The organism is Streptomyces sp. MGP-BFMKR1, from assembly GCF_057766585.1.
This window is the reverse complement of sequence record NZ_CM173408.1, coordinates 7,003,161-7,058,844: the sequence shown is the minus strand read 5'-3', so window position 1 is coordinate 7,058,844 and position 55,684 is coordinate 7,003,161. Positions and strand designations below refer to the sequence as shown.

At 75.2% G+C, this 55,684-nt stretch carries 50 protein-coding genes and 1 riboswitch (2 of these 51 only partly in view); of the genes, 24 read left to right on the top strand and 26 right to left on the bottom strand.

Annotation, left to right across the window (positions count from 1 at the left end):
- Positions 1–611: the 5' portion of a sterol desaturase family protein gene (locus AC3CHW_RS28335; protein ID WP_488468332.1), read on the bottom strand. It extends 433 nt beyond the left edge of the window; only the first 611 of its 1,044 coding nucleotides appear in the window; the start codon lies at positions 609–611; the stop codon falls past the left edge of the window.
- 440 nt (positions 612–1,051) lie between these two features.
- Here AC3CHW_RS28335 and AC3CHW_RS28330 point away from each other — a divergent pair, with 440 nt between their 5' ends.
- From AC3CHW_RS28330 to AC3CHW_RS28315, 4 genes are all read left to right on the top strand, one after another.
- Positions 1,052–2,062, top strand: a complete 1,011-nt coding sequence (locus AC3CHW_RS28330; protein WP_398609893.1) for a DEDDh family exonuclease — start codon at positions 1,052–1,054, stop codon at positions 2,060–2,062.
- A gap of 194 nt (positions 2,063–2,256) precedes the next feature.
- Positions 2,257–3,309, top strand: a complete 1,053-nt coding sequence (locus AC3CHW_RS28325) for an SURF1 family cytochrome oxidase biogenesis protein (RefSeq protein WP_488468331.1) — start codon at positions 2,257–2,259, stop codon at positions 3,307–3,309.
- A 29-nt stretch (positions 3,310–3,338) separates the two neighbouring features.
- Entirely contained in the window at positions 3,339–5,198 is a 1,860-nt protein-coding gene (locus tag AC3CHW_RS28320; RefSeq protein WP_488468330.1) for a glycoside hydrolase family 15 protein, read from the top strand.
- Positions 5,199–5,202: 4 nt separating this feature from the next.
- Entirely contained in the window at positions 5,203–5,958 is a 756-nt protein-coding gene (locus tag AC3CHW_RS28315; protein WP_176160975.1) for an SDR family oxidoreductase, read from the top strand.
- Positions 5,959–6,058: 100 nt separating this feature from the next.
- Here the strand turns inward: AC3CHW_RS28315 and amaP are convergent, their stop codons facing one another.
- From amaP to AC3CHW_RS28290, 5 genes are all read right to left on the bottom strand, one after another.
- Positions 6,059–6,688: an alkaline shock response membrane anchor protein AmaP gene (gene amaP / locus AC3CHW_RS28310; RefSeq protein ID WP_459250415.1), complete on the bottom strand. Its 630-nt coding sequence runs from the start codon at positions 6,686–6,688 to the stop codon at positions 6,059–6,061.
- Between the two features lie 8 nt (positions 6,689–6,696).
- Positions 6,697–7,380: a DUF6286 domain-containing protein gene (locus AC3CHW_RS28305; protein WP_488471193.1), complete on the bottom strand. Its 684-nt coding sequence runs from the start codon at positions 7,378–7,380 to the stop codon at positions 6,697–6,699.
- Positions 7,381–7,598: 218 nt separating this feature from the next.
- Positions 7,599–7,970, bottom strand: coding sequence for an Asp23/Gls24 family envelope stress response protein (locus tag AC3CHW_RS28300; protein ID WP_187064120.1), 372 nt, complete (start codon positions 7,968–7,970; stop codon positions 7,599–7,601).
- Positions 7,971–7,976: 6 nt separating this feature from the next.
- On the bottom strand, positions 7,977–8,168 hold the full coding sequence (locus tag AC3CHW_RS28295) for a hypothetical protein (protein WP_184568946.1): 192 nt from the start codon (positions 8,166–8,168) through the stop codon (positions 7,977–7,979).
- Between the two features lie 44 nt (positions 8,169–8,212).
- Positions 8,213–8,677: an Asp23/Gls24 family envelope stress response protein gene (locus AC3CHW_RS28290; RefSeq protein ID WP_176160979.1), complete on the bottom strand. Its 465-nt coding sequence runs from the start codon at positions 8,675–8,677 to the stop codon at positions 8,213–8,215.
- Positions 8,678–8,893: 216 nt separating this feature from the next.
- On the opposite strand from AC3CHW_RS28290, the gene AC3CHW_RS28285 reads away from it, so the two are divergent.
- Complete coding sequence (locus tag AC3CHW_RS28285) at positions 8,894–9,856, top strand: hypothetical protein (protein WP_488468329.1); 963 nt, start codon at positions 8,894–8,896, stop codon at positions 9,854–9,856.
- A gap of 66 nt (positions 9,857–9,922) precedes the next feature.
- On the opposite strand, the gene AC3CHW_RS28280 is transcribed toward AC3CHW_RS28285, so the two are convergent.
- The 3 genes from AC3CHW_RS28280 to abc-f form a co-directional block, all read right to left on the bottom strand.
- Entirely contained in the window at positions 9,923–10,702 is a 780-nt protein-coding gene (locus AC3CHW_RS28280) for an enoyl-CoA hydratase/isomerase family protein (protein WP_488468328.1), read from the bottom strand.
- Between the two features lie 163 nt (positions 10,703–10,865).
- Positions 10,866–11,087, bottom strand: a complete 222-nt coding sequence (locus AC3CHW_RS28275) for a helix-turn-helix domain-containing protein (protein ID WP_176160981.1) — start codon at positions 11,085–11,087, stop codon at positions 10,866–10,868.
- Between the two features lie 375 nt (positions 11,088–11,462).
- A complete protein-coding gene (abc-f, locus tag AC3CHW_RS28270; protein ID WP_176160982.1) occupies positions 11,463–13,061 on the bottom strand; it encodes a ribosomal protection-like ABC-F family protein in 1,599 nt (532 codons plus the stop codon).
- A gap of 327 nt (positions 13,062–13,388) precedes the next feature.
- Between abc-f and AC3CHW_RS28265 the strand changes: the two genes are divergently transcribed.
- Positions 13,389–13,802 carry a VOC family protein gene (locus AC3CHW_RS28265; protein WP_398609886.1) on the top strand — a complete coding sequence of 138 codons (414 nt, stop codon included), beginning with the start codon at positions 13,389–13,391 and terminating at the stop codon, positions 13,800–13,802.
- 107 nt (positions 13,803–13,909) lie between these two features.
- Here AC3CHW_RS28265 and AC3CHW_RS28260 read toward each other — a convergent pair whose 3' ends face one another.
- Entirely contained in the window at positions 13,910–14,920 is a 1,011-nt protein-coding gene (locus AC3CHW_RS28260) for a saccharopine dehydrogenase (RefSeq protein WP_488468327.1), read from the bottom strand.
- An 80-nt stretch (positions 14,921–15,000) separates the two neighbouring features.
- Between AC3CHW_RS28260 and AC3CHW_RS28255 the strand changes: the two genes are divergently transcribed.
- Positions 15,001–15,594, top strand: a complete 594-nt coding sequence (locus tag AC3CHW_RS28255; RefSeq protein ID WP_488468326.1) for a TetR/AcrR family transcriptional regulator — start codon at positions 15,001–15,003, stop codon at positions 15,592–15,594.
- A 268-nt stretch (positions 15,595–15,862) separates the two neighbouring features.
- Here AC3CHW_RS28255 and AC3CHW_RS28250 read toward each other — a convergent pair whose 3' ends face one another.
- The 3 genes from AC3CHW_RS28250 to AC3CHW_RS28240 all read right to left on the bottom strand — a co-directional run bounded on the left by AC3CHW_RS28250 (position 15,863) and on the right by AC3CHW_RS28240 (position 19,703).
- A complete protein-coding gene (locus AC3CHW_RS28250; RefSeq protein ID WP_488468325.1) occupies positions 15,863–17,434 on the bottom strand; it encodes a hypothetical protein in 1,572 nt (523 codons plus the stop codon).
- Between the two features lie 282 nt (positions 17,435–17,716).
- A complete protein-coding gene (locus tag AC3CHW_RS28245; protein WP_488468324.1) occupies positions 17,717–18,835 on the bottom strand; it encodes an alpha/beta hydrolase in 1,119 nt (372 codons plus the stop codon).
- Between the two features lie 115 nt (positions 18,836–18,950).
- A complete protein-coding gene (locus tag AC3CHW_RS28240) occupies positions 18,951–19,703 on the bottom strand; it encodes a class II aldolase/adducin family protein (protein WP_488468323.1) in 753 nt (250 codons plus the stop codon).
- 364 nt (positions 19,704–20,067) lie between these two features.
- Here AC3CHW_RS28240 and AC3CHW_RS28235 point away from each other — a divergent pair, with 364 nt between their 5' ends.
- The 7 genes from AC3CHW_RS28235 (at position 20,068) to AC3CHW_RS28205 (ending at position 29,556) form a co-directional block, all read left to right on the top strand.
- Complete coding sequence (locus AC3CHW_RS28235; RefSeq protein ID WP_488468322.1) at positions 20,068–21,486, top strand: inorganic phosphate transporter; 1,419 nt, start codon at positions 20,068–20,070, stop codon at positions 21,484–21,486.
- Between the two features lie 102 nt (positions 21,487–21,588).
- The gene (locus tag AC3CHW_RS28230; RefSeq protein WP_176160990.1) at positions 21,589–21,831 is read left to right on the top strand and encodes a hypothetical protein; all 243 of its coding nucleotides are present in this window, start codon (positions 21,589–21,591) and stop codon (positions 21,829–21,831) included.
- A 250-nt stretch (positions 21,832–22,081) separates the two neighbouring features.
- A riboswitch (cobalamin riboswitch) is annotated at positions 22,082–22,211 on the top strand.
- A gap of 175 nt (positions 22,212–22,386) precedes the next feature.
- The gene (locus AC3CHW_RS28225; RefSeq protein ID WP_488468321.1) at positions 22,387–23,394 is read left to right on the top strand and encodes a cobalamin biosynthesis protein; all 1,008 of its coding nucleotides are present in this window, start codon (positions 22,387–22,389) and stop codon (positions 23,392–23,394) included.
- Positions 23,395–23,408: 14 nt separating this feature from the next.
- Positions 23,409–25,205, top strand: coding sequence for a cobyric acid synthase (locus tag AC3CHW_RS28220; RefSeq protein WP_488471192.1), 1,797 nt, complete (start codon positions 23,409–23,411; stop codon positions 25,203–25,205).
- Complete coding sequence (locus AC3CHW_RS28215) at positions 25,205–27,457, top strand: putative cobaltochelatase (RefSeq protein WP_488468320.1); 2,253 nt, start codon at positions 25,205–25,207, stop codon at positions 27,455–27,457. The genes AC3CHW_RS28220 and AC3CHW_RS28215 overlap by 1 nt, the downstream gene beginning before the upstream one ends.
- Positions 27,458–28,054, top strand: a complete 597-nt coding sequence (gene cobO, locus AC3CHW_RS28210; protein ID WP_176160993.1) for a cob(I)yrinic acid a,c-diamide adenosyltransferase — start codon at positions 27,458–27,460, stop codon at positions 28,052–28,054.
- Entirely contained in the window at positions 28,048–29,556 is a 1,509-nt protein-coding gene (locus AC3CHW_RS28205) for a cobyrinic acid a,c-diamide synthase CobB (RefSeq protein WP_488468319.1), read from the top strand. Before cobO ends, AC3CHW_RS28205 begins: the two co-directional genes overlap by 7 nt.
- A gap of 71 nt (positions 29,557–29,627) precedes the next feature.
- On the opposite strand, the gene AC3CHW_RS28200 is transcribed toward AC3CHW_RS28205, so the two are convergent.
- On the bottom strand, positions 29,628–30,443 hold the full coding sequence (locus tag AC3CHW_RS28200) for a ZIP family metal transporter (protein WP_488468318.1): 816 nt from the start codon (positions 30,441–30,443) through the stop codon (positions 29,628–29,630).
- 197 nt (positions 30,444–30,640) lie between these two features.
- Between AC3CHW_RS28200 and AC3CHW_RS28195 the strand changes: the two genes are divergently transcribed.
- Together AC3CHW_RS28195 and cobC are read left to right on the top strand one after the other, a co-directional pair.
- A complete protein-coding gene (locus AC3CHW_RS28195; RefSeq protein WP_488468317.1) occupies positions 30,641–31,177 on the top strand; it encodes a cobalamin biosynthesis protein in 537 nt (178 codons plus the stop codon).
- Between the two features lie 358 nt (positions 31,178–31,535).
- Positions 31,536–32,645 carry an Rv2231c family histidinol phosphate aminotransferase CobC gene (gene cobC / locus AC3CHW_RS28190; protein ID WP_488471191.1) on the top strand — a complete coding sequence of 370 codons (1,110 nt, stop codon included), beginning with the start codon at positions 31,536–31,538 and terminating at the stop codon, positions 32,643–32,645.
- A 280-nt stretch (positions 32,646–32,925) separates the two neighbouring features.
- On the opposite strand, the gene AC3CHW_RS28185 is transcribed toward cobC, so the two are convergent.
- Together AC3CHW_RS28185 and AC3CHW_RS28180 are read right to left on the bottom strand one after the other, a co-directional pair.
- On the bottom strand, positions 32,926–33,726 hold the full coding sequence (locus AC3CHW_RS28185) for an SCO1860 family LAETG-anchored protein (protein WP_488468316.1): 801 nt from the start codon (positions 33,724–33,726) through the stop codon (positions 32,926–32,928).
- A 276-nt stretch (positions 33,727–34,002) separates the two neighbouring features.
- On the bottom strand, positions 34,003–35,103 hold the full coding sequence (locus AC3CHW_RS28180; protein WP_398609872.1) for an amidohydrolase family protein: 1,101 nt from the start codon (positions 35,101–35,103) through the stop codon (positions 34,003–34,005).
- Positions 35,104–35,530: 427 nt separating this feature from the next.
- On the opposite strand from AC3CHW_RS28180, the gene ectA reads away from it, so the two are divergent.
- From ectA to thpD, 4 genes are all read left to right on the top strand, one after another.
- Entirely contained in the window at positions 35,531–36,094 is a 564-nt protein-coding gene (gene ectA, locus AC3CHW_RS28175) for a diaminobutyrate acetyltransferase (protein ID WP_176160999.1), read from the top strand.
- Positions 36,095–36,167: 73 nt separating this feature from the next.
- Positions 36,168–37,436, top strand: coding sequence for a diaminobutyrate--2-oxoglutarate transaminase (gene ectB / locus AC3CHW_RS28170; protein ID WP_398609871.1), 1,269 nt, complete (start codon positions 36,168–36,170; stop codon positions 37,434–37,436).
- Between the two features lie 79 nt (positions 37,437–37,515).
- Complete coding sequence (locus tag AC3CHW_RS28165; RefSeq protein WP_176161001.1) at positions 37,516–37,920, top strand: ectoine synthase; 405 nt, start codon at positions 37,516–37,518, stop codon at positions 37,918–37,920.
- A gap of 92 nt (positions 37,921–38,012) precedes the next feature.
- Positions 38,013–38,924 (top strand): ectoine hydroxylase, encoded by a 912-nt coding sequence (gene thpD / locus AC3CHW_RS28160; RefSeq protein WP_187061504.1) that lies wholly within the window; start codon positions 38,013–38,015, stop codon positions 38,922–38,924.
- Between the two features lie 138 nt (positions 38,925–39,062).
- Here the strand turns inward: thpD and AC3CHW_RS28155 are convergent, their stop codons facing one another.
- The 3 genes from AC3CHW_RS28155 to AC3CHW_RS28145 all read right to left on the bottom strand — a co-directional run bounded on the left by AC3CHW_RS28155 (position 39,063) and on the right by AC3CHW_RS28145 (position 42,749).
- Positions 39,063–40,124 (bottom strand): aminotransferase class V-fold PLP-dependent enzyme, encoded by a 1,062-nt coding sequence (locus tag AC3CHW_RS28155; RefSeq protein ID WP_459251092.1) that lies wholly within the window; start codon positions 40,122–40,124, stop codon positions 39,063–39,065.
- Positions 40,125–40,270: 146 nt separating this feature from the next.
- The gene (locus AC3CHW_RS28150) at positions 40,271–41,869 is read right to left on the bottom strand and encodes an aldehyde dehydrogenase (NADP(+)) (RefSeq protein WP_488468315.1); all 1,599 of its coding nucleotides are present in this window, start codon (positions 41,867–41,869) and stop codon (positions 40,271–40,273) included.
- A gap of 244 nt (positions 41,870–42,113) precedes the next feature.
- Positions 42,114–42,749 carry a TetR/AcrR family transcriptional regulator gene (locus AC3CHW_RS28145; protein WP_488468314.1) on the bottom strand — a complete coding sequence of 212 codons (636 nt, stop codon included), beginning with the start codon at positions 42,747–42,749 and terminating at the stop codon, positions 42,114–42,116.
- A 158-nt stretch (positions 42,750–42,907) separates the two neighbouring features.
- Between AC3CHW_RS28145 and AC3CHW_RS28140 the strand changes: the two genes are divergently transcribed.
- Positions 42,908–43,903, top strand: a complete 996-nt coding sequence (locus AC3CHW_RS28140) for a DMT family transporter (RefSeq protein ID WP_488468313.1) — start codon at positions 42,908–42,910, stop codon at positions 43,901–43,903.
- Here the strand turns inward: AC3CHW_RS28140 and AC3CHW_RS28135 are convergent.
- Positions 43,851–44,270, bottom strand: a complete 420-nt coding sequence (locus AC3CHW_RS28135; protein ID WP_488468312.1) for a pyridoxamine 5'-phosphate oxidase family protein — start codon at positions 44,268–44,270, stop codon at positions 43,851–43,853. The genes AC3CHW_RS28140 and AC3CHW_RS28135 overlap by 53 nt on opposite strands.
- A gap of 315 nt (positions 44,271–44,585) precedes the next feature.
- On the opposite strand from AC3CHW_RS28135, the gene AC3CHW_RS28130 reads away from it, so the two are divergent.
- Both AC3CHW_RS28130 and AC3CHW_RS28125 read left to right on the top strand, forming a co-directional pair.
- Positions 44,586–45,839, top strand: a complete 1,254-nt coding sequence (locus AC3CHW_RS28130) for a TerD family protein (RefSeq protein WP_488468311.1) — start codon at positions 44,586–44,588, stop codon at positions 45,837–45,839.
- A gap of 288 nt (positions 45,840–46,127) precedes the next feature.
- A complete protein-coding gene (locus AC3CHW_RS28125; protein WP_277322847.1) occupies positions 46,128–46,307 on the top strand; it encodes a hypothetical protein in 180 nt (59 codons plus the stop codon).
- Between the two features lie 183 nt (positions 46,308–46,490).
- Here AC3CHW_RS28125 and AC3CHW_RS28120 read toward each other — a convergent pair whose 3' ends face one another.
- The 3 genes from AC3CHW_RS28120 to AC3CHW_RS28110 form a co-directional block, all read right to left on the bottom strand.
- On the bottom strand, positions 46,491–47,567 hold the full coding sequence (locus tag AC3CHW_RS28120; RefSeq protein ID WP_488468310.1) for an MsnO8 family LLM class oxidoreductase: 1,077 nt from the start codon (positions 47,565–47,567) through the stop codon (positions 46,491–46,493).
- A 150-nt stretch (positions 47,568–47,717) separates the two neighbouring features.
- A complete protein-coding gene (locus AC3CHW_RS28115; protein WP_488468309.1) occupies positions 47,718–49,241 on the bottom strand; it encodes an alkaline phosphatase PhoX in 1,524 nt (507 codons plus the stop codon).
- 459 nt (positions 49,242–49,700) lie between these two features.
- Positions 49,701–51,242, bottom strand: coding sequence for a hypothetical protein (locus AC3CHW_RS28110; protein ID WP_488471190.1), 1,542 nt, complete (start codon positions 51,240–51,242; stop codon positions 49,701–49,703).
- A 390-nt stretch (positions 51,243–51,632) separates the two neighbouring features.
- On the opposite strand from AC3CHW_RS28110, the gene AC3CHW_RS28105 reads away from it, so the two are divergent.
- Complete coding sequence (locus AC3CHW_RS28105) at positions 51,633–53,504, top strand: endonuclease/exonuclease/phosphatase family protein (protein ID WP_488468308.1); 1,872 nt, start codon at positions 51,633–51,635, stop codon at positions 53,502–53,504.
- A 301-nt stretch (positions 53,505–53,805) separates the two neighbouring features.
- On the opposite strand, the gene dapD is transcribed toward AC3CHW_RS28105, so the two are convergent.
- From dapD to AC3CHW_RS28090, 3 genes are all read right to left on the bottom strand, one after another.
- Positions 53,806–54,798, bottom strand: a complete 993-nt coding sequence (gene dapD, locus AC3CHW_RS28100; protein WP_381167184.1) for a 2,3,4,5-tetrahydropyridine-2,6-dicarboxylate N-succinyltransferase — start codon at positions 54,796–54,798, stop codon at positions 53,806–53,808.
- Positions 54,799–54,970: 172 nt separating this feature from the next.
- Positions 54,971–55,510 carry a TetR/AcrR family transcriptional regulator gene (locus AC3CHW_RS28095; RefSeq protein ID WP_187061411.1) on the bottom strand — a complete coding sequence of 180 codons (540 nt, stop codon included), beginning with the start codon at positions 55,508–55,510 and terminating at the stop codon, positions 54,971–54,973.
- Positions 55,510–55,684 carry the 3' portion of a DMT family transporter gene (locus AC3CHW_RS28090; RefSeq protein ID WP_459247111.1) on the bottom strand. Its footprint extends 146 nt past the window's final position, so only the last 175 of its 321 coding nucleotides appear in the window; the start codon falls outside the window, past its right edge; the stop codon is at positions 55,510–55,512. The genes AC3CHW_RS28095 and AC3CHW_RS28090 overlap by 1 nt, the downstream gene beginning before the upstream one ends.

The window sequence follows — 55,684 nt, the reverse complement described above, 5'->3', positions numbered from 1 at the left end:
TTGCGGTCCAGGTAGCCGCCCTGGGAGGCGTGGTGGACGCGGTGGTGGGAGGCGGTGTTGAAGACGTACTCGACCGGCCTGGGGAGCCTGCCGACGCGCTCGGTGTGCACCCAGAACTGGTAGACCAGGTTGACCCCGGACAGGAAGGCCACCGCGGCCGGGTGCACGCCGCACAGCACCAGCGGCACGTAGAAGGGCCAGACCGTCAGCGAGGTCCACGGCTGGCGCAGGGCCGTGGTGAGGTTGAACTTCTCGCTGGAGTGGTGCACCACGTGACAGGCCCACAGGACGCGGACGACGTGGTGGCCCCGGTGCGACCAGTAGTAGAGGAAGTCCTGGGCCAGCAGCATCAGCGGCAGCGTCCACCACAGCACGGGCACGCGCAGCGGGGTGAGTTCGTACAGGGCGGTGTAAATCGCCACAATCGGTATTTTCCACAGCAGATCAAAGAAGATACTGCCGATGCCCATCGTCACACTGGTCGCGGCGTCCTTCGCCCCGTAGCCCGCGGCGTCCTCGTCGGGGCGCAGCCGATAGCTCACCATCTCGATGGCGGTGAGCAGGACGAACGCCGGTATGGACCAGAGCACGGCATCGGGTAGGTGCGGCATGTCCGCACGATAAGGGCGGGCCCGAGGCGATGAACAGATGTTGTTACTGACGAGTTTCGAAACTCGGTAAGTAAGCGCCCTGGCACGGCGTTCGCGTCGCGCCAGGGCGCCGTCCGGCCGCCCCGGTGCCGAAGGACCCGCCCGACGCGCGCGCCCCCGCCGCCACCCGCACCACTCCCCCGGCTCCCCGCGCACCGTCGGGCTCGTCGGGGCCGTCGGGTTCACCGGGGCGCGCACGGCGGGCCGGGCGCCGGGCAACCGCGCTTTTCGGCCGATCAGTTGACGCCACCACATCCCCAGCGGGCCCGCGTGCCAGGGAGGTTGGCCCAGGTCGCACGGGGCCCGGTCGCGGCGACCGGCCCGGGGGCCGCGGCCCCTGACAGGTGCTCGGCCCGCCCGCCGCGACCGAGTGTCAGGGGTGGCCCGTATCCTCATGAACCATGCTTGAAGACCGACCGGCCGCCGCTCCGCGGATCCCCCCACAGTCCGCCCCGCCACCGCCGTGGCCGACCGCCTACCCCGACGGGTACGCGGTCGTTGACGTGGAGACCACCGGACTCGCCCGCGATGACCGCATAGTGTCGGCCGCCGTCTACCAGCTCGACGCGCGCGGCGAGGTGCAGGACCACTGGTACACGCTGGTCAACCCGCAGCGCGACCCGGGCCCCGTCTGGATTCACGGGCTCACCAGCGCCGAGCTCGCGCGGGCCCCGCTCTTCCCGGAGATCGCCGACGAGTTCGCCCGGCGCCTCGACGGTCGGGTCCTCGTCGCGCACAACGCCGTCTTCGACTGGTCGATGATCGCCCGGGAGTACGCGCGCGCGAGGGGCGCCGCCCCCGTCCGCCAGCGGCTGTGCACCATCGCCCTCTCTAAGGAGCTGGGGCTGCCGCTGGCCAACCACAAGCTGGAGTCGCTGGCCGCGCACTACGGCGTCGTCCAGGAGCGGGCCCACCACGCGCTCGACGACGCGCGCGTGCTCGCCGAGACCTTCCGGCCCAGCCTGCACCTGGCGGCGGCGGCCGAGATCCGCCTGCCGCTGCTCGCCTGCCAGCCGCTCACCGAGTGGTCGGACGCGCCGACCGCCCGCCCGCCCGGGCAGCGCTCCGGGTTCGGGCAGACGAGTTGGCGCCCCAGCCGCAAGCGGCCCGCCTGCCCGTACCCCAACCCCGGGCGGTACGAGCCCGGTGGCCGGTTGGCGCAGGGCATGCGGGTGGCCTTCTCCGGCGACACCTCGGTCGACCGGGAACTCCTGGAGGACCGGGCCGTCGAGGCCGGGATGCACGTGGCGACCAGCGTGTCGCGGCTCACCAGCCTGCTGGTCACCAACGACCCCGACTCGCCCACCTCGAAGGTGGTCAAGGCCCGTTCGTTCGGCACACCGGTGATCGACGAGGCGGCGTTCATGCAACTGCTCCAGGACGTGGCGCCGGCCCCGACCGGCTGCGGCTGACCGGCGCGCCACCGGGCCCCGCGCCACAGCGCGCACCTCGGCCGGGCGCCGTCGAGTGCCGGCCGGGCGCCGGTCGACGCGGGCCGGGTGCCGGTCGGGCCGTGGCTCAGCGGGCGAAGATCACCGACGCCGTTGGCCGGCCACGGGGTCGCCCCGCTCACCGCCGCCCCGCGACCGAGTTGTACGGTCATGGGGTGTACCGCTTTCTGTTGACCCGGCAGTGGGTGATCCTCACGCTGGTGGGTCTCGTCCTCATCCCCGTGATGATCGAGCTGGGCTTCTGGCAGCTCGGCCGGCACGAGCAGCGGGTCGAGCACAACGAGCGGGTGTCCAAGAGCCTGGACGCCCCGGCCGTCCCCATCGGCGAGCTGACCGGCGTCGGCCGCGACGTGCCGAAGCAGACCGCCATGCGCAAGGTCACGGTCTCCGGCACCTACGACCCCCGCCACGAGGTGGTGGTCCGCCAGCGCACCGGCTCCGACGACCAGTCCATCGGCTACTTCGTCGTCACCCCGCTGCTGCTGGCCGACGGCAACGCGGTGCTGGTCAACCGTGGCTGGATTCCGGCGCCCGGCAACCTGACCCAGTTCCCGGACGTGCCGGCCCCGCCGACCGGTGAGGTCACCGTCACCGGGCGGCTCAAGGCCGACGAGACCACCGGCAGCAGCGGGATCAAGGACAAGAAGGGTTTGCCGCCGCGCCAGGTCATGCTGATCAACAGTGAGCGCCAGGCCGAGACGGTGGGCCGGCCGCTGCTCGGCGGCTACGTGGAGCTGACCGATTCCCAGCCCCGTGGCGCCCACCAGCCGGAGCCGGTCCCGGCCCCCGACACCAGCGGCATCGGCTCCCACATGGCGTACGCCGTCCAGTGGTGGCTGTTCACCGCGGCGGTGCCGGTCGGTTGGGTGGTGCTCTTCCGTCGGGAGCTGCGGGACCAGGCGGCGGCAGCCGCGAAGGCCGCCAAGGCGGCCAAGGACGCGGAGGCCGCGAGGGAGAAGGCGGCGGGCGAGCCCGAGGGCCCTGGCGCCAGCGACGCCGCCCCGGGCGCCGCCGACGCCGACACCGCTTCCCGCCCCGAGGCCGGGGCCGACGCCACGGAGTCCGAGCCCGGAGCCGAAGCCGCGGGGTCCGAAGCCGGGGCCGACGCCGGGCCCGACGCCAAGACCGACACGGAACTGGGTGCCGAGCCCGGCAAGCCCGCCGAGCGCACCGCGTCCGTGGCCCGGTCGGCCGCGGCTTCGGACTAGGGCCCAGCTCAGCGGGAACCAGTTCGGGCATGGCCCAACCCATCGAGGACTACGCCGTGATCGGCGACCTCCAGACCGCCGCGCTGGTCGGTCGGGACGGTTCGATCGACTGGCTCTGCCTGCCCCGCTTCGACTCCGGCGCCTGCTTCGCGGCGCTGCTCGGCGACCGCGACAACGGGCACTGGACCCTGGCGCCGGCCCCCGACGAGGGCACGGAGAACACGACCAGCACCGACGGCACCGACGGCACCGACGGAGACGGCGACGGAGACGGCGAACCCGCCCGCTGCGCGCGCCGCTCCTACCTGCCCGACACGCTGATCCTGGAGACCGTGTGGGAGACCGCCACCGGCTCCGTCCGGGTGTACGACTTCATGCCGCAGCGCGACCGGACCCCCGACGTCATGCGCATCGTGGAGGGCGTCACCGGCCACGTGTCCATGCGCAGCGTGCTGCGGCTGCGTTTCGACTACGGGCACGTGGTGCCGTGGATGCGCCGGTGTGACGGGCACCGCGTCGCCGTCGCCGGCCCCGACTCGGTCTGGCTGCGGAGCGTGCCCGAGGTCCACACGTACGGGCAGGACTTCAGCACCCGCTCCGAGTTCACCGTCGCGGCGGGCGAGCGGGTGGCGTTCGTGCTGACCTGGCACCCCTCGCACGAGTCGCAGCCCGACCTGGTCGACCCGTACGAGGCCCTGGAGCACAGCCGCGAGGACTGGCAGGAGTGGGCCGCGAAGTGCACGTACCAGGGGCCCTACCGCGAGGCCGTGATGCGCTCGCTGATCACGCTCAAGGGGCTCACCTACGCCCCGACGGGCGGCATCGTCGCGGCGCCGACCACCTCGCTGCCGGAGGAGCTGGGCGGCGTGCGCAACTGGGACTACCGGTACTGCTGGCTGCGGGACGCCACGCTGGCGCTCAGCGCGCTGGTGCGGACCGGGTACATCGAGGAGGCCGGCGCCTGGCGGGACTGGCTGCTGCGCGCGGTCGCCGGCGACCCGGCCGACCTCCAGATCATGTACGGGCTCGGCGGCGAGCGCCGGCTGCCCGAGACGGAACTGGAGTGGCTGACCGGGTACGCGGGCTCGGCGCCGGTGCGGATCGGCAACGCCGCGGTCCACCAACTCCAGCTCGACATCTACGGCGAGGTCATCGACTCGCTCAGCCTCGCCCGCAGCTTCGGGCTGCGGAACAAACCCACGGCGTGGAGCTTGCAGAACGCCTTCCTGGAGTTCCTGGAGTCGCGGTGGCGCGAGCCCGACGAGGGGCTGTGGGAGGTGCGTGGCCCGCGTCGGCACTTCGTGCACTCCAAGGTGATGGCCTGGGTCGCGGCCGACCGCGCGGTGCGCACCATGGAGCGCGACCCCTCGCTGCCCGGCGATCCGGACCGCTGGCGCGCCATGCGGGACGAGGTGCACCGCGAGGTGTGCGAGAAGGGCTTCGACGCCGAGCGGAACACCTTCACCCAGTCGTACGGCTCCACCGAGCTGGACGCGGCGACGCTGCTCATCCCCCGGGTCGGCTTCCTGCCGCCGCACGACCCGCGCGTCGTCGGGACGGTGGACGCGGTCCGCGAGGAGCTGTGCGAGGACGGCCTGCTGCGCCGCTACAGCACGGACGGCACGTCGGTCGACGGGCTGCCCGGCACGGAGGCGCCTTTCCTGGTGTGCTCGTTCTGGCTGGCGGACGCGCTGTACCTGATCGGCCGTACGGAGGAGGCCACGGCCCTGTTCGAGCGGCTGCTCTCGCTGCGCAACGACGTCGGCCTGCTCGCCGAGGAGTACGACGTCCACCGCGGTCGCCAACTCGGGAACTTCCCCCAGGCGTTCAGCCACATCGGCCTGGTGGGTACCGCCCTCGCGCTGTCGGGGCGGGCCACGGCAGACTGAGGCCATGGATCTTGGACTCAAAGACCGGGTGTACGTCGTCACGGGTGCCACGCGCGGCCTCGGCAACGCCACGGCGCGCGAACTGGTGGCCGACGGCGCGAAGGTCGTGATCACCGGCCGCGACGCCGACCGGGTGGCCGCCGCCGCGCGCGAGCTGGGGCCGAACGCGTACGGCCTGCCGGCGGACAACGCCGACCCGGCCGCCGCCGAACGGCTGATCGCCACCGCCCGGGAACGCTTCGGCCGCTTCGACGGCATCCTCATCAGCGTGGGCGGCCCGCCCGCCGGCTCGGCGGCCGGGAACACCGACGACCAGTGGCAGGCGGCCTTCGAGTCGGTGTTCCTCGGCGCGGTGCGGCTGGCCCGCACCGCGGCCGGCGAGCTGACCGCCGGCGGCGTGATCGGCCTCGTGCTCTCCGGCTCGGTGCGCGAGCCGATCCCGGGCCTGACCATCTCCAACGGGCTGCGCCCCGGGCTCGCCGGCTTCGCGAAGTCGCTGGCGGACGAGGTGGGCCCGCGCGACATCCGGGTGGTGGGCCTGCTGCCCGCGCGCATCGACACCGACCGGGTGCGGGAGCTGGACGCGTCGACGGGCGACGCGGACGCCGCGCGCGAGCGGAACGTCGCGAACATCCCGCTGGGCCGCTACGGCACCCCGCGGGAGTTCGGCCGCACCGCCGCGTTCCTGCTCTCGCCGGCCGCCTCCTACCTGACGGGCCTCATGGTGCCGGTGGACGGCGGGGCGCTGCGCGGCCTGTGACCTGCCCGACCGTGCCGCCGCTCCCCCGCGCACGCGGCGGGGGCGGCGGCTTCGGGCGCGCCTGACCGTCCGCTTCGGCGTACGCGGCGGCGCGAGCGCGTCAGCTCACCCGTTCCGCCCGGTGGCGCACCGCGCGCATCCTGACCTCGGCGGGCAACCGGTCGAGGCCCGCCGAAGCCCGGGCGTGCTCCAGGGCCTCGGCCCGCAACCGGGCCAGCGTCTCGGCCGGTTGGGCGTGGGCGGCGAGCACGAGCCGGACCCGGGCCTCCGGGGCGGTGCGGCGTCCACGCAGCGTGACGCGCGCGCGGTCCACCCCGTCCATCGCCTCCGCCTCGGCGGCCAGCACGCCCTCCAGGGCCCGGCCGCGCAGCACCGCGCCCTCCCCCTCGCCGCTGGCGACCAGCACCTCGCGCAGGCGCCGCCGCCGCGCCTGGGCGAGCAGCCACCACAGCGCGAGCAGGACGATCAGCGCGAGGGCGGCGATGACGGTGGGCCACCACCAACCCTCGTCCCGCCAACGCCGCCGATCGTCATGGGTCAGCAACACGTCGTCGGGCCCGTCGAAGGGCCAGCTCCCGGGCAGGCCGAAGTTCCACCGGCGCGGCAGGTCGAGCCCGCCGACCAGGACGGCGGCCCCCAGCGCCAACAGGAGCAGCCCGGCCAGGCCGAGCAGCACCCGGTTGACGACCCGCACCCTGGAACGCCCCACCCGTACCGGCTTCGCCGCCATCTTCCGCCTCATCTCCTCGTCGGCCGGCGGACCTGGACCCGCAGCCCGGGGCGGCGCGCCAGGCCGAGCTGTCGGATGCCATCGTCCAGCGCGTGGTCCAGGTCGGCGCGCACCTCGTCGAGCTCCCGGAAGTGCGCCTGGGCCCGCACCCTGACCCGGCGTCGCCCCGCGTCCACCCGGACGGTCCGTACGCCGGGCACCTCCATGGCGCGGTCCCGCAGTACCAGCGCCGCCGCGGAGCGGTCGAGCCCGGCGCGCACCTGCGGGTCGGGGCGCATCGGGAGTACGCCGCGCCGGCCGGGGGTGAGCGCCAGGATGATCAGCCACAGGCCGAGGAGGACCGCGACGCAGGCTCCGGCCACGATCCAGGGGTCGTCCAGCGGGCGGGTGGCCAACTCGTCGCTGAGCCGGCGCCGCCAGCGCATCGCGCTCCGGTCGGCCCGTACCGCCGCCACGTCGTAGAGCAGCAGGCCGGCGGCGCCGAGCACGACCAGCGCGAGCAGCGCGGCGGGCAGCCGGCGGCTGGCCCAGAAGCGCCGCGCGCGCTCGTGCTCGCCGCGCGCGGGCGTGTACCTGGCGGCGGAGGCGCGCCGCTCCTGTCCGGTACCACCGTCCTCGCCCGCGTCGGCGTCGCCGTCCGGGCCCGCGAGGGTGGCGCCGCTGCCCGTGGGGTCCTTCTCCAGTAGCGGCAGTCGCCGGGGGGTCTCCGTGCCCGCGTCACCCGCCGCGCTGGCGCCGCTGGCCGCACGGGTCTCGCCCACCGGGCCCGCGTCGCCGGACCCACCAGCGTCGCTGGCCGCTTCGGGACCGCCCGGGGGCGTGGAGTCCGGGGCGCCGTCGGGCCGCCGCGCGGCGGTGTCCTCGCCCTCGCCGCCGGTGGAGCCCTCGCCGGCGGCTGGTTCGTCGTTGCTCACCGCGTCCTCCCCCGGCCGACGCCCGTCCGCTCCGGCGCGTGCAGGCGCTCGACCGTGACGGCCACGTCCCGTACGTCCATGCCCGCCAACGCCCTTACCCGTCCGCTCACCTGACGACGCACGGCGCCGCACTGGGCGCCGATGTCCGAGGGGTAGCCGAGTTCGACGGCGACCCGCACCCGGGCCTCGCCGCGCAGCCCGTCGCGGGCCGGCCGGTCGCGCACCGCGACGGCGGCCTGCGGTGGCTTGCCACCGGCCCCGCGTACCTCCCGCGCGTCACCGAGCGCCTCCCGGGCCGCCTGCGAAGCGATCTTCGCGATGACCCGGTCGGCGATCCGCGTCGAGCCGCGTTCACCCGATCGCACCACGCGGCCTCACCGCCGTCGGCCGTCGCGCTCGCGAGGGCGGAAGAAGTCGCCCAACTCCAGCTCTCCGTCGAGGAACTTGCCTGCCACGAACCCGATCAGGCCCAGCGCCGCCACCAGGAGAAAGGCCCCGAAGCCGCCGAAGTATCCGGCGAAGCCCAGTGCCATCCCGGCGGCCAGGCCGACCACGGCCATGCTCATCGTGTACTCCCTTGCCTCCACCGCGCCCGGTCGGTCCGGTCCGGCTACTGGAGCCGCGAGTCGGACTCGTCGTCCTGCTCGTCAGGCAGCTTCACATCACTTACCACGATGTTCACCTCGACCACCTCAAGGCTGGTCATCCGCTCGACCGCGGAGATGACATCCTCCCGCACGCCGCGCGTGACGTCGCCGATGGAGACGCCGTAATCCACCACGATCTCCAGGTCCAGCGCCGTCTGCACCTCGCCGACCTCGGCCTTGACGCCGCGCGTGACGGAGCGCCCGCCACCGGGTACCCGGTCCCGCACCGCCCCGAAGGTGCGCGCGAAGCCGCTGCCCATGGCGTGCACACCGGGCACCTCGCGGGCCGCCATGCCGGCGATCTTCTCCACCACGCCGTCGGCGATCGTCGTCTTGCCTCGGGACGCCGGGGGCCCGCCACCTCGGGGAGTCGAGGCTCCCGGGGCAGTCGCGCTTCCCGCCTGCTGCTTCTGTGCCGTGTCCGTCATCGCCCATGTCCCTTCCTGCGGAGCTTTCAGGGGAGCGGCCTGACCGTTCCTCATGTCACCGTAAGCGGGCGCGCGGCGAACCGCGCTCGGGACGTGGCAGTCGTGGGAACGCGCCGGCGGCGGGTGGGTCGCTGTCGGCCGGCGCGCCACGGTACGGCAGGGTGAACGGCAGCGGGCGACGGAGTGTCCGTACGGCGGGAAGGGTGGCGGGCCGTGGTGGCAGACGCGTTGGCACAGGCGGTACGGCAGCAGTTGGGGCTCGGCAGGCTGCTGCCGCTCGGCACGGAACACGACGGGGTGTGGGTGACGGAGCGGGCGGCCACGGCCGTGCTGCGCGCGGCGGCGGAGGAACTTCCCGAGGTCCGCGTGACCGCGCTGCACATCGACCTGCTGGCGCCCGACCAGGCGGCGGAGCCCACCGTTCCGGCGCCGCCGACCGCGCTGCGGCCGGGGCCGCTGCGGGTGGCGGGCGAGTTCCTCGCGGCGGCCGAGCAACCGCTGCCCACGTCGGCGGAGCGGCTGCGGGCGACCCTGTACGCGGCGGCCACCGACCGGCTCGGCCTGGTCGTCGGCGCCGTGGACCTCCAGGTCACGGGCCTGCTGGACGAGGCGCGGGCGGCACACGCCACGCAGCCGCCGGGCGGGGGCGGGCCGGCGGGCGAGGCGTCCGGCGGCGCCGGCCCGGCCGGCGCGGAGGGCCGCCTCGGGCCGCAGGCCGCCACGGAGCGGGCCCCGGCCGCCGCCCGCCCGGCGTCGGACGCCACGGTCGAGGGCCGGGTGGCCGGCGCCGTCGCGGCGGTGCCGGGGGTCGCCCGGCTCGCGCCCGCGCTCGGCGGTCTGACCCGCCCGGTACGGATCGAGGGCCCGCGCGCCGCCACCGAGGCCGAGACCCCGACGGCGACCGCCCCCGCGCCGGCCCGCCACGCGCAGGTGCAGGTGGCCGTGGCGGCGGGACACCGGGCGGTCGAGGTGGCCCGCGCCGTACGCGAACGGGCCCGCGCCGCCCTGCTGGCCGAGGCCCCGGGCACGGTGACGGTCGCGGTGCTGGTCACGGCCGTGGACGCGGCGGACACGGCGACCCGAGAGCGCCCGACGGACGGGCAAGGCCCGCAGAACCCCGAGGGCACCGAGAGCGCTGGGAGCACTGGGAGCGCCGAGAGCACGGCGGACCGGGCCTGAGGAGGCGGGCCCGGGACCCGTACCGAGCGAGCGCGACCGTCGGGCGGCCGGCGCGGCGGCTGTGGGCTATTCGGCCAGTTGGGCGAGGTCGCGCAGGCGGCGGCCCTGGGCGGCGCGCTCGGCCGCGCGCTGCTCGTCGAAGGTGCGGCCCGACGCGCCGCGCAGCAACGCCTTGGTCTCGATGACGGCGTCGCGCGGCGCGGCCAGCAGCGCGGCGGCCAGGTCCCGCGCGGTCGCCTCCAGCTCGGCGGCCGGCACCACGAGGTTGGCCAGCCCGGTCCGCTCCGCCTCCTCGGCGTGCACGAACCGACCGGTGGCGCAGATCTCCAGCGCGCGGGCGTACCCGACGAGGGAGACCAGCGGGTGGGTGCCCGCGAGGTCCGGCACCAGCCCAAGGCTCGTCTCGCGCATCGCGAACTGCGCGTCGTCGGCACAGATGCGCAGGTCACAGGCGAGCGCGAGCTGGAATCCGGCACCGATGGCATGTCCTTGGACCGCGGCTATGCTGACGATGTCGTTGCGCCGCCACCAGGTGAACGCCTCCTGGTAGGCGGCGATGGTCGCGTCGAGTTCCGCCTCGGAGCCGCGCCCCATGTCGACGAAGGACGGCTCGCCCTCGAAGCCCTCGGGGGTGAACGCCTGTCGGTCGAGCCCCGCGGAGAAGGACCTGCCCTCTCCGCGCAGCACCACGACGCGCACGGTGCCCGGCAGCAACCGCCCGGCCTCGACCAGGGCCCGCCACAGGGCGGGCGTCTGGGCGTTGCGCTTGGCCGGGTTGGTCAAGGTCACCGTGGCGATGGCGTCATCGACGGTCAGGCGTACGCCGTCCGTGTCGAGCAGGGTCACTGAAGCCTCCGGTCGGTCGGCAGCGGTCACTGCAGCCTTAAGTTAACTGCACAGTAACCACCGTGCCGACCGAACCATCGACCGGGTGCCGCCGACGACGTAACCGGTACGCCGCGGCGACGTGACGCGCGCTCGAACCTGGGACGGACACGCGCTGTGTGGGTCAGGTCGAGGCGGCTTTCTTCCCTCGTGTCGCTCCGCCGCGACCACGCAGCGTCACTCCGGACTCGCTGAGCATTCGATGGACGAAGCCGTAGGAACGGCCGGTCTCTTCGGCCAGCGCGCGAATGCTCGCACCGGAGTCGTACTTCTTCTTGAGGTCTGCCGCGAGCTTTTCGCGCGCGGCGCCGGTCACCCGGCTGCCCTTCTTCAGAGTCTCGGCCACCCGTGCCTCCTCATGGGAAGTGCGCTATGGGACTCTCATGATCACCCCTAGCCGCGCTCCTGGCCACCCATTCGACAAGGTCGGCGTGACCGGCTTGCCGGCGGCGAGCGGCCGAAAGGCCGCTGGAAGGCCGAATTCCGGATGTCGGCGCGCGTGCGGCCATTCGGAGTGCGCGGCGAAGCGGCAGGTCAGGGAGGGCACCAACGGGGCTCCCGACGATCGCCGAGCGCTACTCTGCGTGCGCACGCGCGGGTGGCGCCGGCACGCCGGGAGATGAGCCCTTCTCACCCAGATGAAGGATCACGTCTCGGCCGAATGATCCAGAACATCTGGATCAAGCGGCGGCACGCGCCCCGCGACGCCGGCCCGCGGGCGTCAGGCGAGGGCCACGAGGTCGGCGTAGTCCTGGCCCCACAGGTCCTCCACGCCGTCGGGCAGCAGGATGATGCGCTCGGGCTGGAGCGCGTCCACCGCGCCCTCGTCGTGGGTGACCAGGACGACCGCGCCGGTGAAGGTGCGCAGCGCGCCCAGGATCTCCTCGCGGCTGGCCGGGTCGAGGTTGTTCGTGGGCTCGTCGAGCAGCAGGACGTTGGCCGAGGAGACCACGAGCGTCGCCAGCGCGAGCCGGGTCTTCTCGCCGCCGGACAGGACGCGCGCGGGCTTGTCCACGTCGTCGCCGGAGAACAGGAACGAGCCCAGCGTCTTGCGGATGTCCACGAGGTCCAGGTCGGGCGCGGACGAGCGCATGTTCTCCAGGACGGTGCGGTCCGGGTCCAGCGTCTCGTGCTCCTGCGCGTAGTAGCCGAGCTTGAGGCCGTGGCCGGGGGTGACGGTGCCGGTGTCGGGCTTCTCGACGCCGGCGAGCAGCCGCAGCAGCGTGGTCTTGCCGGCGCCGTTGAGGCCCAGGATCACCACCCGCGAGCCACGGTCGATGGCCAGGTCGACGTCGGTGAAGATCTCCAGCGACCCGTACGACTTGGACAGGCCCTCGGCGGTCAGCGGGGTCTTGCCGCACGGCGCGGGGTCCGGGAAGCGGAGCTTGGCGACCTTGTCCGAGACCCGCACCTCGTCGAGGCCGGCGAGCAGCTTCTCGGCGCGGCGGGCCATGTTCTGCGCGGCCACCGTCTTGGTCGCCTTGGCGCGCATCTTGTCGGCCTGCGAGTTGAGCGCGGCGGCCTTCTTCTCGGCGTTGGCCCGCTCGCGCTTGCGGCGCCGCTCGTCGGCCTCGCGCTGGGCCTGGTAGAGCTTCCAGCCCATGTTGTAGATGTCGATGTGAGCGCGGTTGGCGTCCAGGTAGAAGACCTTGTTGACGACCGTCTCGACCAGTTGGACGTCGTGCGAGATGACGATGAAGCCGCCGCGGTAGGTCTTGAGGTAGTCGCGCAACCAGACGATCGAGTCGGCGTCGAGGTGGTTGGTCGGCTCGTCCAGGAGCAGCGTGTCGGAGTCGGAGAAGAGGATGCGGGCCAGTTCGACGCGGCGGCGCTGACCGCCGGAGAGCGTGTGCAGGGGCTGGCCGAGCACGCGGTCGGGCAGCCCGAGGCTGGCGGCGATCGTGGCGGCCTCGGCCTCGGCGGCGTAGCCCCCCTTGGTGAGGAACTCCGTCTCCAGGCGCTCGTACCGCTTCATCGCCTTCTCCCGGGTGGCGCCCTGGCCGCCGGCCATCCGCTCCTCGTTCTCGCGCATCTTGCGCAGCACGACGTCGAGGTCGCGGGCGGAGAGGATGCGGTCGCGGGCGAGCACGTCCAGGTCGCCGGTGCGCGGGTCCTGCGGGAGGTAGCCGACGTCTCCGGAGCGGGTGATGGTGCCGGCGGCGGGGGTGCCCTCGCCGGCGAGGCACTTGGTGAGCGTGGTCTTGCCAGCGCCGTTGCGGCCGACGAGGCCGACACGGTCGCCCTTGGCGATACGGAACGAGGCGGACTCGATGAGAACTCGGGCGCCTGCGCGCAGCTCAAGGCCGGTGGCGGTGATCACGGGGAAGACTCCAGGGCGGAATACGGACGGCGGAAGGGACAGGCGCGCAACCACGACCGCACGCGGCGCACCGGGCGACGGCGGCGGACGGCGCACCCCAGCGACGAAGGCGGGGCCGGGCGGAAGCCGTCTAGTGCGCAAGGAGAATGGCCATGCCGTCCACTGTAGCGGTGCGCGGCAAGTGCTTTACCGGGGGTAGGACGGGAACGCGCCGCTCCCGGCGTTGTCGTACCCCGGTGCCAGACTGTGAAGCGCACCACAGTCATGAGGCGCTTCGCGCCGCCGCCCCAGCGCCCTGGAAGCACCAGCACCCGGAAGGTGATCACCATGGCAGCCACCGCCACCGGCCGCCCGACGCTCTACCCGACCCTCCTCTACCGCGACGCCCAGGCCGCCATCGCACAGCTCACGACGGCCTTCGGCTTCACCAGGCAGGCGGTGTACGAGGGGGACGGCGGCGTGGTCCTGCACGCCGAACTGGCCTACGGCAACGGCACGGTGATGCTCGGCTCCCGGCGCACCGAGGGCGCGTTCGCCAGGGCGATGGCGGACGCCGGGCCGGCCGGGATCTACGTGGTCGTCGAGGACACGGACGCGCACCACGCGCGGGCCCGGGAGCACGGCGTCGAGATCCTCATGCCGCCCACGGACCAGGCGCACGGCTCGCGGGACTACATGGCGCGCGACATCGAGGGCAACGTCTGGAGCTTCGGCACGTACGCCCCGGCCACGGCCGGCTGACGCCCGCGCCCGCGCTCACGCACGACCGCCCGCGCACGACCGGTCGGGCCGCCCCGGCCGGGCCGGCCGTGCGCGAGCGGGGCCGGCGGCCCGCGGCGGTCAGGTGGTTATCCGGCGCCGGGAGCGTCGGTGAGGACGGCCCCGCCCTCCAGCATCCGTTCGACCGCGTGGGCCGGGTCCACCAGCGCCTCCGGGGTGTGGATGCCGGGCGGTACGGGGGCGCCGCGCAGCGCGAGCAGCCGCTCGACGCCGAGCGCCATGCCGAGCGCGGTCAGGGGGCGCTGCCCCGCCGCGTGGGTGAGGTAGCGGCCCGTGCGGAGCGGCGCGCCGCCCGGGGCGGCGCCCTCGATGTCGATGCGGACCTCCAGGGAGGCGGGGCCGCCGCGGCGGCGGCCCGTGGAGGCGCCGACGGCGAAGGCGAAGTGGACGTTCGGCGCGTCCGTCGCGTGGGCGATGCTCGGCACGTCGAGGATGGCGATGTACTCGCCGGGCACGGCGGCCCCGTCGGAGGCGATCACCTCCGCCCGCGCGTCGGGGGCGGGGAGCCAGGTGAACACGCCGTCGCGGCGCACCAGGGCCGCGGAGGTGGTGGCGGACCAGCGTTCCAGGTCGGCCATGCCGGCCGGCCCGCCGGTGTCCCGCTCGTCCAGTACGGCGCCGATCCGGACGGCGTCGACCCGCTCGAACTCCCGGGCCAGGTGGGAGACCGCCAGCGTGAGGGCGCCGGCGCACCAGTGGCTGGCCAGCAGGATGGGCGCGGCACCGGTGTTCTGGGCCCCCATGACGACCTCCGGCGCGATGTCCACCGGGCCGCTGGAGACGCTGAGGTAGGGCAGCCCGCGCCGCTGGGCGTACCGCAGCCCGTGCAGGCGCTCGTCCCACAGCGCGGCGACGACCGCCGAGTAGCTCTCGTCGGCCGGGCGTCCGAGGTCGCCGCGCGTCAGGTCCACGCGGACGGCGGTGGCGGCGCCGAGCCGGTCGGCCACCCGCCGCGCGCGGTCCAGGTCCCGGCCCGCGATCGTCAGCGGCAGCGTCGGGTACCACCGCCGCAACAAGGCGGCCGTCTCCGTCCCCGCCTGCCCCGATCCACCCAGCATCAACACCGATCGCTGTTCCATCAGTGGCCTCCCAGCCCTAAGTTACATTTCGTAGCTTACATTTTGTAGCTAGACTGGGCCGCAGACGCAAGGAGGGAGCCATGGCCACATCACCGACCCGGCTGTCCAAGCAGGCCAGGCGGGAGCAACTGCTCGACGCGGCGCTCGGGCTCGTACGCGCCCGCGGCGCCGACGGCCTGACGCTGGTCACCCTCGCCGAAGCGGCCGGGGTGAGCAGGCCGATCGTGTACGACCACTTCGGCACCCGCGCCGGGCTGCTGCTCGCGCTCTACCGGCGACTGGACGAGCGGCATCGCGCGGCGTCGACCCGGGCGTTGGCGGCTGCCGCACCGACCGCCGAGGCGATCGCCGACGTCCTGAGCGCCGCGTACTTCGCCTGCGCCACCGACATGCCGGAGTTCGCGGCCGTCTCCGCCGCGTTGAAGGGCGACCCGGAGATGGAGGCGGCGCGGCACGAGATGCTGGAGAGCTACACGCGGGCGATGGCCGACGCGTTCGCCCCGCACTCCGGGCTGGCCCCGGAGGCGATCCAGCTCCGCTGCGTCGGCCTGCTGGGCGCGGCCGAGGCGCTGGCCACCGAGCTGAACCGGGGGCGGACCACCGCCGCCGAGGCCACCGCCGCGCTGGCCGACCTGATCGCGGGCGGCCTCACCGGCGACGCCACCGACCGCTAGCAGGCGCCGCGCGTCGGGGCGCGGCAACGCGAAGCGCCCGCCGGCCGGGTTGGTCGGCGGGCGGGCGCGGTTCTCGGGGCGGCCTACGGCTCACGGCTCGCTGAGCCGCCGGGCCGCTACCGGCCGTGCCTCGGCGCGGACGGGCGCGGGCGGCGAGCCGGGATGGCCAGAGCCGGGCGGTGGGCCGGGGTGGCCGGGCGTGAGCCGTGAGCCCAGGTGGCCGGTCCCGGGCCCGGTCGGTTGGGCTGACGGGACCGGGCCGGCCCCCTCACGTACCGCCCGTGTGCACCTGGAAGGCGGCGCGCCGCACCGCCTTGGCCAGGGCCGGGTCGGGGTGGGCGGCGGCCAGGGCCACCAGCACCTGGACCGTGCGCGGGTGGCCGACCTCGCGGACCTCGGCCAGCAGCGCGGGAACCGTGCCCTGGACGGCCGATTCGAGGTGGCGCACCAACAGTCTTATCTCGCCGTGGTCGGCGATCGCCGCCGCCGTGTCCACCCAGAGCCAGGTGGCCTCCTCGCGGGTGAGCACCTCAAGGGTGTCCTCCGGGTCGGCGCCCTCCTGTTCGGCGAGCCAGAGCAGGGCGTAGGGCCGCAGCCGGGACTCGTCCACGGCGGCGCGCACCGCGGGCTCGGCCGGGGCGCCGACCACCCGCAGCGCCTCGAAGGCGAGCCCGCGCAGCAGCGCGTCGTCGCCGCGCGCCGCGTCGAGCAGTTCGGTGACCGCGCTGCCCACCGGGCGGGCGGCGAGCCAGGCGCGGTACTCGGCGCGGGCCGGGCCCGGGGTGAGCTGGGCGCAGCCGCGCAGCATGTCCTCGGCGGGCTGCTCGATGTTGCCGGCGGGGCTCTGGGCGGCGACGCAGATCTGCTCCAGCTTGACCCACACCGCCCAGTTGCCGAGCGCGGTCAGCTCGGCCTCGCGGTCCTCCACGGCGTCGGCGTCGCGCACGACGAGCGCGTCGACCTCGGCGAGCCCGCCCAGCGCCCAGGTCAGCAGCGACTCGGGGACCTCACAGGCGGACGCGCCCGCGCCGGTCCCCTCCCCCGCCGCCGCCTCCGCGGCACTCGGCGGGGCGGCCGTGGCCAGGTCGAGGCCGGCGTGCGGGCCGGGCAGCGGCTCGGGCGGGGCGGCCAGGCGAGGGCCCGGCTCGGCGGCGCCGCGCTGCGGGGCACGCTGGCCGTAGGGGACCTCGCAGCGCTCCGTACGCAGCTCCGCGACCCGCTTGCGCAACAGGTCGAGCAGGGCGGGGAAGCCCACGGGGCCCGCCGAGAGCTGCAACAGCGAGAGCAACTGCGGCACGGCCTCGATGACTTCGGCCACGGCGGCCGGAGTGGCCTCCGCGTCGGCCCGGCCGCGCGGGCCCCGGTCGTCCGGCAGCCAGGGGTGGGCGATGGACCAGGCGTCGAACAGCGCGACCCAGCCGCGGAGCACGGCCGAGTCGTCGCGGTCCCAGGCGCGCAGCCGCCAGCCCGCCCGGGCGGCGCCGCCGTGCAACTCGATCAGGCCGGCGAGGCGGGCCCGGTCCCAGTCGGTACGTACCTGAGCGGGCGTCAGGCCGAGGGCCGTGGCCGCGCGGTCGGCGGCCACGTCGGACAGGGCGCCGTACGCCCCTGGCCGCAGCGCCGCGTCACCGTTCGGCTCGGCGGCGGCCCAGCGGGCGACGCGGGCGGCACCGGCGAGCGAGGCCCGTGCCTGGCGGGCAAGTTCCGCGGGTGGCGGGGTGCCCTCCGGTGGTCGTGGAGCGGGGCGGGTGCCGCGCTGCGGCACTGCCCGGCGGGCACCGGCGATCGGCCGGTGGGGGACGAGTCGGAGTCGGGAGTCGCGCGGGGTACGGGACGTCACAAGAGCAGTCTTGCCCCTGACGGCCCGAAAACCCAATCGGTGGTCATCCGGCCGCGTTCCCGCAACGGGTGTGGCGGTTGGGGCGGATGAGCCGCCTCCCTGGGCCGTATGGGCGTCGGCCGATCCGAACGCCCGCGCGAGCCGAACACGGCCGTGGCACGAAAGTCGGGCGAGCGCGGCATGGCGGCCAGGTGAAGGGCGGGCGTCGGCCGCGCTCGGGCGCGCCCTGCCGAGGCCCACGGCGGGGCGCCCGGCCGGCGGGCCCGTCGCGGGAGGGGGCGCTCAGACCAGCGGGGTGAGGAAGCGGCGCAGCGCCTCCTCGTACCCGACGGGGTCGGCGTTCCACATCGCCGCGTGCGGGGCGCGCGGCACGCTGCGCAGGGTGACCAGGTCCGGGCGGCGCTCGGCGAGGGCGCGGGAGCCGGCCCAGGGGGCCAGGTGGTCGTCGGGCCCGTGCACGATCAGCGTGGGGACCTCAAGGCGGCCCGCGTCGGCCAACTCGGCGAAGTGCTCCGCGTGCAGGGACGCGCGGCCCTGCGCGGCGCGCACCACGAGCGGCAGCAGCGCGGCCGGCGTGCCACGGGCGACGGCGATGGCGCGCAGCGTGGCCTGCCAGTCGAGCACGGGCGAGTCGAGGACCAGGCCGCTGATCAGGTGGCGCAGGGGCGAGTGCGCCGCGGTGTGCAGGGCCATCGAGGCGCCGGTGGACCAGCCGTGGAGCACGACGCGCCGCGCGCCGCGCTGTGCCGCGTAGGCGACGGCCGCGTCGAGGTCGCGCCACTCGGTGTGGCCCAGGTGGCTCACCCCGTCGGGTGACGGGGGCGCCCCGGCGTCCCCGCGGTAGGACACGTCGAGCACCGGGAGTTGCTTGTCGTGCAGGAACCCCAGGACGACCAGCGGGTGCTCGCGGGTGCCACCCAGGCCGTGCACGGTGATCACCCAGGTGTCGCGGGCGGCCGGCACGTACCAGGCGGGGAGCGCGCCGAGTTCGCCCGGGACCTCCACGTCCTCGTAGGCGAGGCCGAGCGCCTGGCCGGGGTCGCCCGCGTACACCTGGGGCGTGAACCAGACGCGCGCGCCCGGCTCCAACGTGCCGCGGGTGACCGATTCCAGGCGGCGCACGACGCAGTCGGCGGGGTGCGGCGCGCCCTCGACGACGGGGCCGACGGCGGCGTGGCAGCCGTCGCCGGTCAGCCCGTACGTCCCGGGGCGCTGGGAGGCCAGGGTGCGGGTCAGGGTGACCTGGCCGGCGGCGGTCGAGTGCACGGTGAGCCTGGGCTCGCCGGGCAGCGGGCGGTCGGGGGTCAGGGCGGCACCGCTGGCGTACCGGCCGGCCAGCACGGCCGTCCCGGCACCCAGCACGGTGGTGGCGGCGACGGCCGCCGCGGTACGCGGGCGCATCCTCCCCAGTGTGGGCGGGGAGCGGCGCGCCGGCCAGTGGGCACCCGTCCGCCGGGTGAGCCGCCACCCGGCCCCGGGCGCCGGGGCCGGGCGCGCGCCCGTGGCCGGGCCGGCGTCAGGCGGGCGGCGCGCCGGCTGGTCCGGGGGGCTGGCCGTAGCCGCGCAGGCGGTCGGTGGCCTCGTCGAGCTGTGCGGCGGTGAGCAGCGCGGGGGCGCGGCCGGGGACGGCAGCGGCGGCCAGCCAGACCTGGCACATCCACTCCAGTTGGGCGGTGTGCTCGTACGCCCGGCGCAGGGTGTCCGCGTAGACGACCGTGCCGTGGTTGCGCAGCAGGCAACCGGTGCGGTCGCGGAGGGCGGCGAGCACGTGCCGGGCGAGTTCGTCGCTGCCGTAGAGGGCGTACGGGGCGACGCGGACGGGGCCGCCGAGCGCGCCGGCCATGTAGTGGACGGCGGGCAGTTCCGTGACGAGCGTGGAGACGGCGGTGGCGTGCACGGCGTGCGTGTGCACGATGGCGCGGGCGTCGGTGGCGCGGTAGATCGCGAGGTGCAGCGGGAGTTCGCTGGTGGGGCGCAGGTGGCCGACGCGCACGCGGCCGTCGAGGTCGACGGCGACCAGGTCCCGGGGGCCGAGCGCGTCGTACGGCACACCGCTCGGGGTGACGAGGACGGTGTCGCCCACCCGCGCCGAGACGTTGCCCGACGTGCCGACGACCAGGCCGTCGCGCGTGCTGCGCCGGGCCGTGGCCACCACCTCGCGCCAGGCCGGCGCGAGCGTCGCGGGGTCCGGGACGGCGCCCGCGGCCCGCCGCTCGTGCCGCTCGTCCCACTCGTCCCCGACGCCTCGCTCGTCCGTCTCCCGTGCCATGGGCCACCTCCGGGCCCGATCCTGTCAGGCCCCCTCGCGCCGCGCGCCGGCCGGTGGGCGAGGGGGCCGGCCGAGCCGTCCCGTCGGGTCGTCACGGACGGTGCGGAAGGCTGCTCCGTACGGGTTACGGGAGAACAGAAACGGGAGATCGGATGTCCGTCACATGTACAACGGATTGAGGTCCGCCGCAGGCCGCTCGCACGCCGCTGACCTGCGACGTTGGACGGCCAACGAGGAGGTGTGAGCATGTCCCCGCCACACCCCCCGGGCCACGTCACCGCGATGCCCTACCTAGTTCACCTTCTGTTCACTCTTCGTACCTACGGTCGCCGGGACGTTGCTCCCTCAACGATTGCCTGGGTGAATGGAACACATCACGCTTCTCATCGGGATCGTGATCATCACGGCCTTGGTGTTCGACTTCACGAACGGCTTCCACGACACGGCCAACGCCATGGCCACCACCATCTCGACGGGGGCGCTGCGGCCCAAGACCGCGGTGGCCATGTCGGCGGTACTCAACCTCGTCGGCGCGTTCCTGTCGGTGGAGGTCGCCAAGACCATCTCCGGCGGCATCATCGACGAGGGGTCCGGCATCCAACCGGAAGTCATCTTCGCCGGTCTGGTCGGCGCAATCGTCTGGAACCTGCTGACCTGGCTCGCCGGGTTGCCCTCCAGTTCCTCCCACGCCCTCTTCGGCGGCCTCATCGGCGCCACCCTGGTCTCCGTCGGCATGGACGGGGTCAACGGCGACGCGGTCGTCATGAAGGTCCTCATCCCCGCGGTCGCCGCCCCGCTGGTGGCCGGCGTCGCCGCCCTCGTCGCCACCCGGCTCACCTACCGCATCGCCCGCGACCGCGACCCGCGGGACACCGCCAAGGGCTACCGCGCCGGACAGATCGCCTCGGCCGCCCTGGTCTCGCTGGCACACGGCACCAACGACGCGCAGAAGACGATGGGCGTCATCACCCTGGCCCTGGTCACCGGCGGCGTCGTCGCGCCCGCCTCCGACCCGCCGATGTGGGTCATCGTCTCGGCCGGTGTGGCCATCGCGCTCGGCACCTACCTCGGCGGCTGGCGCATCATCCGCACCATGGGCAAGGGCCTCACCGACATCCAGCCGCCGCAGGGCTTCGCCGCCCAGACCGGTGCCGCGACCGTCATCCTGGCCTCCTCGCACCTCGGCTTCGCGCTCTCCACCACCCAGGTCTGCTCCGGCTCCGTGATGGGCTCGGGCCTCGGCCGCAAGGGCGGCGTGGTGCGCTGGTCCACCGCCGGCCGGATGGTCATCGCCTGGGGCCTGACGCTGCCGGCCGCCGGCCTCGTCGCCGGCGCCGCCGCCCTCCTCGCCGACCAGGGCGACTGGGGCGTGACCACGGTCGCCGTGCTGGCCGTCATCGCCTGCGGCGCCATCTGGCTGGCCTCGCGCCGCAAGCCGGTCGACCACACCAACGTCAACGACGTCGAGGACGCCCCGGCTCCGGCCGCCGCGGCCGTCGCCGCGGACGCGACCGTCCCCGCCACGGCGGACGCCGCCGCCGAGCCGGTCGGGATCGTGACCGCCGCGGTGCGCAGCGTCGCCCCGCCGCCCACCGAGGCGGCCCTCGCCCAGGCGGCCAGCGACACGGCGCCGCAGCCTGCCGCTCCCGGGGACCCGTCGGCGACCGCAGCCGACTCGCTGCCGGCGCAGCCGACCGGCGCCGAGCGCGAGGCGCGCGGCGCCGCGCCGACCACCGCCACACCCGCCACTTCGGCCGCCGCGCCCGCCAAGGCCACGGTCTAGCAGCGGCCGGCCCCGTCCCTCCGTACGGGGCCCGGGTACGCGCCTCGCGCCCGAGCCCCGTACGACGCGGCAGTACCGCCCCGACGACAAGGAAGCAGTGCCATGAACATCGACTGGGCCGCACTCGGCCAGGTCTTCGGCGTGAGCCTGGTGGTGACCGTCGCCATGGTGGGCGTCTTCACGCTCGGCATCGTCGGCACCTCCGCCAAGCCCTCCCGCGACGCGGCCACGGGCGCCGCCGGCACGGCCGGTGGTTCCGGTGCGCTGGCCCGCTCCGGCGCGTACGCCTGCTTCGCGCTGTGCGCGGCGGCGGTGGCGTACGGGATCTATCTGATCGTCGCCTGAGCCCGGAGTTCGTAGCTCGTAGTTCCTCGCCTGGGGCGGTCGCCGCCGCGGGCGCCTCGCCCCGGGCGGGCGGTGCCGTGTGGACACGGCGCCGCCCGCCCGGGGTGCGTGCGTGGCGTGCGGCGCGCGGGGCGGGCGTGCCTCGGCTCGGGCGCGCCGCGCGCGATGGGCCGTCCCGTCGCAGGTCAACGGCGAGTTGACGGGTCTTCCCGGGCCGTGGTGGACTGCCGGAGCCAAACGGCGACAGCAGAGGAAGCCGGTGTGAGTCCGGCGCGGTCCCGCCACTGTCACCGGGGAGCGCTCCCCCAGCGCATGGTCACGGCTCGCACACGGCGGGCTGGAAGGCCGGGGTGCGGCGTCGATCCGGGAGCCAGGAGACTCTCGCCGCCGATCACGTCGAACCAGGGCGCGGACCCTGAGTGAGGACACACCGCCATGGCCTGCTGCCGTCCAGCGCCCTTCGCCCTGCCCCCGTCGCCACGTCGCCGCCGCCCCTTCGGGCCACGGCGACCCGGCGCGGCCCTCCCCCTTCGAGGCGCGACGGCGAACTGACCCATGCGTACCGATCATGTTGCGTACGCCTGCGGTGCCGTCCTCGGCTTTCTGGGCGACCGTGCCGTCGGCGATCCGCGCCGGGGCCACCCGGTGGCCGCCTTCGGGCGCGCCGCCGGCGCCGTGGAGCGACGGTTGTGGCGCGACGACCGGGGCCGCGGGGCCCTGCACACCGCCGTGTGCGCCGGCGGCACGGTGCTCGCCGGGGCGCTGCTGGCACGCGCCGCGCGCCGCCCGGCCACCGGTCGGCCCGCGCGCCCGGCCACGACGCTGGGCGGCATCGCCGCCGAGACGGCGCTGACCGCCGCCGCCACCTGGGCCGTGCTCGGCGGCACCACGCTCGGGCGGGAGGCCCGGGTGATCGGCGCCGCGCTCGCGGCGGCGGACGTCGACGCGGCCAGGGACGCGCTGCCGCGACTGTGCGGGCGCGATCCGCAGGCCCTGGACACCCAGCAGATGGCGCGGGCGGTCGTGGAGTCGGTCGCCGAGAACACCTCGGACGCGGTGGTCGGCGCCCTGGTGTGGGGCGCGGCCGGCGGTGTGCCGGGGCTGCTCGGCTTTCGCGCGGTGAACACGCTGGACGCGATGGTGGGGCACCGCTCGCCGCGCTACCGCAAATTCGGCTGGGCCTCGGCCCGGCTCGACGACGTGGTCGGCTGGCCCGGCGCCCGGCTCACGGCGGCGCTGGCCGTGCTCGCCGGGCCGGACCCGCGCGGCGCCTGGGCCGTCGCCCGGCGCGACGCCGGCAGCCACCCGAGCCCCAACGCGGGCCCGGTGGAGGCCGCGTTCGCCGGCGCCCTCGGCGTGCGGCTCGGCGGCACCCTCGCGTACGCGGGCCGCGTCGAGCACCGGCCGGTGCTGGGCGCTAAGAACCGGCCGGTCGAGGTGGCCGACATCGAGCGCGCCGTACGGCTCTCGCGCCGGGTGAGCACGCTGGCCCTGGCGGTAACCGTCGCCGGGCGACTGGCGTACGGCGCCGCCACCATGGGCACGCACCAGGGGAACCGATGAGGGGGACGGGACGCATGGGCGGTGGGTTGCTGGTCGCCGGGACGACGTCGGACGCCGGCAAGAGCGTCGTGACGGCGGGCATCTGCCGTTGGCTGACGCGCCGGGGCGTCAGGGTCGCGCCGTTCAAGGGGCAGAACATGTCCCTCAACTCCTTCGTCACCCGCGACGGCGCGGAGATCGGGCGGGCGCAGGCGATGCAGGCGCAGGCCGCCCGCGTCGAGCCGACCGCGCTGATGAACCCCGTACTGCTCAAGCCCGGCAGCGACCGCTCCAGCCAGGTCGTGCTGTTGGGCAAGCCGGTAGGCGAGCTGAGCGCGCGCGGCTTCTTCGGGGAGCGGGCCCCCGGCGCCCAGGACCCGAGCCCGGTGCCCGGCGGGCGGCAGGCACTCTTCGAGCCGGTCGTGGCCTGCCTTGAGGAGCTGCGGCGCACGCACGACGCGGTGATCTGCGAGGGCGCCGGCAGCCCCGCGGAGATCAACCTGCGCCGCACCGACATCGTGAACATGGGCATCGCCCGGGCCGCCCGCCTGCCGGTGGTGGTGGTCGGGGACATCGACCGGGGTGGCGTCTTCGCCCAGTTCTTCGGCACCACCGCGCTGCTGGCGCCCGAGGACCAGGAGTTGATCGCCGGCTATCTGGTCAACAAGTTCCGCGGCGACGTCACCCTCCTCGAACCGGGCCTGGAGATGCTGCGCGGGCTCACCGGCCGCCGCACCTTCGGCGTCCTGCCGTACGCGGCCGGCCTCGGCATCGACGAGGAGGACGGGCTGCGGGTCTCGCTGCGCGGCGCCGTCCGCGAGGCGCCCGTCGCCCCGCCGGTCGGCGACGACGTGCTGCGGGTCGCGGTGTGCGCCGTGCCGCTGATGTCCAACTTCACCGACGTGGACGCGCTCGCGGCCGAACCGGGCGTGCTCGTACGGTTCGTCGACCGGCCCGCCGAGTTGGCCGACGCCGACCTCGTCGTGGTGCCCGGCACTCGTGGCACCGTGCGCGCCCTGGCCTGGTTGCGCGAGCGCGGGCTCGCCGACGCGCTGGTCCGGCGCGCCGCCGACGGCCGGCCCGTGCTCGGCATCTGCGGCGGCTTCCAGGCGCTGGGCGAACGCATCGAGGACGAGGTCGAGTCGCGGGCGGGCACCGTCACGGGGCTTGGGCTGCTGCCGGTGCGGGTGCGCTTCGCGCGCGAGAAGACGCTGGCCAGGCCGGTCGGCGAGGCCCTGGGCGAGCGCGTGGAGGGGTACGAGATCCACCACGGGGTCGCGGAGGTCGGCGGAGGCACGGCGTTCCTCGACGGCTGCCGGGTCGGCTCCGTGTGGGGCACGCACTGGCACGGCTCGCTGGAGAGCGACGGCTTCCGGCGCGCGTTCCTGCGCGAGGTGGCCGACGCGGCGGGCCGGCGCTTCGTCCCGGCGCCCGACACCTGTTTCGGGGCGCTGCGCGAGGAGCAGCTCGACCGGCTCGGCGACCTGATCGAGGAGCACGCCGACACCGACGCGCTGCTGCGCCTCATCGAGCAGGGACCGCCCGCGGGGCTGCCCTTCGTCCCCCCGGGCGCCCCCGCGTCCCCCACCCTCGTACCGACCGACGGCGCCGACCGGACTGGCCGCGCTGACCGTACTGACGATGGGATGCCCGCGCCGCGTCAGGCCGCCGCGCCACCGGCCCCACCAGCACCTCCCGGGCCGCGCGCGCCGCAGGCCGCGCCGTCCGTCGAGCACCCCCGCGAGCGCGGGGTCCAGGCCGATCCGGTGGCGCGGGCCGCCACCGACGGCGCACCCCGCCGAAGCACCACCCGCGAAAGGGGCACCAGCTGATGACCTCGGCCACCTACCCGTTCACCGCCGTCGTCGGCATGGCCGACATGCGGCTCGGCCTGCTGCTCAACGCCGTATCGCCCGCGATCGGCGGCGTGTTGGTGCGCGGCGAGAAGGGCACCGCCAAGTCGACCATGGTGCGCGGCATCGCCTCGCTGCTGCCCACCATCGAGACCGTCCCCGGCTGCCGGTTCTCCTGCGACCCGGCCGCGCCCGACCCGGGCTGCCCGGACGGCCCGCACGAGCCGGGCACCGGCGCCACCCGGCCCTCGCGCCTGGTCGAGCTGCCCGTCGGCGCCTCCGAGGACCGTTTGGTCGGCGCGCTCGACATCGAGCGGGCGCTCGCGGACGGCGTGAAGTCCTTCGAACCGGGCCTGCTCGCGGACGCCCACCGCGGCATCCTCTACGTCGACGAGGTCAACCTCCTCCACGACCACCTGATCGACCTGCTGCTCGACGCCGCCGCCATGGGCTCCTCGTACGTGGAGCGCGAGGGCGTCTCCGTACGGCACGCCGCGCGGTTCCTGCTCGTCGGCACCATGAACCCGGAAGAGGGCGAGCTGCGCCCGCAGTTGCTGGACCGGTTCGGGCTGACCGTGGAGGTCGCGGCCTCCCGCGAGCCCGACGAGCGGGTCGAGGTGGTGCGGCGTCGGCTCGCCTACGAGGAGGACCCGGCCGGCTTCGTCGCCCGCTGGGCCGAGGACGAGGCCGAGCTGCGCGCGCGCATCGCGGCGGCCCGAGCGCTGCTGCCGAGCGTCGTGCTCGGCGACGGGGCGCTGCGCCAGATCGCCGCCGTGTGCGCGGCGTTCGAGGTCGACGGGATGCGCGCGGACATCGTGACGGCGCGCACCGCCACCGCGCTGGCCGCCTGGGCCGGCCGTACCGAGGTGACCACCGAGGACGTACGGCAGGCCGCGCTGCTTGCCCTGCCGCACCGCCGGCGCCGCAACCCCTTCGACGCGCCGGGCCTGGACGAGGACAAGCTCGACGAGATCCTCGACGCCTACCAGCCGGAGGCCGAGGGCCAGGCTCCTGAAGAGGGAGACGGTGAGGGGGGCGACGACGACACTGACCCTGACGGCCCTGATGGTCCCGACGGCCCCGGCGGTGGCCGCTCCCCCGACGACGGGCCGCCACGGGACGGCGACGGCCAGGGCTCCGGGCCCGAACAGCCCGCCGAGCAACCGCCGGTGCCGGAGCAGCGCACGGACGACGCGGCACGGCCGGAGGCCCCCGAGGCCGACCCGCACCAGGCCCCGGCCACCGGCGAGGGCGGCGAGGGGCAGGGCGTGGACGCGCGGGGCGCGGCGCCGGAGCGGCCCGCCGTGGCCGCCGGCGAGCCGTTCGCCGCGCGCATGCTGAACGTGCCGGGACTCGGCGAGGGCGCGGCCGGCCGGCGCTCGCGGGCCCGCACCGCGCACGGGCGCACCACCGGCTCGCGCCGCCCACACGGGGCGCTGGGCAAGCTGCACCTGTCGGCGACGGTCCGGGCCGCGGCCCCGCACCAGCGGGCCCGGGGGCGCACCGGGGCGGGTCTGCTGCTGCGCCGCGACGACCTGCGCGAGGCCGTGCGCGAGGGCCGCGAGGGCAACCTCGTGCTGTTCGTCGTGGACGCCTCCGGGTCGATGGCCGCGCGGCAGCGGATGAGCGCCGTCAAGGGCGCGGTGCTGTCGCTGCTGCTCGACGCCTACCAGCGGCGGGACAAGGTCGGCCTGGTCACCTTCCGGGGACGGGGCGCGGAGTTGGCGCTGCCACCGACGTCGTCCGTGGACGCGGCGGCGGCCCGGCTGGAGAAACTGCCCACCGGCGGCCGCACGCCGCTGGCCGCCGGGCTGCTCAGCGCCCGCGAGGTGCTGCGGGTCGAGCGGCTGCGGGACCCCTCGCGGCGCCCGCTGCTCGTGGTGGTGACCGACGGCCGGGCCACCGGCGGCAGCCAGCCGGTGGCCCAGGCCACCCGCGCGGCGCGGCTGCTCGCGGCCGACGGCGTGGCCTCGGTGGTCGTGGACTGCGAGTCGGGGATGGTGCGCCTGGGCCTCGCGGCGCAGCTCGCCGGCGAACTGCGCGGACCCGCGGTGACCTTGGACGAGTTGCGGGCGGACAGCGTCACGGCGCTGGTCCGCGGGGCGCGTGCGGCGCGCGACGGCGCCCCCGCACGGGCCCGGCAGGGCGAACGAACCACGACCGAGGACGGGCCCCGACACCGGGGCGCGCGGCCGGGGCGACGGACCGACATCACGGAGAGGGTCGCGTAAATGCCACAGGGAAAGCCTTCGATGGTGCCCGACGACGGGCTCACCACGCGCCAGCGCCGCAACCGGCCACTGGTGTTCGTGCACACCGGCGTCGGCAAGGGCAAGTCGACGGCCGCCTTCGGGCTCGCGCTGCGGGCCTGGAACCAGGGCTGGCCGATCGGGGTGTTCCAGTTCGTGAAGTCCGCCAAGTGGAAGGTGGGCGAGGAGCGGGCGCTGCGCGTGCTCGGCGACTCCGGCGAGGGCGGCACCGTCGCCTGGCACAAGATGGGCGAGGGCTGGTCGTGGGTCCAGCGCGACCTGGCCTCCAGCGAGGAGGCGGCGCGCGAGGGCTGGGAGCAGGTCAAGCGCGACCTCGCGGCCGAGACGTACCAGCTCTACGTGCTGGACGAGTTCGCGTACCCGATGCACTGGGGCTGGGTGGACGTCGACGAGGTGGTCGCCACGCTGCGGGACCGGCCCGGCACCCAGCACGTCGTGATCACCGGGCGCAACGCCCCGCAGCCGCTGGTGGACTTCGCCGACCTGGTCACCGACATGTCCAAGGTCAAGCACCCGATGGACACCGGGCAGAAGGGCCAGCGGGGCATCGAGTGGTGACAGGCACGACCTCCGTCCCCCGCCTGGTCATCGCCGCGCCCTCCTCGGGCAGCGGCAAGACGACCGTCGCGACCGGGCTGATGGCGGCCTTCGCGGCGAGCGGCCTGGCCGTCTCGCCGCACAAGGTCGGCCCGGACTACATCGACCCCGGCTACCACGCGCTGGCCACCGGCCGCCCCGGCCGCAACCTGGACGCGTACCTGTGCGGGCCGCAGGCGCTGCCGGGGTTGTTCGGGCACGGCGCGCGCGGCGCGGACCTGGCCGTGGTCGAGGGCGTGATGGGCCTGTACGACGGGGCCGCGCACCAGGGCGAGTTGGCCTCCACGGCCCAGGTCGCCAAGGTGTTGCGGGCCCCGGTGGTGCTGGTGGTGGACGCCGCGTCGCAGTCGCGCTCGGTGGCGGCGCTGGTGCACGGCTTCGCCTCCTGGGACCCGGAGGTACGGGTCGCCGGGGTGATCCTCAACAAGGTCGGCTCGGACCGGCACGAGGAGTTGCTGCGCGAGGCGCTCGCGGGCTCCGGCGTGCCGGTCTTCGGGGCGCTGCGCCGGGTGGGCGCCGTGCACACCCCGAGCCGGCACCTGGGGCTCGTGCCGGTGGCCGAGCGCCGCGCGGAGGCGGTGGAGTCGGTGGCCGCGCTGGCCGACCGGGTGCGCGCGGGCTGCGACCTGCCGGGCCTCCTGGAGCTGGCCCGCTCGGCTCCCCCGCTGCCCGGGCCCGCCTGGGACCCGGCGCACAGCCTGCGCGAGGCGCGATCGGCGGACGCCGGCCACCCGGCCGGGCCGGACACGGAGTCGGGCACGGGGCCGGAGTCGGGCGCCGGGCGCGGGACGCGGCCCGTGGTGGCCGTGGCCGGCGGTTCGGCGTTCACGTTCTCGTACGCCGAACACGCCGAGCTGCTGACCGCGGCCGGCGCGGACGTCGTCACCTTCGACCCGCTGCGCGAGACCCGGCTGCCCGAGGGCACCCGCGGGCTGGTCATCGGCGGCGGGTTCCCGGAGGTGTACGCGGCCGAGCTGTCCGCCAACGAGCCGCTGCGCGCCGCCGTCGCCGCGCTCGCCGCCTCCGGCGCCCCGATCGCCGCCGAGTGCGCCGGCCTGCTCTACCTGGCCCGCTCGCTCACCCCGGAGCCGGCCGAGGAGGCGGCAGCGCCGCTGCCCATGTGCGGCGTGCTGCCGGCCGACGCGCGCATGTCGGGCCGGCTGACCCTGGGCTACCGGGAGGCGGTGGCCCTGTCGCCGAGCCCGCTGCTGCCGGTCGGCGCCCGGGTGCGCGGGCACGAGTTCCACCGCACGGTCATCACGCCGGGCGCTGGCGAGGGCCCCGGCGGGCCCGTGGACGGCGCCGGGGGTGGCCCGGCGGCGCTGCCCGCGTGGGGCGTCGTACGCCCTACCCGGCAGGTCGAGGGCTTCGTACGCGGCGGCGTGCACGCCTCGTACCTGCACGTGCACTGGGCGGCCACGCCCGGCATCGCGGCGTCCTTCGTACGGAGCTGCGCGCGGTGAGCCGCGCACCATCCGGCGCGGGGCGACAGGGCCCCGGCGCCGGGCCCGGCCCGTGCGCGCCGGCGCGCGGCTCAGTGCGCGGCGCCGACCACCAGCCACACGAACCCCACCCCGGCCACGGTGCAGCCCAGCGTGGACAGCGCCGGGTGGTCGTGGTGCGCCTCGGGCAGGATGTCGGCGGCGGCGAGGTAGAGCAGGACGCCGCCGAAGAAGCCCAGGTAGATGCCGAGCGCCTGGTCGGGCACGGTGAACAGCAGCGTGGACGCGGCGCCGACGACGGGCGCGACGGCGTCGGCGCCCAGCATCAGCACGGCCTTGCGCCGGGCGTTGCCGTACAGGCTGGTCAGCGTGTACGTGTTGAAGCCGTCCGCGAAGTCGTGGGCGATGACGGCGACCGCGACGGCCAGCGTCATCTCGTCGCTGACCTGGGCGGCGAGTCCCAGCGCGACGCCGTCCATGGCGCTGTGCCCGACCATGGCCGCGGCTGCGGTCAGCCCCACCTGCGGCGCGCGCCCCGGCAGCGCGCTCGCCGGCGCGGACGGCCGGCCGGCGGCGCTGGCCCCGGCCTCGGCACGGGCCCCGGCCCCGCCCGTCGCCACCGGCGCCGGCGGCACCACGTGGTGGGCCGCGACCCGCTCGGCCAACAGCCGTTCCACCGCGTGGGCGAGCAGGAAGCCGCCGACGAAGCACAGCAGGGCGGCGGGCACGCCGTACACCTCGTCCCCGGCGACCTCCAGCGCCTCCGGCAGCAGGTCGAGCCCCACCACGCCGAGCATCAGGCCGCCCGCCAGGCCCAGGATCAGGTGCCTGCGGTCGGTGACGCGGTGCGCGGTCCAGCCGCCGAGCAGCGTCATCACCAACGCGCCCAGCGCGATCACCACCGGCATGGACTCGCTCCTCTCGCGCTCACCACGCCCCCGGGCCGCCCGCGACGCCCCGCGCTCGCCACGGCCCGTCCCCGCCCCCACCCGCCACGCCCACGGCACCCGCGGCACCGTTCGCGGCGCTCGGCCCCGGCCTGGCCGCCGGTGCCACAGCGTGCCACGACGGACACGCAGCGTACGCGGGGCTCGCGGGCGATGCCATGACCGCCCCGCGACCCACCGCCGAAAGCCCCTCGGCGCCGGTCTTCGTCGGCGTGGGGGCCAGTCGCGACGCGCCCGTGGACGAGGTGCTCGGGCTCATCGCCGACTGCCTCGCCGAGGCCGGCCGCGCGCCCGCCGCCGTCGCCGCCCTGGCCACGGTGGACGTCAAGGCCGACGAACCCGCGTTGCGCGAGGCGGCCGAGCGGTTCGGGGTGGAGCTGTGGACGTATCCGGCCGCCGCCCTCGCGGCGGTGGCGGTGCCGCACCCCACCCGCGCCGCGCTCGCCGCGGTCGGCACGCCCAGCGTCGCGGAGGCCGCCGCGCTCCTCGCGGCCGGCCCGGGCGCCTGGCTGGTCGTGGACAAGCGCAAGTCCGCCCCGCCCTGCGGCCCACCGGCCGCGACCTGCGCGCTGGCCCTGCCGGGCCCTGGCCCGGCCCCGCCGGCCGACGCGCCGACCGGCGACCCGAAGCCGCCACCCGCCGCGCGGCGGCCCGGCACCGGACCTGCCCGACGGCACCCGAGCGACCAGCGGTAACGTCACGAGCGCCGCCCGGCCACCCGCCACGGCCCCACCGGCCCGCCCGCGACGCACCCCGCCCCGTGGGCGAGGCCCGGCAGCCGCGCCGGTACGACGGACCCGCCCCGCGCGCGACACCCCGCGCCCGGGCGCCTGGCGCGGGCACCCCCACCGCACAGCACCACCCGGCACACCAACACCAGCATGAGCACCAGCACCAGCACCAGCACGGAGGAGATCGCGTGATGAGCCCGCCAGCGCCGCGGCCCGCAGGCCAGGGCGTACCAGGTCGTGGCATACCAGGCCGTGGCGTACCAGGTCGGCGACCGGCTGGTCGGCCCGCCGTGGCGGGGGCGTGGGGAGCGTGACGATGCCGATGTCGCGCGCCGCGACCGCGCGGGGCCCCGCCGCCGACCGTCCCGACGCCGCGCCGGACCCGGCGCCCGACCTGCGCCACCACGGTGACGCCGAGGTGCGCGGCGCCGCCGGCGAGCTGACCGACCTCGCGGTCAACGTGCGCGCCGACACCCCGCCGAACTGGCTCAAGTCCCGCATCGCCGCCTCCATCGACACCCTGGCCGCCTACCCCGACGGGACGGCCGCACGCGCCGCGGTGGCCGAGCGGCACGGCCTCGCCCCGGAGCGGGTGCTGCTCACCGCGGGCGCGGCCGAGGCGTTCGTGCTGATCGCCCGGGCGCTGCCGGGCCGCCGCCCGGTGGTGGTGCACCCGCAGTTCACCGAGCCCGAGGCGGCGCTGCGGGACGCGGGGCGCGCCGTGCGGCGGGTGCTGCTGGAGTCGGCCGACGGCTTTCGGCTGCGCCCGGACGCGGTGCCCGACGACGCCGACCTCGTGGTGATCGGCAACCCGACCAACCCGACGTCCGTGCTGCACCCCGCCGAGGCGATCGCCGAACTGGCCCGCCCCGGGCGCACGCTCGTGGTGGACGAGGCGTTCATGGACGCGGTGCCGGGCGAGAGCGCGTCGCTGGCCGAGCGCACCGACGTGCCGGGCCTGGTGGTGCTGCGCAGCCTCACCAAGACCTGGGGGCTGGCGGGCCTGCGCATCGGCTACGTCATCGCCGCCCCGCAGACCGTCGACGCCCTCGAACGGGCCCAGCCGCTGTGGCCCGTCTCCTCGCCGGCCCTGGCCGCGGCCGAGGCGTGCAGCGCCCCGCCGGCCCGCGCCGAGGCCGCCCACGCGGCGCACCGCATCGCCGCCGATCGGGCCCATCTGATCGCCCGGCTGGCCGAGTTCCCGTCGGTCCGGGTGTGCGAGCCGGCCGCCGGGCCCTTCGTCCTGATCCACCTGCCGGGCGCCGACGCGGTGCGCGCGCGGCTGCGGGAGCTGGGCTTCGCGGTGCGCCGTGGCGACACCTTCCCGGGCCTGGGCCTGGACTGGCTGCGGCTCGCCGTCCGGGACCGGGCCACCACCGACCGCTTCGTGACGGCACTGGCCCGCGCTCTGCCGGGGGCACGCGCGGAGTGAGGCGTACGGGCTGAGGACGGACGACTGAGGCGTCGGGCTGGGACGTACGGATCGAGGCGTACGGGCCGAGGCGTACGGCTGGGGCCGAGGGCCGCCGCTCAGGCGGGCGTGGTGGGTCAGGCGGGTGGCGTCCCGGGCGTTGGCCCGGGACGCCAGATCATCAGGCTTTCGGACAGGTCTGACCGGTCAAGCCTGTTGAACCTGTCAGACCTGCCTGTCAGACCTGTCGGACCTGTCAGGCCGACGGGGCCGACGGGACCGATGAGACCGACCAGACCCGTCAGGTCGTCGCGGAGCCGGTTCTCGGCGCCTTGGGCCCGCCCGCGTCCGGGCGGGCGGCGGCGCGGCTGCCGGGCGTGGCGCACGTCGCCTCGGCGAGGGTGATCCGGCCGGTGACCGAGGCCACGTTCAGCCGCAGCGGGTTGACCGTGACCCGCAGGTCGAGGGCGGCCGACGCGGCCGTGCGCGAGGTGGTGGTGGTCTCGGCCACCGCGAGCCGCACCTCGCCGACGCCCGGCACGGTGACCTTCCCGGTGCGGCCGGCGCCGAGCGTGACCCGCTTGCCGAGCACGGTGACCGTACCGATCGGCGCGGACGTCGCGACGGGCCTGGCGCCGACCTCACACACCGCGCGGGTGGCGACCTGCTCGGCCTCGATCAGGGGCAGCGCCGGCAGGCCGGGAAGGTTCACCCGGGCCCGGCTCAGGCTGGCGTACCCGGTCGCCGCGCGCGCCGTACGGGTCGTACGGGCGGTGACGGCGTCGGCGCGCAGGACGGTCACCGGCCGGCCCTCCGCCACGCCGTCGAGCAGCACGGTGAGCGCGGTCTTCTCCCCGCTCAGCGGCGCGCGCACCTCGTTGACGGGGACCGAGACCGGCACCCCGAGCGCGCCGTCGAGCAGCGCGACATCGAGCCCGGCGCGCAGCACCACGGCGCTCGCCGCGCCGGTGTCGGCGCGCCCGCCGCCGTCGCCGGCCCGCGCGGGAGCGCCGGTGGCGGCGCACAGCAGGCCGCAGCAGGCGGCCAGGGTGGCGGCGCGCCGTGCGGAGGCGGCTAAGAGGGAATCGTTGGAACGGGACACGTGTGGAACCCCCACGGAAGACACGGAGTCGCCGGTCGCGGTCGGCAGGACGCGCACACGCCGACGACCTTGGCTCCGCCATGCTGGCGCACGAAGAGTGAACGGACGGCTACCCGTTGCGCGTTCACCGCATCGGGTGAATCCGGTCCCTGTTTCTTCCGTCTTCCCCCTCCGCCCCACGCGCCCCACCCGCGCCGCCGCCCCGCACCCGGCCACGGGTGACCCGGACGGCGGATGGTCCCCACCGTCCGGCTCACCCGTTCGGCGCAGCGCGACTCAGCCGACGACGCGCCCGCGCAGCACCACCCGGCGCGGCGCGGACAGCACGCGCACGTCCTCGCGCGGGTCGGCGTCGTAGACCACCAGGTCGGCGGCGGCGCCCTCGGTCATGCCGGGGCGCCCGAGCCAGTCGCGCGCGCCCCAGGTGGCGGCGGACAGCGCGTCGACGGCGGGAATGCCCGCCTTCACCAGCTCGGCCACCTCCTGGCCGATCAGCCCGTGGGCCAGCGAGCCGCCCGCGTCGGTGCCGGCGTAGATGGGCACGCCCGCGTCGTAGGCGGCTCGTACGGTGTCGTAGCGGCGCGCGTGGAGCCGGCGCATGTGGGCCGCCCAGCGCGGGAACTTGGCCTCGCCGCCCTCGGCCAGCTTGGGGAAGGTGGCGATGTTGATCAGGGTGGGCACGATGGCCACGCCGCGCTCGGCGAAGAGCGGGATGGTGTCCTCGGTGAGCCCGGTGGCGTGCTCGACGCAGTCGATGCCCGCCTCCACCAGCGGGGCCAGCGACTCCTCGGCGAAGCAGTGCGCGGTCACCCGGGCGCCCAGCCGGTGCGCCTCGGCTATCGCCGCCGCCACCTCGCCGGGCGGCCAGCACGCCGACAGGTCACCGCTCTCCCGGTCGATCCAGTCACCGACGAGCTTCACCCAGCCGTCGCCGCGGCGCGCCTCCTCGGCCACGTAGGCGACCAGGTCGGCGGGTTCGATCTCGTGTGCGTAGTTCCGGATGTACCGGCGGGTACGGGCGATGTGGCGGCCCGCGCGCACGATGCGGGGGAGGTCGTCTCGATGGTCGATCCACCGGGTGTCCGACGGCGAGCCCGCGTCCCGCAGCAGCAGGACCCCCGCGTCCCGCTCCGTCACCGCCTGTCGCTCGCTGGTCGACGCGTCCACCGGGCCGTGCGCGTCGAGACCCACGTGGCAGTGGGCGTCGACCAGGCCGGGCAGCGCCCAGCCCTCCACGACCCGTACGTCCCGGGCCCCGGTCGGACGGTCGAAGGTGATCTTTCCGTCGACGACCCAGAGTTCGTCATGGACATCGTCGTCGGCGACCGGCCCGGCCAGTACCCGCCCCTTGATGTGCAGCACCGCGCTCTCACTCATGGACGGAACTCTACGAGCCCCGCGAACCGGCCCGGACAGGCTCCGTCCCGGCCGCGACAGGGGCTCCCATAAGACCGATGAACACTCAACCGAAGCATCCACTCTGCGCTTATGCTAATGAATTCCCAGCGCCGCGAAGATACTTATTCAGCTCAGCAACCCATATTCTCCTGCCCGTTTTCCCGATCCCTAAACGCCAAGATTTCGCTAGCGGTGAGTAGGCAATTCCGCGGCACCTCAAGGCCGTTATGCATCTGTGACGTAACGCACAGCGCGCCCGTTTCGCCCCGTAAATACGGGTCAAACCGGGACTTTCCGCCGACCGGTTGCGCGCCCGCGCGTCCCCGCGTGATACCACATGACCCCCCTCTCACGTAACCCCTTCTCGCGATGCAATTTCCGATTCAGCTGGGTAAATTCAATTTGCATGACCGCCGCACAAGCAGACCTTGCACGTGCCCACAGCGAATTCCTGGAAATTCCGGAGGGACTGGAGCTCGACACCCCAGGCGTCGAAGACGGAGCCGCGATCTGGCGCATCGCCCGCGACTCCAAGGCGCTGGACCTCAACTCCTCGTACAGCTACCTCCTGTGGTGCCGGGACTTCGCCTCCACCTCCGTGGTGGCCCGCTCCGATGGTGGCGAGCCGGTTGGCTTCGTCACCGGATACATCCGCCCTGAGCGCCCGCAGACCCTCGTCGTCTGGCAGGTCGCCGTCGACGACGCCTGCCGAGGCCGAGGGCTCGCGGGAGCACTGCTTGATGGACTGACCGCGCGGGTCACCGCCGAGAGCGGCGTCCGCCGCGTGGAGACCACCATCACGCCGGACAACGCCGCCTCGAACCGGCTGTTCACGTCGTTCGCCGAGCGGCATGGAGCCACGGTGGAGCGTGAGGTGTTGTTCGACGGGCAGATGTTCCCCGAGGGGACCCACGAACCCGAGGTGTTGTACCGCATCGGGCCGCTGGCCCCACCCGCCGAGCGCCCCTGACCCGGGCCCGGGCCCACCCCGAACCACTTCCCCCATTCGTCACCCCTCGCCACTGAACTTCCAGGAGCACGCTGTGACCATCACCCAACCCGACCTGAGCGTCTTCGAGACCCTGGAGTCGGAGGTGCGCAGCTACTGCCGAAGCTGGCCCACCGTCTTCGACCGCGCCCAGGGCAGCCGCATGTACGACGAGGACGGCCACACCTACCTCGACTTCTTCGCCGGGGCCGGATCACTCAACTACGGCCACAACAACCCGGTCCTCAAACGCGCCCTGATCGACTACATCGAGCGCGACGGCGTCACGCACGGCCTGGACATGTCCACCACGGCCAAGCGCGCCTTCCTGGAGTCCTTCCAGCGGACGATCCTGCGCCCGCGTGACCTGCCGTACAAGGTGATGTTCCCGGGCCCGACCGGCACCAACGCGGTCGAGTCCGCGCTGAAGCTGGCCCGCAAGGTCAAGGGCCGCGAGTCGATCGTCTCCTTCACCAACGCCTTCCACGGCATGTCGCTCGGCTCGCTGGCCGTGACCGGCAACGCGTTCAAGCGCGCCGGCGCCGGCATCCCGCTGGTGCACGGCACGCCGATGCCGTTCGACAACTACCTGGACGGTCGGGTGCCCGACTTCCTGTGGTTCGAGCGCCTCCTGGAGGACCAGGGCTCCGGCCTGAACCAGCCCGCCGCCGTGATCGTGGAGACGGTGCAGGGCGAGGGCGGCATCAACGTCGCCCGCGCGCAGTGGCTGCGCGAACTGGCCGACCTGTGCAAGCGCCGCGACATGCTGCTCATCGTCGACGACATCCAGATGGGCTGCGGACGCACCGGCGCCTTCTTCTCCTTCGAGGAGGCCGGCATCATCCCCGACATCGTCACGGTCTCGAAGTCCATCAGCGGCTACGGCCTGCCCATGGCCCTGACCCTCTTCAAGCCCGAACTCGACATCTGGGAGCCCGGCGAGCACAACGGCACCTTCCGCGGCAACAACCCCGCCTTCGTCACCGCCGCCGCCACCCTCGACACCTACTGGGCCGACGGCCAGATGGAGAAGCAGACCCTGGCCCGCGGCGAGCAGGTCGAGGAGGCGCTGCGCGCCATCTGCGACGAGCACACCCGGCTCGGCGCCGAGTACCGGGGCCGCGGCCTGGTCTGGGGCCTGGAGTTCACCGAGAAGTCGCGTGCCTCGGCCATCGCCCGCCGCGCCTTCGAGCTGGGCCTGCTGATCGAGACCTCGGGCCCGGAGAGCGAGGTCGTCAAGCTGCTGCCGGCGCTGACCATCACCCCGGAGGAGCTCGACGAGGGCCTGCGCACGCTGGCGCGCGCCGTCCGCGAGACCGCCTGACCCCTTCACCCCCGCGGCAGGCCGCCGCGCGGAGGCCACCCGTGCCCCCGGGCACGCGAGAGAAAGGCATCAACTCACCGTGATCGTCCGTTCGTTCAAGGACATCGAGGGCACCGACCGGCACGTGAAGGCCGCGTCGGGCACCTGGGAAAGCAAGCGCATCGTGCTCGCCAAGGAGCGCGTCGGCTTCTCCCTGCACGAGACCATCCTCTACGCCGGCACCGAGACGTCGATGTGGTACGCCAACCACATCGAGGCCGTGCTGTGCGTGGAGGGTGAGGCCGAGCTCACCAACGACGAGACCGGCGAGAAGCACTGGATCACGCCCGGCACGATGTACCTGCTGGACGGCCATGAGAAGCACACGATGCGGCCGAAGACCGACTTCCGCTGCGTGTGCGTGTTCAACCCGCCGGTCACCGGCCGCGAGGACCACGACGAGAACGGCGTGTACCCGCTGCTCACGGAGCCCGCGGACGCCTGAGCCGCGGGCGGCGACCGGCCGCCCGCCGGCTTGCTGCCGGCCGCTGCGGCCCGCCACGTACGGACCGTACGAGAGGAGAGGAAGGCAACACCATGACCACCGCACCCGAGCGCACCGCCGACCTGTACCCGACCCGTGGGACCACCGAGGTGTCCACCCCGCGGCAGGACCCGGTGGTGTGGGCGATGCCGGACGGCGAATGGGCGCAGGGCCCCATCGACCACGCGGACCTGATGGGCTACGAGCGCGACGGCTTCCTGACGGTGGATCAGTTGATCACGCCGGACGAGGTGGCCACCTACCGCGCCGAGCTCGACCGGCTCGTCTCGGACCCCGCGATCAGGGCCGACGAGCGCTCCATCATCGAGCCCAAGTCCCAGGACGTGCGGTCGGTGTTCGAGGTGCACAAGATCAGCGAGGTGTTCGCCAAGCTGGTCAGCGACCCGCGCGTGGTCGGCCGGGCGCGGCAGATCCTCGGCTCCGAGGTCTACGTCCACCAGAGCCGGATCAACGTCAAGCCCGGCTTCGGCGCGTCCGGCTTCTACTGGCACTCGGACTTCGAGACCTGGCACGCCGAGGACGGCCTGCCCAACATGCGGACGGTGTCCGTCTCGATCGCCCTGACCGAGAACTACGACACCAACGGCGGCCTGATGATCATGCCCGGGTCGCACAAGACGTTCCTCGGCTGCGCCGGTGCGACGCCGAAGGACAACTACAAGAAGTCGCTCCAGATGCAGGACGCCGGCACGCCGTCGGACGAGGCGCTGACGAAGCTCGCCGACGCGCACGGCATCCGCCTGTTCACCGGCAAGGCCGGCGCGGCGACCTGGTTCGACTGCAACTGCATGCACGGCAGCGGGGACAACATCACCCCGTACCCGCGCAGCAACGTGTTCATCGTCTTCAACAGCATGGACAACCCGGCGACCGATCCGTTCGCCGCCCCGGTGCCGCGCCCCGAGTTCATCGGCGCGCGTCCACCGTTCACGCCGGTGCGCTAGGCAACCGGCGGCAGCGCCGCGGGGCGGCGGTGGCCTTGGGCCACCGCCGCCCCGCGGCGCGTGGTGCGGCCTCGTCGTGCGGTCGTGTCGTGCGGCTGCGGTGTGCGGCTGCGGTGTGCGGCCTTCGGCCGTGGCGCCTCAGCCGCCGAGCACGTCCAGCGCCCGGTCCACGTCGGCGTCGGTGTTGTACAGGTGGAACGCCGCCCGCAGGAAGCCGTTCCGGCTGGAGACCATCACGTCCGCCGCGGCCAGCCGCTCCGCCGCGTGCCCGAGCCCCGGCACCGCGACGATCGCCGAACCGGGGGCCGCCACCGGCTCGTGCCCGAGCCGCGCGAGCCCGGCGCGGAAGCGGTCGGCGAGCGCGGCGTTGTGCGCGCCGATGCGCTGCGGGCCGAGCCGCTCGATCAGCGCGAGCGTGTGCCGGGCCGCGCTGTACGCGAGCAGGCTGGGGCTCTCGTCGAAGCGCCGCGCGGACCGCGCGAGCTGGGTGACCGGCCCGTAGCAGGAGTCGTACGGCACCTCGCCGGCGACCCAGCCCGCGAAGACCGGCGTGACGTCGGACCGGTCGTCGGGGGTGACCAGGAAGGCCGCGCCGCGCGGGGCCAGCAGCCACTTGTAGCCCACCGTCGCCAGGTAGTCGAAGTCGTCGGCGCGCAGCGGGAGCCAGCCCACGGCCTGGCTGGCGTCGACGAAGGTCCGCGCGCCGTGCGCGCGGGCCGCGTCCCGGATCGCGGCCAGGTCGGCGATCCGGCCGTCCGCCGACTGCACGGCGCTCACGGCGACCAACGCGGTGCCGGGCCGCACGGCGTCCGCCAGCTCCGGCAGCGGGACGCTGCGCAGCTTGAGGTCGCCGCGCACGGCGAACGGGTTGACCAGCGAGCTGAAGTCGTCGTCCGCGACGAGCACTTCCGCGCCCGCGGGCAGCGCGGTGGCCAGCAGCCCGGCGTACACCGCGACCGAGGCGCCGGCCGCCACCCGCGAGGCGTCGACCCCGACCAGCCGGGCGAACAGCTCACGGGCCTCCTGCACCGCCTCGAAGCCCTCGCGGACGTACGGCCGTCCGACGCTGTACTCGGCGATGGCGGTGCGTACGGCGTCGGCGGCGTCCCGGGGCAGGACGCCGAGGGAGGCGGTGTTGAGGTAGGTGGTCTCCGCCGCGAACTGCTCGCGGACCGTGCGATCCGTTGCCAGGCTCTCCATGACCTCACTATGCGGGGCGTGCGCCTGGCGCGTCCATGCCGCATCGCCGCTCCCCCACCACGCCTTACGCGCCGGTGGCCGGCCCGCGCCGCGCTCCCGCGCGCCGTCGCGGGAGTCGTCTCGGGCGCGTGGGAGGGCCGCCCTGGTCAGGCGCGCGGCTCGAAGCGTCCGTCCACGCGCCGGGGCAGGCCCAGCGGGTTGTGCGGGCGCAGTTCGGGCGGGAGCAGGGCGGGCGGGGTGTCCTGGTAGACGACCGGGCGTAGCCAGCGGTCGATGGCCCGGGTGCCCACGGACGTGGTGGTGGAGGTGGTGGCCGGGTACGGGCCGCCGTGGTGTTGGGCCGGCGCGACGGCGACGCCGGTGGGCCAGCCGTTGACCAGCAGCCGCCCGGCGAGCGGGGTGAGCTGTTCGAGCAGCCGAGCCGCCCGCCGCCGCGCCTCGTCCGGCTCTTCCGCCGCCTGGGCACCGTCCGTCTCGTCGGCCCCGCACTCGGCGGCGCTGAGCTGCGCGGTGGCGGTGAGGTTCCCCGGCAGCCGCCGCAGCACCGCCCCGATCTCCTCCTCCCGCGCGTAGCGAGCGACGACGGTGACCGGGCCGAAGCACTCCTCAAGCAGCAGGTCGTACGGGCCTTCGGCGGCCAGGTGGGCGGCGGGCACGGTGAGCACCCCGGCGCGGACCGAGCCGTCCGGCGACTGTTGCCCCGACTCCGCGGCGCCCTCGCCCGGCAGGCCGGCGCGCACCTCGGGGAGCGCGGCGCGTTCCCGCACGCCCGCCACGAACGCGTCCCGCATCCGGGCGTCGAGCAGCACGCCGGGCGGGGTGGCGCCGACCGCCTCGGTCAGGCTGGCGAGGACCCGGTCGCCGGCCTCGGTCGCCGGGGCGAGCACCAGGCCGGGCTTGACGCAGAACTGGCCGACGCCGAGCGTCATCGAGCCCGCGAGCCCCTTGCCGATCGTCTCCGCCCGCTCCCGCGCCGCCGCCTCGGTGATCACCACCGGGTTGAGGCTGCCGAGTTCACCGTAGAACGGGATCGGGTGCGGGCGCGCGGCGGCGGCGTCGTACAGCGCCCGGCCGCCGCGCACGGAGCCGGTGAACCCGGCGGCCCGCACCAGCGGGTGGTTGATGAGGGCGACGCCGGCGTCGAAGCCGTGCACGAGGCCGATCACCGCCGCGGGCAGGCCGCCGCGCTCGGCCGCGCGGCGCAGCAGGGCGGCGCACAGCTCGGAGGTGGCGGGGTGGTCGGGGTGGGCCTTGACGACGACGGGGCAGCCGGCCGCCAGGGCGCTCGCGGTGTCGCCGCCCGGCACGGAGAAGGCGAGCGGGAAGTTGCTGGCGCTGTAGACGGCGACGACGCCCAGCGGCAGCTTGTAGCGGCGCAGGTCGGGACGGGGCGGGGTGAGTTCGGGGGCGGCGTGGTCGATGGTCACGTCGAGGTACTCGCCCTCGTCCACCACGTCCGCGAAGGAGCGCAACTGGTAGGCGGTACGGGCGAGTTCGCCGGTCAGTCGGCCGGGGCCGAGCGCGGTCTCCGCGTCGGCGACGGCCACCACGGCCTCGGCCTCCTCCTCGAAGAGCGCCGCGGCGGCGCGCAGGAAGGTGGCGCGGGTCGCCCGGTCGGCGAGGGCCGCGCTGGCCGCGTGGGCGGCGTTCACCGCCCGGTCGACGGCGGCGGCGTCGGCCTCGGTGGCCGCCTGCTCCCGCCGCTGCCCGGTGCGCGGGTCGACGCTCCACACTGGTACCGGCACGGCGGGCTCCCTCCCTCGTGCGTGCGCGCCCCGCCGGGGCCGCTCCCGCTCCGTTGTCGGCCCACCGTGACGGTGAATCTCCGGGGACTCTAGGGCCGTCGTTTCCGGGGGGTCAAGGGCGCCGGTAGGCGGCCGTCCCGGGCGGGACCCACGTCAAGTCGGCCGCGTACGCCGTGGAGTTGTCGGGCCGTGGAGTTGTCGGGCCGTGGGTTCGCCGGGCCGCGCCCGGCGCGCCCGCCCCGGGTCACGCGGCCGGCAGGCCGCGCTGGGTCAGGGCCCGTACGGCCAGCCGGCGCGCCAGCGGCACCGGCTCCGCCACGGCGTCGAGGCCGCCGAGCACCATGGCTCCCTCGTGCAGCAGCGCGAGTTCGTCGGCCAGGTCGTCCGGGTCGCTCGCGGGGGTGGCGCGGCACAGTTCGCGCAGGTAGTCGCGGAACCACCGCTTCTGCTCGGCGATCACCACGCGCCCCGGATGCGTGAGGTCGGGCAGCTCGGCCGCGGCGTTGACGAAACCGCAGCCGCGCGGGTTCTCGCGGAGCGTCCACACCTCCAGCGCGTCGAAGGTGGCCAGCACCCGGGCGATGGCGACGGCCTCCGGGTCGGGCCCGGCCGCCCGCGCCGCCTCGTCGAGGCGGGCCGGCAGCCAGCGGCGCCAGCGCTCGTCGCGCTCCCGGAGGTACGCGGCGACCAGTGCCTCCTTCGAGCCGAACCGGTCGTAGAGCGTCTTCTTGGTGACCTGGGCCCGCTGGGCGATGAGGTCGACGCCGACCGCGTTGATGCCGCGCTCGTAGAACAGCTCGGCCGCCGCGTCGAGGACCCGCCGCGCCCCGGGCGTCAGCGCGGCGCGCCCCGCCGCCGCTCCCGTGGCCTCAGAGCCCATCGCGCTCGCCTCCCGCTCGTCGCACCCGCGACGCGTTGGCCGCTTGACGGTAAACCGATCTGTTTAGTGTAGTGGGAGAGTCAGGTAAACCGATCGGTTTACCTCCGCACACCGGGTGCGTCGCCGGCGTGCGCCCGCGACCGACGAGGGGAACTTCCATGCCCGCATCCAGCGCGATCGGTTCGGCGGCCCTGGCCAGCGGCCTGGTGGTGATGTGGAGCTCCGGCTTCGTCGGGGCCGAGCTCGGCACCCGGCACGCCCCCGTGGACACCCTGCTGATGTGGCGGTTCACCGTCGCCGCCGCACTGCTCGGCGGGGCCTGGCTGGCACTGCGCCGCAGGCGGCTGCCCGCCCGCGCGGTGGCCGAGCAGTCGCTGATCGGCGTGCTCTCGCAGGGCTGCTACGTCGGCCCCATCGTGTGGGCCGTCGGACTCGGCGTGCCCTCGGGCACCTGTGCGCTCATCGCGGCCCTGCAACCGCTGGCCGCGGGCGCGCTGGCCGGCCGGCTCCTCGGCGAGCGGGTCACCGCGCGGCAGTGGTGGGGGCTCGGCGTCGGGCTGGTCGGCGTCGCGCTGGTGGTGCGCGGCGACCTGTCCGGCGCGACGGCCCCGGCATGGGCGTACGCGCTGCCCTTCGCCGGCATGGCGGCCCTGCTCGCCGCGAGCTTCCTCGAACGCCGGGCCCGCGCGCCGCTCTCGCCCACCGACGCCCTGCCCCTGCACTGCGCGACCAGCGCGCTGCTGTTCTCCGCCGTGGCCGGCGGCGCCGGCCACGCCGAGGCGCCCGCCACGGGCGCCTTCTGGGTGGCCGTCGGCTGGGTCGTCCTGCTGTCCACGCTGGGCGGCTACGGCTTCTACTGGCTGAGCCTGCGCCGCGACGGCATCACCCGCACCAGCGCGCTCATCTACCTCACCCCGCCGACGACGGCCCTGTGGGCGTACGCGATGTGGGGCACGCGGCCGGCGGCGCTGGGCCTGGTGGGCATGGCGGTCTGCGTGGCCGGCGTGGCGGCTGCCACGCTCGGCGACCGGCCCCGCCCGGCGCCTACCACCGACACCACCGCCGAGGCCGGTCAGCCAGCGGACACCCGCGCCGACCCGGTCACGTCCCCGGATCGGCCGACAACCACCGCTCGACGCGCAGCCGGAAGTTGACCAGATCCTTCGTGCCGGCCACCATCCCCGCCACGTAGTCGTCGACCCGCTCGGCGGGCAGGTAGCGGGCGGAGAGCGCGCGCAGCTCCGCCTCCGTCGCGGACTCCACGGCCACCACCGGCCCCTCCACCGCGACGTACCGGTACGTCGGCTCCGTCCGCTGCACCAGGAGCGAGAACCGGCCCGCCGCCGCTATCAACCGCGCCTTGCGCGAGCCGCGCTCGGTCATCACCAGCACGTCACCGCCCGGCTCGTACGCGTACCACACGGGCACGGTCAACGGCGCGCGGCCGGCCTCGGCGACGGCCAGGGCCGCCACGTGCGGCTCGGCGAGAAAGTCCTGACGCTCCGACAGGGACAGGGGCATCCGCGTCCTCCTCGCGTTCGCGGCACCGGCGCGCGACGGCGCCGGTGCCAGGGGCGCGCCACGGGGTGCGGGGCGCTGCTGGCGGTGCGCCCGGACCCGACGGTTCGCGGGCCGACACGCACACCGAGGCCAGCGCGCCGCCCGGCGCGGCTATTTCCCCGCCCGGCCGACGAGGGCGAGATCGAGACAGCCGCCGCGCCCGGCGGGAGAGGCCGGCCCGGCCGGGGGCGGCCACCGCCCGGCGCCCGCGTTCCCGGTCCTGACCGGGTGCGCTGGTCAAGGAACCGTAAAGCGGGCCCGGTCGTTACCCGGGACATGACCGCTATGACACCCGGCTCGAATCTTCCTCTCCCCGTCCCGCGCGTGACGGTGGACGTCACCGCTCCGTCGCGGCTCGACGTGTCGGGCCTGCTGCTCACCGCCGACGGCAAGGTGCGCTCCGACGACGACTTCGTCTTCTACAACCAGCCCACCGGGCCCGGCGTGAGCCACCGCGCGGGGGCGGGCGGCGCCGGCGACTCGATCACCGTGGACACCACGGCCGTCCCCGCCGACATCGAGAAGATCGTGGTGACGGCCAGCCTGGACGCCCCGGGCGCGACCTTCGCCGGCACGGAGCCGACGGCCACGGTGCGCGGCGCCGACGACGGCTCGGTCATCGCGACCTTCAAGCCGCCGCAGCTCGGCGCGGAGACGGCGCTGGTCGTCGTCGAGGTCTACCGGCGGGCGGGCGCCTGGAAGGTCCGCGCGGTCGGCCAGGGGTACGCGAACGGCCTCGCGGGCATCGCCACCGACTTCGGCGTCAGCGTGGAGGAGCCGGCGGCCCCCGCCCCGCAGCCCGCCACCCCCGCGGCCCCGGCTCCGCCCGCCGCCCCGGCCGCCACCGGCTTCCCGGCCGCGCCGCCCGCGCCGCCGGCCGCCCCCCAGCCGCAGGCCCCGCCCGCGCCGCACACGGCCCCCGCCGCGCCCCCGGCGCCGCCGGCCGGCGGCGGGAAGATCAACCTGGACAAGGGCCGGGTCAGCCTGCAGAAGAACCAGACGGTGTCGCTGGTCAAGGGCGGTCGCCCGCTGCTGACCTCGGTGAAGATGGGCCTCGGCTGGGAGCCCGCGTTCCGCAGCAAGGACATCGACCTGGACGCGTCCGTCATCGCGTACGGCGCCAACCGCAAGAAGATCGACGCCTGCTTCTTCGGCAAGCTCTCCATCCTGAACGGTGTGATCCAGCACTCGGGCGACAACCTGACCGGCGAGGGCGGCGGCGACGACGAGGTCATCACGGTCCACCTGGGCGGCCTGCCGCCGGAGGTGACCGGGCTGATGTTCACGGTCAACTCCTTCTCCGGCCAGAAGTTCACCGACGTCGCCAAGGCGTACTGCCGGCTGATCGACGCCGGCACCGGCGAGGAGCTGGTCCGCTTCGACCTCACCAACGCCGAACCGCGCACGGGCGTGCTGATGGCGAAGATGATTCGCCAGTTCAGCGGCGAGTGGGAGATGACGGCACTGGGCGAGTACGTGGACGCGCGCACCGTCCGCGGCATGGCCAAGCCCGGCGGCGCCGCGCTCTGACGGCCCACCCTGACGGCCCGCGCCGCCGCCCCCGCCCCTGATTCCGCCCCCGCCCCTGTTTCCGGGCGCGGGGGCGGCCGGTCGCGGCGCCCGACGTGGGACCGCCCGGCCCGGCCGCGCTGACACCGGTGGCGGGCGGCGCGCGGGCGCGGGCGTGGCGTGGTGCGTGCGGTGCGTACGGGTCGGGTGGTGCGTACGGGGCGCGCGCGGCGGTCAGCTCATGTGGCCGACGCCTGCGCGACATCCGCCGTGAGCCCGTTGTCAGTCCCCGGCCCTAAGGTGATGTGCATGGTTCCCACCAACCCTCCATCCACCGGCCCCCGTTCGCCCGCCGCCCTCGCCAACGAAGCCATCCGGGCGTATGTGGCGGGCAAGCGATCCTGGTCCCCCGCGGAGCTGCGGGAGCTGGACCGGCTGCGCGCGGTGTGGTGGCAGGCGATACGCGAAGAGGTCGTCAAGGCGGCCTGAGCCCCGCCGCCCGGGCCCCGCCCCCGCCGCGTACCCCCGCCCAACGCGCCGGCCGCCCGGCCCCCACTCGACCGCCGGCACACCCGCCGGCCGCTCCGGGCCGGCTCGGTCAGGCCAGTTCCGGCAGGCGACGACCGCCTCCGCTTTCCGGCTCGGGCGCGGTCCACCCCCGTCGCGGTGCGCTCAGTGCGCGCCGGCCAACTCGGCCGAGCCGCGTGGCGGGCCCGCCGCGCTCCCCCGCGTCCCCCGCGCGTCGGACAGGTGGGCGATGCGGGCCAGCCGACGGTAGGAGTCGAGCATCCCCGCGCGGTCGTACGTGCTCGTGGTCACCAGTATCTCGTCGGCGCCGGTGCGCTCGATGAGGGCGTCGAGGGCCGCGGTCACCTCCTGCTCGGTGCCGTGGACGTGGCCGCGCATCGACTCCTCGTACCGCTCGCGCTCGCGCGGCGACATGGTCCGCGCCTCGATCGCCTCGGCCGGCTCCAGCGGCGGGAACACCCCGTGGGTACGCGAGTAGGCGCTCGACCACGCCTCGGGCACCAACAGCCGGCGGGCCCGCTCGGTGGTCTCGGCGACCGCGACGGTCCCGGCCACCACCACGTACGGGCGCGTCGCCTGCGGGGAGGGGCGGAAGGCGGCCCGGTAGCGCTCGATGGCCTCCAGCATCCGGTCCTCGCCCACCGCGGCGGCGATCACCAGCGGCAGCCCCGCCTCGGCGGCCACCGTCGCGCCCGCGCCGGTGGCCAGCACGAACGCGGGCACGTGCAGGCCCTCCGCCGGCCGCGCGTGCACCTGCGGGTGCACCTGCTGCCGCCCGGTGAAGTACCCGATCAGCTCCGCCAACTGGGCGCCGAAGTCGCCGGCCGCCTCCTTGTCCCGGCCGAGCGCGCGCCGGATGCCGTCGGTGAAGCCGACGGAGCGGCCGAGGCCCATGTCGATCCGGTCCGGGTAGAGCGCCGCCAGCACCCCGAACTGCTCCGCGACCACCAGCGGCTGGTGGTTGGGCAGCATCACGCCACCGGTGCCGACGCGGATGCGGTCGGTCGCCGCGGCCACGGCGGCGGCCAGCACGGTCGGCGCCGAGCCCGCCACCCCGGGCACGCTGTGGTGCTCGGAGACCCAGAACCGGTGGTAGCCGAGTTCTTCGGCGAGGCGGGCGAAGGCGACGGTGTCGCGCAGCGCCTCGCCCTCCGCCCGGCCCTGCCGGGTGCGGGAGCGGTCGAGGACGGAGAACGGGGTGCTTGTCACGCGTGGGGTCACATGGGTGTCAACGCCTCACGCCGGCCAGGATTCCCCCGCCCCCGCCCTGGGCCACCTGAAGCCGCCGGTCACACGGGCAGCGCCCCCACGACAGCGCCCGCCCGGGCGCGCGGGGCGCCGGGCGGGCGGGGCCGGAGGTGAGGGCGGCGGCTAGCCGTTCTGCTCCTGCGCACGACCGTGGCCGTGGCCGTGGCCGTGCGGTCGGTGGGGCTGGCGCCGCCACGGGCCGGTGATCGCGAGCATGATGCCCGGCACCTGGATGTTCGCGTACAGGGTGTCCCCGTCGGGCGAGAAGACCACGCCGGTGAACTCGCTGTACGAGGGCTTCTCGGCGGTGCCGATGTTCAGCTCGTTACGGGCGATCGGGTAGGTCTCGCCCCGGTCCGTCGCCCCGAACAGGTGCTGGATGCCGTCGCCGTCCTCAGCGATGATCAGGCCGCCGTACGGGGAGACGGTGATGTTGTCCGGGCCGTCGAAGGCGCCGCCCTTGTCCGGGTCCTGGTTCACGCCGAGCAGCACCTTCAGGGTGAGCGTGCGGCGGCGCGGGTCGTAGAACCAGACCTGGCCGTCGTGCGCGACCGGGCTCTCGTCACGGGCGAACGAGGCCACGATGTACGCGCCGCCGTCGGCCCACCACATGCCCTCCAGCTTGCGCGCCCGCGTGACCTGGTGGTCCTTGAACTGCTTGCGCACCGGAACCTGCTGGGCGTCGCGGTCGGGCACGTCGATCCAGTCCACGCCGTAGACGGTGCCCACCTTCCGCGCCCGGGAGAGGTCGTCCACGAACCGGCCGCCCGAGTCGTAGCACTGCGGGGCCTGCAGCACGCCCGCGTCGTCGGCGAGGTGGCGCAGCGCGCGGCGCCCCGGCGTGAAGCCACGCGGCGGGACCCAGCGGTAGAACAGGCCGTTGGGCTCGTCGGCGTCCTCGGTCAGGTAGAAGTGCCCGCGCCGCGGGTCGACCACGACCGCCTCGTGCGCGTACCGGCCGAGTGCCTTGATCGGCTTCGGGCCCCGCTGGGCGTGCGCGCCCTCCGCCTCCGCCGCGCCGCGGTGGCCGCGCGGGCGGTCGTGCGGGTCGACCTCGAACACGTAGCCGTGGTCCTTGGTCATGCCGTTCTCGCCGGCCTTGTCCTCGGTCTCCTCGCACGTCAGCCAGGTGCCCCAGGGGGTGCGACCGCCCGCGCAGTTGGTGGCGGTGCCCGCGATGCCCACCCACTCGCTGACGTGGTCGCCGTGCCGGGAGACCTCGACGACGGTGCAACCGCCGGAGGCGGCCGGGTCGTAGACCAGGCCCTCCACCAGCGGCACCGGGTGCGCCCACTTCGACCTGGGGCCGCTCAGCTCGTGGTTGTTGACCAGCAGCGTCGTCCCGCGCGGGCCCTCGAAGGTGGCGGTGCCGTCGTGGTTAGACGGGGTGGACTCGCCCGACTCCAGCGTCGTCTCGCCGGTGCGGGTGATCACCCGGTACGAGAAGCCCGCGGGCAGCGCGAGCAGGCCCTTGGGGTCGGGCACGAGCGGCCCGTAGCCGAGCGAGGGCCGGTGCCCCCGCTCGCCCGCGCCCTCCGCCGCGAGGGCCCCGGGGGCGGTGGCGAGCACATCGACCGTGCCGACCAGCGCGACACCGGCCCCGGTGTACGCGGACTGCTTCGCGAAATCCCTGCGAGTAAGCGGCATCTTCATCTCCTGGTGGCCGGAACTGTCCGCCTGACGTGCCGCGGTCAGGCTGCCGCGCCCGGCCGAACACCAGTTGAACGCGGTGCGACATCAGGAGGACCGGTTGGCCGTACCGTACGCCCGGATCGTCCCGCCCGGCGCGCGGCCGAACGCCGCGTCCGGCCCCACCACACGGCACACCGCCCACCGCCGAGCCCGGACCCACCGCACGGCGCACCACCCGCCACGCACGCCGCACCACACGCCGCCGCGCGCCCGGCGGCCACCCGCGCGCCGGCGACATCCGGCCGCGCGACCACAGGCCACCCGACGGCCGACGGCACAGCCAGCCCTCCTCGACGGCCGCACCAGCCGGACCGACCACACCGGCCACGGCGGCCGCCGGCCACACCGGCCGCCGGTCACGTCGGCCGCCGATCACGTCGGCCGTCGGTCACGTCGGCCGTCGGTCACGCCGGCTCAGTGTCGCGAGCGGGCCTTGAACGCGGCCTTGCGCGCCTCCTTGGCGGTCTTCTTGTCCGGGTGCAGCCGGCCCATCGCCTCCAGGACCTCCGCCGTCGCCGGGTGCTCGACGCGCCACACCGAGTCGAAGAAGCCGGCGCTGCGGTCCACCAGACCCTGCACCAGCTCCCGCAGCTCCTCCGAGTCGCCGCCGGCCGCCAGTTGTGCCGCGATGGTGTCCACGGTCAGCCAGAAGACCATCTCCTCCGACGGCTCGGGCACCTGGTCCACGTCGTGCTCGGCGAGCCACACGCGGGCGAGCCCGCCCAGATGCGGGTCTTCGAGCACCGCGCGCAGCGCCGGCTCCGCCTCCGGGCCGACCAGGGTCAGCGTCTGCTGGCAGGTCAGGCGGCGCAGCGGCGCCTCGGGGTCGTCGCCGCGGGCCGCCGCGAGCAGTTCGGCCGCGGCGTCGGTCACCGTGCGCCCGGCCAGCCACTGCTCGGCCTCGGCGCGCGCGGCGGCGTCCGGGAAGCCGGGCAGGGCGGCGAGCAGCGTCTGCGCGTCGGCCGGTGCCAGTTCGCCGACGACGGGGGCGTGCACGCCCGCCTCCAGCATCCGCGAGCGCACCGCGTACAGGCCGAGCGGGGTGAGCCTGACCATGCCGTAGCGGGCGACGTCCTCCTCGTCGACCTCGGTCTCGGCGATGCCGCGCTCGGGCTCGGAGACCCGGCCCTCGCCGTCGACCTCCTCGATCAACTCCTCGTCGACCGGCCGGTAGTCCACGATGCCGGTGGGCGCGAGCATGCGGAACTGCTCGTCCAGCCGCATCATCGCGTCGGAGACCTCTTCGAGGACGGCGTCGGTCGGCTCGTCCATGTCGTCCGGGACGATCATGGAGGCGGCGAGCGCGGGCAGCGGCACCGCGCGGTCGGTGGTCTCCTCGTCCAGCGCGGTCAGCAGGTAGAGGTTGCCCAGCACGCCGTCGAGGAAGTCGGCCTCCTCCTCCGGGTTCCAGTCGAGCGCGTCGAGGTCGAGTTCGTCACCCTCGCTCAACTGGTCGATGATGTCGGCCAGGTCGGGGGCCGCCGCGTCCGCCAGGACCGTCTCAAGCCCGTTCAGCCACAGCTCCAGCACCTCCTGCGGGGCACCGCCGGCGAAGCGGGGCAGCTCCTCGCCCGGGCGCGCGGTGCCGGCCGGCTCGGCCGCGTCCGCGCCGGGGGCGGGCGGCGTTCCGTCGGTCGGGGCGCCGTCGGCGGCCTCGCCGGCCTCGACCCCGTTTTCGGGGCCTTCCACCTCGACGAGCCCGATGTCCAGGGCGAGCTGCCACGCCTCGGCGGCGTAGCCGGGGCCGTCCTCGTCGTCGTCGAGGCCCAGCTCCTTGACCGCTTCCCGCAACTCGTCGGCCAGGAGCTCGCCGCCCGCCCCCACCGGCTTGTGCGGATCGGCCCAGCGGGCGAGCCGCACCGCGCGGACGAACAGCGGTGCGCTCAGCGCGTCCCGCGCGAGCTCTGCCTCGGTGTGCAGCATGACCGGCGGCATGGTGGGGCGGTCTTCGGGCATCTGCTGGGTCATCTCCTCGGGGGTTGCGGCCGTACGAGTCGTGTGACGGCACGGTGTCCCAGCGTAGACGGATTCGCGGGGGGTCATCCGGTTCACGTATCCGTCAGCCGCCGTCCATCCGGCGAGCCTTGACAACACCCTGACGCGCACACGAGATTGACGCGCGTAGAGGGGCCGGAACTCCCGCGTACGCCCGTCCGCGGGCCTCGCGTCCCGGGCGCCCGGCCGCTCGGTGGGCCGCCGCCGAGTCCACCGCCCGCAGCACGTTCCACGTTCCGCCCGTCCCCTCGCACGTCCGGCCCACGGCCCCGCGCCGACCCGCTGGTACCACCCGGCACGCAGCGTCCGCCGCGTGCCGCCGTCCGCTCCCGCTCCCCGAAAGGCCCCGCCATGTCGTCGCTGTCCCCCTCATCGCCGCATCCGGTCCCGCCCCGGGCCTCCCGCGCCCGGAGCCGTTCCGCTGCCGTCACGGCCGTCGTCGCGGCGGCGCTGGCCGCCGGCCTGCTCGCGGTCCCGCAGACCGCGTCCGCCGCCGAGATACGCGTGCACGACATCCAGGGCGCCACCCGCGTCTCGCCGCTGGCCGGCAAGGACGTCACCGGCGTGCCGGGCGTCGTCACGGCGGTCCGCGCCTTCGGTTCCGCGCGCGGCTTCTGGGTCCAGGACCCGAGGCCCGACCGCTCCCCGGCCACCAGCGAGGCCGTCTTCGTCTTCACCGGCTCCAGCACGCCCAAGGTGGCCGTGGGCGACGCCGTCGAGGTCTCGGGCACGGTCACCGAGTACTACCCCGGCGGCGCGGACGCGGGGCTCCAGTCGGTGACCGAGCTCACCCGCGCGACGTGGACCGTGCGCGCCTCGGGCCAGCCGCTGCCCGCCGCCTTCACGCTCGACTCCGCCGCCGTCCCGCGACGTTACGCGCCCACCGCCGGCGAGGGCGGGAGCATCGAGTCGCTGCGGCTGCGGCCGGGCCGCTACGCGCTCGACCGGTACGAGTCGCTGGAGGGCATGCGGGTGGCCGTGCGGAACGCCCCCGTCGTCGGCGCGACCAGCGAGCACAAGGAGCTGTGGGTCACCGCCGAGCCGTACCAGGACCGCACCGCGCGCGGCGGCGTGCTCTACGACTCGTACGGGAAGCCGGGCTCGGGCCGGGTCAAGGTCGCCTCGCTCATCCCGTACGCCGAGCGCCCGTTCCCGGTCGCGAACGTGCGCGACCGGCTCGCCGGTGTCACCTCGGGGCCGCTCGACTACGACCAGTTCGGCGGGTACGAGATCCAGGCCACCGAACTCGGCGAGCTGGTGGACGGCGGGCTGCGGCGCGAGCGGACCCGCCCGCAGCACTCCCGCGAGCTGGCCATCGCCACGTACAACGTGGAGAACCTGTCGCCGAAGACGCCACGGGCCAAGTTCGACCGGCTGGCCGAGGGGCTGGTCCGCGACCTGGCCTCGCCCGACATCGTCGCCCTTGAGGAGGTGCAGGACGACAACGGCCCCACCAACGACTCCGTCGTCTCCGCCGACGCGACGCTGCGCCAGCTCACCGAGGCCATCAAGGCGGCGGGCGGACCCTCCTACTCCTGGCGCCAGATCGACCCCGCCGACGACCAGGACGGCGGCCAGCCCGGCGGCAACATCCGCAACGCGTTCCTCTTCAACCCCGAGCGGGTCTCCTTCACCGACACCGCGGGCGGCGACGCCACCACGCCGGTGCGGGTCGTCGACCGCGACGGCGAGCCCGCGCTGTCGGCGTCGCCGGGCCGGATCGACCCGGCGAACGAGGCGTGGCGGGCCAGCCGCAAGCCGCTGGTCGGCGAGTTCACCTTCCGCGGCCAGCCGGTCTTCGTGGTGGCCAACCACTTCAACTCCAAGGGCGGCGACCAGGGCCTGGACAGCCGGTTCCAGCCGCCGCGGCGCGGCTCGGAGGTGCAGCGGATCGCGCAGGCCAAGGCGGTCAACGCGTTCGTGAAGGACGTGCTGGAGATCAAGCCCCGGGCGAGCGTGGTGGTCGCGGGCGACATCAACGACTTCCAGTTCTCCCCCGCTCTGGACGCCCTGACCGACGGCGGGATCCTGACCGACCTGGTGAACAAGCTGCCGAAGCGGGAGCGCTACGGCTACGTCTACAACGGCAACTCGCAGGTCCTGGACCACATCCTGACCAGCAAGGGCGCGCGCCGGGCCGAGTACGACATCGTGCACGTCAACGCGGAGTTCGCCGACCAGGCCAGCGACCACGACCCGCAGGTCGTTCGCATCCGCTACTAGCCGACCCGCGCCGCCCGGCCCGAGGCCACGCCTGTGGGCCGGGCGCGCCCCACCCCGAAGTCCCCGCCCCGCGCGGATCGCCCGTACACCCGCGCCCGTACGACCGTGAGGGTACGACCGCACGCGTACGACCGTGCCCGTAGACCGCACGCGTACGACCATGACCGTACGACCGTGACCGTACGGCTCCGCCCCGCCGCTGCCGACGGGCAGGGGCGGGGCGGAGGAGGTCACCGGCCAGGCGGGGGCCGGGCGGCGCTCGGGGTGGCCGGGCGGCCGTCCGGCCGGGAGCCGGTCGGCGTCAGTTGTGGCTGTGCAGCGCCTCGTTCAGGCCGCCCCAGGAGCCCGAGCGCTGGAGGGCCTCGACGCGTCCGGTGGTGGAGTTGCGCCGGAAGAGCAGGTTGCTCACGCCCGACAGCTCCAGGGCCTTGACGACCTCGCCGTCCGGCAGCGTGACGCGGGTGCCGGCGGTGATGTAGAGGCCGGCCTCCACCACGCAGTCGTCGCCGAGCGCGATGCCGATGCCGGCCTCCGCGCCCAGCAGGCAGCGCTCACCGATGGAGACGACCTGCTTGCCGCCGCCGGAGAGCGTGCCCATGATCGACGCGCCGCCACCGATGTCGGAGCCGTCGCCGACGACGACGCCCGCGCTGATGCGCCCCTCGACCATCGAGGTGCCGAGCGTGCCCGCGTTGAAGTTGACGAAGCCCTCGTGCATCACGGTGGTGCCGGCCGCCAGGTGGGCGCCGAGCCGCACCCGGTCGGCGTCGCCGATCCGGACCCCGGCGGGCGTCACGTAGTCGGTCATCCGCGGGAACTTGTCCACGCTGGTCACCTGGAGGTGCAGCCCCTCGGCGCGCGCCGCGAGCCGGGCCCGCTCGACCTGGTCCACGGGCACCGGGCCGAGCGAGGTCCAGGCGACGTTGGCCAGCAGGCCGAAGAGGCCGTCCAGGCTGACGCCGTGCGGGCGGACCAGCCGGTGGCTGAGCAGGTGCAGCCGCAGGTACGCGTCGTGCGCGTCCAGGGGCTTGTCGTCGAGCGAGGCGATGACCGTGCGGACGGCCACGACCTCGACGCCACGGCGGAGGTCGGTGCCGAGCGCGGCGGGCGCCCCGGGGCCGAGGAGTTCGGCGACCTGCTCGTCGTCGGTGATGCGCTCGGTGCCGGCCGGGCCGGGCTCGGCGGACAGGACGGGGGCCGGGAACCAGGTGTCCAGGACGGTCCCGTCCTCGCTGAGGGTGGCGAGCCCGGCGGCGACGGCGCCGGTGGTGCGGTGAGTTGCTGCTTCGGTCATGCTCGAACGCTAACCGGAGGCGCCCCGTCGAGGCGAACCGGTCCCACTCCCCGGGCCGCCACCGCATCCGCCCGCCGGCCGCCCGGCACCCGACGACCTGACCAACCGGCCACCCAAGCCGCTCCCGCCGCCCGGCCGCCCCCGCCGCCCCAGGCACCCCCGCCGCTCCCGGCTACCCGGCCACCCGGGCCAGCGCCTCGCGCACCTCGGCCCGGTCCAGCCGCCGCCCACTCAGCAGGGCCTGCAACATCAGCCCGTCCGCCAGCGCGAGCAGGGCCCGCGCGCTGGCCTCGTCCCCGGTGCGCGGAACCAGGACCGCCACCACGGCCTCCAGCCACTCGGCGGCGACCGGCCGCAGCGCCTCGCGCCGCAGCGCCGCCAGGTAGAGCTCGTAGGCGAGCCGCACCTCGCCGTGGTCGTCCCGCGCCGCGTCCAGCAGGAGGTCGGCGATGGCGTCGGCCAGCGGCGCCGGCCCCTCGACGGCCCGCCGCCAGGTCGGCACCGCCATCCCCGGCTCGGTGCACACCTGCCGCAACGCAGCGACCAGGAGGTCGTCCAGGGTGGCGAAGTGGTACGTGGTGGAGCCGAGCGGCACGTCGGCCTCCGCCGCGACGGTGCGGTGGCTGAGCGCCTCGATGCCCCGCTCGGCCACCACGCGGATCGCCGCGTCGATGATGCGCTGCCGGCGGTCGGGGTCGTACCGGCGGGCCATCAGTGCGCACCCCCCAGGTTGAGGACCACGACCCCGGCGATGACGAGCAGCACCCCGCCGATCCGGGCCGCCGTCGCCGCCTCTCCGAGGAAGACCATGCCGATCAGCGCGACGACGGCGGTCCCCGCGCCGGACCAGATCGCGTACGCCGTCCCCACCGGCATGGTCTTGAGC

What these genes read in the sequence shown, in the direction of transcription:
- AC3CHW_RS28240 (WP_488468323.1), bottom strand. Translation starts at nt 19,703, where the DNA reads ATGGCACGGGAGACGGACGAGCGAGGCGTCGGGGACGAGTGGGACGAG.
- AC3CHW_RS28110 (WP_488471190.1), bottom strand. Translation starts at nt 51,242, where the DNA reads ATGCCCGAAGACCGCCCCACCATGCCGCCGGTCATGCTGCACACCGAG.
- AC3CHW_RS28260 (WP_488468327.1), bottom strand. Translation starts at nt 14,920, where the DNA reads ATGGAACAGCGATCGGTGTTGATGCTGGGTGGATCGGGGCAGGCGGGG.
- AC3CHW_RS28315 (WP_176160975.1), top strand. Translation starts at nt 5,203, where the DNA reads ATGGATCTTGGACTCAAAGACCGGGTGTACGTCGTCACGGGTGCCACG.
- AC3CHW_RS28195 (WP_488468317.1), top strand. Translation starts at nt 30,641, where the DNA reads ATGACCGCCCCGCGACCCACCGCCGAAAGCCCCTCGGCGCCGGTCTTC.
- AC3CHW_RS28265 (WP_398609886.1), top strand. Translation starts at nt 13,389, where the DNA reads ATGGCAGCCACCGCCACCGGCCGCCCGACGCTCTACCCGACCCTCCTC.
- cobO (WP_176160993.1), top strand. Translation starts at nt 27,458, where the DNA reads ATGCCACAGGGAAAGCCTTCGATGGTGCCCGACGACGGGCTCACCACG.
- ectA (WP_176160999.1), top strand. Translation starts at nt 35,531, where the DNA reads ATGACCGCCGCACAAGCAGACCTTGCACGTGCCCACAGCGAATTCCTG.
- AC3CHW_RS28145 (WP_488468314.1), bottom strand. Translation starts at nt 42,749, where the DNA reads ATGGGCTCTGAGGCCACGGGAGCGGCGGCGGGGCGCGCCGCGCTGACG.
- AC3CHW_RS28135 (WP_488468312.1), bottom strand. Translation starts at nt 44,270, where the DNA reads ATGCCCCTGTCCCTGTCGGAGCGTCAGGACTTTCTCGCCGAGCCGCAC.
- AC3CHW_RS28140 (WP_488468313.1), top strand. Translation starts at nt 42,908, where the DNA reads ATGCCCGCATCCAGCGCGATCGGTTCGGCGGCCCTGGCCAGCGGCCTG.
- AC3CHW_RS28200 (WP_488468318.1), bottom strand. Translation starts at nt 30,443, where the DNA reads ATGCCGGTGGTGATCGCGCTGGGCGCGTTGGTGATGACGCTGCTCGGC.
- AC3CHW_RS28330 (WP_398609893.1), top strand. Translation starts at nt 1,052, where the DNA reads ATGCTTGAAGACCGACCGGCCGCCGCTCCGCGGATCCCCCCACAGTCC.
- AC3CHW_RS28115 (WP_488468309.1), bottom strand. Translation starts at nt 49,241, where the DNA reads ATGCCGCTTACTCGCAGGGATTTCGCGAAGCAGTCCGCGTACACCGGG.
- AC3CHW_RS28125 (WP_277322847.1), top strand. Translation starts at nt 46,128, where the DNA reads ATGGTTCCCACCAACCCTCCATCCACCGGCCCCCGTTCGCCCGCCGCC.
- amaP (WP_459250415.1), bottom strand. Translation starts at nt 6,688, where the DNA reads ATGGCGGCGAAGCCGGTACGGGTGGGGCGTTCCAGGGTGCGGGTCGTC.
- AC3CHW_RS28245 (WP_488468324.1), bottom strand. Translation starts at nt 18,835, where the DNA reads ATGCGCCCGCGTACCGCGGCGGCCGTCGCCGCCACCACCGTGCTGGGT.
- AC3CHW_RS28225 (WP_488468321.1), top strand. Translation starts at nt 22,387, where the DNA reads ATGCGTACCGATCATGTTGCGTACGCCTGCGGTGCCGTCCTCGGCTTT.
- AC3CHW_RS28105 (WP_488468308.1), top strand. Translation starts at nt 51,633, where the DNA reads ATGTCGTCGCTGTCCCCCTCATCGCCGCATCCGGTCCCGCCCCGGGCC.
- thpD (WP_187061504.1), top strand. Translation starts at nt 38,013, where the DNA reads ATGACCACCGCACCCGAGCGCACCGCCGACCTGTACCCGACCCGTGGG.
- AC3CHW_RS28295 (WP_184568946.1), bottom strand. Translation starts at nt 8,168, where the DNA reads ATGAGCATGGCCGTGGTCGGCCTGGCCGCCGGGATGGCACTGGGCTTC.
- AC3CHW_RS28255 (WP_488468326.1), top strand. Translation starts at nt 15,001, where the DNA reads ATGGCCACATCACCGACCCGGCTGTCCAAGCAGGCCAGGCGGGAGCAA.
- AC3CHW_RS28230 (WP_176160990.1), top strand. Translation starts at nt 21,589, where the DNA reads ATGAACATCGACTGGGCCGCACTCGGCCAGGTCTTCGGCGTGAGCCTG.
- cobC (WP_488471191.1), top strand. Translation starts at nt 31,536, where the DNA reads ATGTCGCGCGCCGCGACCGCGCGGGGCCCCGCCGCCGACCGTCCCGAC.
- AC3CHW_RS28130 (WP_488468311.1), top strand. Translation starts at nt 44,586, where the DNA reads ATGACCGCTATGACACCCGGCTCGAATCTTCCTCTCCCCGTCCCGCGC.
- AC3CHW_RS28235 (WP_488468322.1), top strand. Translation starts at nt 20,068, where the DNA reads ATGGAACACATCACGCTTCTCATCGGGATCGTGATCATCACGGCCTTG.
- AC3CHW_RS28180 (WP_398609872.1), bottom strand. Translation starts at nt 35,103, where the DNA reads ATGAGTGAGAGCGCGGTGCTGCACATCAAGGGGCGGGTACTGGCCGGG.
- dapD (WP_381167184.1), bottom strand. Translation starts at nt 54,798, where the DNA reads ATGACCGAAGCAGCAACTCACCGCACCACCGGCGCCGTCGCCGCCGGG.
- AC3CHW_RS28320 (WP_488468330.1), top strand. Translation starts at nt 3,339, where the DNA reads ATGGCCCAACCCATCGAGGACTACGCCGTGATCGGCGACCTCCAGACC.
- AC3CHW_RS28095 (WP_187061411.1), bottom strand. Translation starts at nt 55,510, where the DNA reads ATGGCCCGCCGGTACGACCCCGACCGCCGGCAGCGCATCATCGACGCG.
- AC3CHW_RS28290 (WP_176160979.1), bottom strand. Translation starts at nt 8,677, where the DNA reads ATGACGGACACGGCACAGAAGCAGCAGGCGGGAAGCGCGACTGCCCCG.
- AC3CHW_RS28215 (WP_488468320.1), top strand. Translation starts at nt 25,205, where the DNA reads ATGACCTCGGCCACCTACCCGTTCACCGCCGTCGTCGGCATGGCCGAC.
- AC3CHW_RS28220 (WP_488471192.1), top strand. Translation starts at nt 23,409, where the DNA reads ATGGGCGGTGGGTTGCTGGTCGCCGGGACGACGTCGGACGCCGGCAAG.
- AC3CHW_RS28155 (WP_459251092.1), bottom strand. Translation starts at nt 40,124, where the DNA reads ATGGAGAGCCTGGCAACGGATCGCACGGTCCGCGAGCAGTTCGCGGCG.